This is a genomic window from Pseudomonas sp. GW821-FHT02B10, from assembly GCF_059421865.1.
In genome coordinates, this window is sequence record NZ_JBWKVU010000003.1 from 87,372 (window position 1) to 143,838 (window position 56,467).

Consider the following 56,467-nt stretch of genomic DNA (forward strand, 5'->3'; position numbering starts at 1 on the left):
CGGCTCCGGGATCCTGGCGATCGCCGCCCTGCTGCTGGGCGCAAAACAGGCGGTGGGCACCGACATCGACGTGCAGGCCCTGGAAGCCTCCCGCGACAACGCTGGGCGCAACAACATCGCCGAAGCGCTGTTCCCGCTCTATCTGCCGCAAGACCTGCCGCAGGTCCAGGCGGACGTACTGGTCGCCAACATTCTCGCCGGCCCGCTGGTCGCCCTGGCGCCGCAACTGTCCAGCCTGGTCAAGAGCGGCGGACGCCTGGCGTTGTCGGGCATCCTCGCCGAACAGGGTGAGGAAGTCGCTGCCGCCTACGCCCGGGACTTCGACCTGGACCCGATCGCCAACCTCGATGGCTGGGTACGCATCACCGGCCGTCGGCGCTAGAATGGCCGCCTGTATAAACCGGATCGCCGCATGACCGACAGTTTCGTCACCCAGTGTCCGCATTGCCAAACCAGCTTCCGCGTCAGCCACGCCCAGTTGAGCGTGGCCCGGGGCGTGGTGCGCTGCGGCTCCTGCCTGCAGGTGTTCAACGCCGCACGGCAGTTGCTTGAGCAACGCGCTGGCAAGGACGCTGTCGTCACACCTCCCGCACCGGCTGCCCCTGCTGAACCGCTGACCCCGCCGCCACCGCGCGCCATCAGCCAGAAGCAGTGGAGCGCCACCGAGCTCGACCTGGACAGCCTCGACCTGGACGAGGAACTGGCCAAGCTCGAACAGCGGGAAATCCAGCCGACCAAGGCCTTCGGCCAGGAGCGCGGCTCCAGGGAAGACGCCCTCAGCGCCCGCCGCGACCAGCCGGATGCCGAAGAGGAACACTGGCCGGACAGCCTGTTCAGCCAGCCACCCGGCACCAGCAGCGACCTGGACGAAAAACCTGAGCAGCCGCCCGTCGACGCCGGCCGCTCCGGGCGTACCGAACCGTCGCTGTCCTTCAACCTGGACGATCTGGAAGACGAACCCAAGGCGCCCTCCCTGCTCCTGGACGACGACCTGGAGCCCACGCCAGCGCACGGTTCCCTGAAGGCCGACGAGCCCGATGAGATCGAGCCGCCAGCCAGCCCGGCGCCACGCAACAAGCGTGGGCGCGCCGAGCCCGAGGCGCCGGACGCCGTGTTGCTGGACCTGGAAGACGACCCGATCCAGCTGGACTGGCAAAAACGCCGCTCGCCCTGGGGCCGCCGCCTGCTCTGGAGCCTGCTGATCCTGCTGGCCGCCGCCGGCCTGGCGGGCCAGTACATCGCCTATCACTTCGACGAACTGGCGCGCCAGGACCAGTACCGCCCCTGGTTCCAGCAGTTTTGCCCGGAACTGGGCTGCACGGTGCCCTCGAAGGTCGATATCGGCCGCATCAAAAGCAGCAACCTGGTGGTGCGCAGCCACCCGGACTTCAGCGGCGCCCTGGTGGTGGATGCGATCATCTACAACCGCGCGCCGTTCTCCCAGCCCTTCCCGCTGCTGGAACTGCGTTTCGCCGACCTCAACGGCCATCTGATCGCCAGTCGTCGCTTCAAACCCGGCGAATACGTCAAGGGTGAGCTCGAAGGGGTGTCGGAGATGCCGCCGCAGACACCGATCCATATCGCGCTGGACATCCTCGATCCGGGCCCCAAGGCCGTCAACTACAGCCTAAGCTTTCACTCGCCCGAGTAAGGCGCGCCATCCGAGCAAAGGCCGCCCGGGATTGACGGCGGTTTTCTGACTGCTGCCCAGCGGACCAAACCGTTGGCAATAACAGAATAACTGTTCAGATTTTATCCAATTCAGCCTTTATCCAGTCATCGAGAGCGGGTATCATGCCAACCCTTTTTCGAACTCTCATGATCCGGCCCCACAACAGGGAAGTCCTATGTCGGCGGTACGCATCGGCCCATATACATTGCACAACGGCTTGATTCTCGCCCCCATGGCGGGCGTCACCGACCAGCCCTTTCGTCAGCTTTGCAAGCGGCTGGGTGCAGGCCTTGTAGTCTCGGAAATGGTCACCAGCGACATGAGTTTGTGGAACAGTCGCAAATCGCGCCTGCGCATGATCCACGAGGGCGATCCCGAGCCGCGCTCGGTACAGATCGCCGGTGGCGATGCACAGATGCTGGCGGATGCCGCCCGCGCCAACGTCGAGTTGGGCGCACAGATTATTGATATCAACATGGGTTGCCCGGCGAAGAAGGTCTGCAACAAGGCCGCCGGCTCCGCGTTACTGAAAGATGAAGATCTGGTGAACGAGATCCTGCAGGCCGTGGTGGCCGCAGTCGATGTGCCGGTCACCCTGAAGATCCGTACCGGCTGGGACCGGGCGAACAAGAACGGCCTGACGGTGGCGAAGATCGCCGAACAGGCAGGCATCACGGCATTGGCGGTCCATGGCCGGACCCGGGCCGACCTGTACACGGGCGTTGCCGAGTACGACACCATCGCTGCGATCAAGCAGGCGGTGTCGATCCCGGTCTTCGCCAACGGCGATATCGACTCGCCCGAGAAGGCCCGCTACGTCCTCGACGCTACCGGTGCCGACGGGCTGTTGATTGGCCGGGCCGCTCAGGGGCGGCCATGGATTTTTCGTGAGATCGAACATTTTCTGCGTACCGGTCAAACCCTGCCGGCACCTGAACTGTTCGAGGTGGAACGTATTCTGCTTGAGCATCTGGCCGCGCTGCATGCCTTCTATGGCGATGTCATGGGCGTACGCATTGCTCGCAAGCATGTGGGCTGGTATCTCGCAACTCTGCCGGGCGCCAGGGAGTTTCGCGCCCACTTCAATCGTTTGGAAGATACGGAAGCACAGTGCGCCAACGTTCGTGAGTTCTTTGCCGAGCGTTACAAGAGCCTGGTGACAGGGGACGGAGAAGGGGTGGCCGCATGACGATGATGACCGAGACTTTAGTGAGTGGAACAGCACCCGTGAGCGACAACGTGAATTTGAAACAGCACCTCAATACGCCGAGCGAAGAAGGCCAGACCCTTCGCGGGAGTGTCGAGAAGGCGCTGCACAATTATTTCGCCCACCTTGAGGGCGCGGCCGTCACGGACGTGTACAACCTGGTGCTCTCCGAAGTCGAGGCTCCTTTGCTCGAAAGCGTGATGAACTACGTCAAGGGCAACCAGACCAAGGCCAGCGAGCTGCTCGGTCTGAACCGCGGCACCCTGCGCAAGAAACTCAAGCAGTACGATTTGCTGTAAGCATTCAATCAAACCAGAAAGGCGCCCGCGTAAAACCGGTCGCCTTTTTTGCTGACTCCTTTGCTTTTGATGGAAATTGAGATGACCGACCAGACTACCCGCCTGCCGATCCGCCGCGCCTTGATCAGTGTTTCCGACAAGACCGGGATCCTCGAATTCGCCAAGGAGCTGGAAGCCCTGGGCGTGGAGATCCTCTCCACCGGCGGGACCTTCAAACTGCTGCAGGACAACGGCGTGGCCGCAGTGGAAGTCGCGGATTACACCGGTTTCGCGGAAATGATGGACGGCCGGGTGAAGACCCTGCACCCGAAAATCCACGGCGGAATCCTCGGTCGTCGCGGTATCGACGACGCCATCATGAACGAGCACGGCATCAAGCCGATCGACCTGGTAGCGGTCAACCTCTACCCGTTCGAAGCCACCATCTCCAAGCCGGGCTGCGACCTGCCGACCGCCATCGAGAACATCGACATCGGCGGCCCGACCATGGTCCGCTCGGCGGCCAAGAACCACAAAGACGTGGCCATCGTGGTCAACGCCAGCGACTACGGCCAGGTGCTGGAAAGCCTCAAGGCCGGCGGCCTGACCTACGCCCAGCGTTTCGACCTGATGCTCAAGGCCTTCGAACACACCGCGGCCTATGACGGCATGATCGCCAACTACATGGGCACCGTGAACCAGGCGGCCGAAACCCTGAGCACCGAAGGCCGCAGCGAATTCCCGCGCACCTTCAACAGCCAGTTCATCAAGGCCCAGGAAATGCGCTACGGCGAGAACCCGCACCAGAGCGCGGCGTTCTACGTGGAAGCCAAGCCTGCCGAAGTCGGCATCGCCACCGCCACCCAGCTGCAAGGCAAGGAACTGTCGTACAACAACGTGGCCGACACCGACGCCGCGCTGGAATGCGTGAAAAGCTTCGTCAAGCCGGCCTGCGTGATCGTCAAGCACGCCAACCCGTGCGGCGTGGCCGTGAGCCCGGACGCCGAAGGCGGTATCCGCCAGGCCTACGAACTGGCCTACGCCACCGACACCGAATCGGCCTTCGGCGGCATCATCGCCTTCAACCGCGAACTGGACGCCGAGACCGCCAAGGCCATCGTCGAGCGTCAGTTCGTTGAAGTGATCATTGCCCCTTCGGTCAGCGACGAAGCCCGTGCCATTGTTGCCGCGAAAGCCAACGTGCGCCTGCTGGCCTGCGGCCAATGGTCGGCGGACCGCGTTCCGGCCTGGGACTACAAGCGCGTCAACGGTGGCCTGCTGGTGCAGAGCCGCGACATCGGCATGATCGGCGCCGACGACCTGAAAGTGGTGACCAAGCGCGCCCCGACCGAACAGGAAATCCACGACCTGATCTTCGCCTGGAAAGTGGCCAAGTTCGTCAAATCCAACGCTATCGTCTACGCCAAGAACCGTCAGACCATCGGCGTCGGCGCCGGCCAGATGAGCCGCGTGAACTCCGCCCGTATCGCCGCGATCAAGGCTGAACACGCCGGCCTGCAAGTGCAGGGCGCGGTCATGGCGTCCGATGCGTTCTTCCCGTTCCGCGACGGCATCGACAACGCGGCCAAGGTCGGCATCACCGCAGTGATCCAGCCAGGCGGCTCGATGCGCGACAACGAAGTGATCGCCGCCGCCGACGAAGCGGGCATTGCGATGGTATTCACCGGTATGCGCCACTTCCGCCACTAAGCATCAATGGGGCGCCACCCTCCCCTGTAGCCGCTGCCGAAGGCTGCGATAGACCCGAAGGGTCTTCAGCGATCTGAAATCCTGCAACCGCTTCGCGGTTGATCGCAGCCTGGCGGCAGCGGCTACAACGTCAGGCTTGCGCGCTTCCCCAAATTAGCGTCATCCGAGGTTTTTGAAATGAATGTACTGATCATTGGTAGCGGCGGTCGTGAACACGCCCTGGCCTGGAAAGTCGCTCAAGACCCACGGGTCGAGAAAGTCTTCGTTGCCCCGGGCAACGCCGGCACCGCCATCGAAGCCAAGTGCGAGAACGTGGCCATCGACGTATTGGCCCTCGAGCAGCTGGCCGACTTTGCCGAGAAGAACGTGTCCCTGACCATCGTCGGTCCGGAAGTACCGCTGGTGGCTGGTGTGGTCGACCTGTTCCGCTCCCGTGGCCTGGACTGCTTCGGTCCGACCGCTGGCGCGGCCCAGCTGGAAGGCTCGAAAGCCTTCACCAAGGATTTCCTGGCGCGCCACAAGATCCCGACCGCCGACTACCAGAACTTCACCGAGATCGAGCCGGCCCTGGCTTATCTGCGGGAAAAGGGCGCGCCGATCGTGATCAAGGCCGACGGCCTGGCCGCCGGTAAAGGCGTGATCGTCGCCATGACCCTGAGCGAGGCCGAAGACGCCGTGCGCGACATGCTGGCCGGCAATGCCTTCGGCGACGCCGGTTCGCGCGTGGTGATCGAAGAGTTCCTCGACGGCGAGGAAGCCAGCTTCATCGTCATGGTCGACGGCAAGAACGTGCTGCCCATGGCCACCAGCCAGGACCACAAACGCGTCGGCGACGGCGACAACGGCCCGAACACCGGCGGCATGGGGGCCTACTCCCCTGCCCCGGTGGTCACCGCCGACGTGCACCAGCGCGTGATGGACCAGGTAATCTGGCCGACCGTGCGCGGCATGGCCGACGAAGGCAACGTCTACACCGGTTTCCTGTACGCCGGCCTGATGATCGACAAGGCCGGCAACCCGAAAGTCATCGAGTTCAACTGCCGCTTCGGCGATCCGGAAACCCAACCGGTGATGCTGCGCCTGCAATCGAGCCTGGTGCTGCTGGTCGAGGCCGCCCTGGCCCAGGCGCTGGACAAGGTCGAAGCGCAATGGGATCCACGTCCGAGCCTGGGCATCGTCCTGGCCGCCGGCGGCTATCCTGGTGACTACGCCAAAGGCGCGGTGATCGAAGGCCTGGACGCGGCCGCCAAACTGGAAGGCAAAGTCTTCCACGCCGGCACCGCGCTCAAGGACGATCAGGTGGTAACCTCCGGCGGCCGCGTGCTCTGCGCCACCGCCCTGGGCGAAAGCGTGGGTGCCGCGCAGCAGCAGGCCTACCAACTGGCAGCTAAGATCGATTGGCAAGGCTGCTTCTACCGCAAAGACATCGGTTACCGGGCCATTGCCCGCGAGCGTGGCGAAAGTCAGGAGTAATCCTGTCTTCCTGTCCGGCAAGGGCCCCAGGCCCTTGCCGGACGGCTCCAGCGCCGCGCATAGTTATAATCTGGCATCAACCTACGAAGGGATTTCGCCGTGCGCTGGCTCAGGACTGCCATAGGTTTCACCGTCACTCTGCTGACCCTGCTCTGCTTGATCCCGGCCCAGGCCGCACAAGGCAGTAACTGGGCCGTTTTGCTCGATGAACAGGCCGACCTGCAACTGAGCGATATCCGCTCCCCGCGCTACACCAATCAATTCAGCCCGATCGAACTGGAACGCATCACCGCCGCCGAACCCGGAGGCGCGTTATGGCTGCGTTTCAAACTGCAACCGGGCAAGCACGAACAACTGCTGCGGATCTTCGCGCCCGACCTGTCACGCCTGGACATGTATGTGCTGGACGGCGACAACCTGGTCGAGCAACTGACCTCCGGCACCCAGCAGCCCCAGGCCGAACGGCCTTTGCCCAGCAGCGACTTCATGCTGCCGCTGCCGCAGAACCAGAAGACCCTCGACGTCTATCTGCGCCTGGTCTCCGACCATCAGTTGCGCCCTTACATCACCCTGCAACCGGCGGTCATGACCGCGGCCAATCAGGGCCAGAGCGTGCTGTACGGCCTGCTGTTCGGCTGCATGGGCATGCTGATGCTGCACAACCTGGTGCGCTACGCCTACACCCGTTCGCGCAGCAGCCTGTGGCTGGCGTCCTGCGAAGCCCTGGTGATGCTCAGCCTGGCGCTGATGCTCAACCTGTTCGGCCCCTGGCTGCCGGACTGGCACGCGATACAGACCCCTGGCGCCTACCTGGCGCTGTTGCTGACTACCCCTTGCGGGCTGATGTTCGTCTATCGCTTTTTTGCCCCGCTGGGCCCGCACCCACTGAACAAGCTGCTGCTGGTCGACATCCTGATGGTCGGCCTGTGCAGCCTGTTGCTGCTGTTCGTCGATTCACTCCCGCTGAACCTCATCACCTACGGCCTGGTGGCCCTGGTCGGCCTGAGCATGCTGTTCATCGCCGGTTATCACTGGCACAAAGGCTACCGCCCGGCGCGCTACTTCGTGGCCGGCATGGGCATCTTCAACATCGGCGCGCTGATCGTGCTGCCGGCGCTGCTGGGGTTGACCATGGTCGCGCCCCAGGGCCTGATCGTCACCTTGCTGGTGACCATGTGCCTGAGCGGGTGGGCGATGAGCATCGCCCTGGGCGAGCGCCAGCGCAGCATCACCGAGAACGAGTTCAGCGTCAGCCGCGACCTCGCCGCCAGCAACGCCGAGGTCAATGCCAAGGCCGAGTTCCTGGCCAAGATCAGCCACGAGATCCGCACACCGATGAACGGCGTGCTGGGCATGACCGAGCTGCTGCTGGGCACACCACTGTCGGTCAAGCAACGCGATTACGTGCAGACCATCCACAGTGCCGGCAACGAGCTGCTGACCCTGATCAACGAGATCCTCGACATCTCCAAGCTCGAATCCGGGCAGATCGAGCTGGACGACGTGCAGTTCGACCTCAATGCACTGATAGAGGACTGCCTGAGTATTTTCCGTGCCAAGGCCGAGCAGCAGAACGTCGAGCTGATCAGCTTCATCCAGCCGCAGGTGCCACGCGTGATCAGCGGTGATCCGACGCGCTTGCGCCAGGCCATGCTCAGCCTGTTGGAAAACGCCCTGAAGAAGACCGACGAAGGCGAGGTCCTGGTGGTGGTCGCGCTGGACGAGCGCACCAGCAAACCGCGCCTGCGCATTGCCGTGCAGGACAGCGGCCAGCCGATGGAAGCCGAAGAACGCGATGCCCTGCTGCATTCGGAACTGCACAGCAAGAACTTCCTCGCCAGCACCCGCCTGGGCGGCAATCTCGGCCTGGTCATCGCCCGCCAGCTGATCCTGCTGATGCATGGCGAGTTCGGGGTCAAGACCAGCGCCAACCAGGGCAGCACCCTGTGGCTGACCCTGCCGCTGGACCCTGAGCGCCTGGAGCACCCGACGTCCGACCTGGATGGCCCGCTGCAAGGCGCCCGGGTGCTGGTGGTGGACGACAACGACACCTGCCGCAAGGTCCTGGTGCAGCAATGCAGCGCCTGGGGCCTGAACGTCAGCGCCGTGCCTTCGGGCAAGGAAGCCCTGGCCCTGCTGCGCACCAAGGCGCACCTGCGCGACTACTTCGATGTGGTGCTGCTCGACCAGAACATGCCCGGCATGACCGGCATGCAACTGGCGGCCAAGATCAAGGAAGACCCGAGCCTGAACCACGACATCCTGCTGATCATGCTCACCGGCATCAGCAACGCGCCGAGCAAGGTCATCGCGCGCAACGCCGGGGTCAAGCGCATTCTCGCCAAACCGGTGGCCGGCTACACCCTCAAGACCACCCTGGCCGACGAGCTGACCCAGCGCAACAAGGGCCAACTGGTCCCCCATCAGCCCCATTCGCTGAGCGGGGTTCCGGTGCCGGTCAAGGTGCCGAGCGACTTCCGCATCCTGGTCGCCGAGGACAACAGCATCTCCACCAAGGTGATTCGCGGCATGCTCGGCAAGCTCAACCTGCAGCCCGATACCGCGAGCAACGGCGAAGAAGCCCTGCAAGCGATGAAGGCCCAGCGCTACGACCTGGTGCTGATGGACTGCGAAATGCCGATCCTCGACGGTTTCTCCGCCACCCAGCAGCTGCGGGCCTGGGAAGTCGGCAACCAGCGCGTGCGCACGCCGGTGGTGGCGCTGACCGCGCACATCCTCACCGAGCACAAGGAGCGCGCGCGGCAGGCCGGCATGGACGGGCACATGGCCAAGCCGGTGGAGCTGTCGCAACTGCGCGAACTGATCGAACACTGGGTGGCGCAGCGCGACCTGCAGGACCGCACCACGGCGCAGCCGTCCTGAGCCGACAGTCCGGCAAACGCCTGTTAAACTCCGCTCGCCCTCCTTCGCTGTGAGTTTGCGCCATGCTCCATGTGCTGTTCAGCGTGTACCTGAAGATGCTGGTGCTCTACAGCCCCTTCTTCGTCCTGTCCTGCTTCATCAGCCTGACCCGCGGCTACTCCAGCAAGGAGCGTCGGCGCCTGGCGTGGAACGTCGCCCTGGCGACCCTGGCCTCCAGCGTGCTGCTGTATCTGTTCGGACGGGTGATCTTCAATGTGTTCGGCATCACCGTGGACGCCTTCCGCATCGGCGCCGGCAGCGTGCTGTTCATCTCGGCCCTGGGCATGGCCCAGGGCAAGTCGGCGATCCAGACCGACAACGTGCAGCAGGACGTGACCATAGTGCCGCTGACCATCCCCCTGACCGTCGGCCCCGGCACCATCGGCGCCCTGCTGGTGATGGGCGTCAGCCAGCCGCACTGGGACGACAAACTCACCGCGATCCTCAGCATCGCCCTGGCCAGCTTCACGGTCGGCGTGGTGCTCTACCTGTCCAACCGCATCGAACGCATCCTCGGCGAGCAAGGCTTGCAGATCGTCAGCCGACTGATGGGCCTGTTCGTCTGCGCCCTGGCGGCGCAGATCATCTTTACCGGGGTCAAGGGGTATCTGGGGTAGAGGCAGCGGCAAGCTACAAGCGGCAAGAACAAGCAGGCTCACTGGGGACAGTGAGCCTGGGCTTTTTCCGGGGTGGGATTTTTTACGCCTGCAGTTGCCACTGCAAGGCATCCAGCGCGTCGCAGCCGTCTTGCAGCAACAGGTGGGCGGCGTTGACGAAGTGAATCAGATCCTGGTCGCCCACACCTTTGACACTCAGGCAATTGAGGCTGTGCATCAGATCCCGCGAAGCCTTGATGCGCTGCACCGCGCCGCCATGCAGATCGGCTGCGGGCGCGTTGCGGTCGAGGTGGAACACCGGGGTAGGGGTGAGATTGCTTTGTAGTGGGATGAAGTCCGTCATGGTCATAGCTCCTTAGTTGCATAAAGAGCTGCCACTCTTTGCGGCTAAACAAATGGGAGGCAGCTGTGCGAGGGTTAGCCGACCAGGGATGGAGCTATGAACATTCCCCGGCACACCCAAAGGTGTCCCGCGCACAGCCACCATAAAGGATGCCGCGCAACCAAAAGCGCCAGCATGGTAATGGATGGCGCTTAAGCGTTCATAGCCCCATATCTCGACCGGCTAAGATCGACCGCCGATGCGTCGGCGACCGGGCAACTATGGCTTCGCAAAAAACCAGCGACAACCCTCAATGTGTTGCCATTCTTTCCCTCTGACGGCCCCCACGCTTCCTGTAGCCGCTGCCGAGCCCGCGAGGCTGCGATAGGACCGAAGGTCCTCCAGCGGTTTCAAGACCCTGCGTCCGCTTCGCGGCCGATCGCAGCCTCGCGGGCTCGGCAGCGGCTACAAAATTTAGCGCCGACCGGTAGGTCGCGCCCGGCTTTGGCTTTTGATCCACCCGCCCCATCGGGAGGCCGAGTGGAGGCGTTTATCAGGGGGATGGCGCGCAGCGCCCCTCGACGCAGTCGAGGACATCGTATGGAGGTCGAAGCGCAGCCGACCGGAGTCGATGCCCCCTGAGGGACGCCGGAGCGAGGGAACCTGAGCGCAGCGAAGGCCGTACGCAGGGGCAAGCGTTTTTTGGTTACTTTTTGCTGGGCCGGCATTCCGGCGTTTGAAAAAAAGTGACCCGCCGTAAGGGCGGAACCCTAAGTGGCCGTTACCGCAGAAACGGATATGTACCCCGTCCAAAAAATGCAGCGCCAGAGCGGACGCCATCGCGGGCAAGCCTCGCTCCTACAGCGGCTCGAGATTGCCTAGGGTTTCTGCCCGTACCACCTCGGCGTATACACCCACTCCCCCCCTCCAGCCTTGGGAAACACGCAGGTAGTGGATGAGCCCACCAACACCATGGTGCGCATATCCACCTGCTCCGCTGTCAGCTCGCCCAGGGTGATAACGCGCAAGGTCTGCCCCGGACGCCCGATATCCCGCCCCAGCACTACGGGCGTGTCCGCAGTGCGGTGCTGGCGCACGATCTCCAGCGCGCGCCCCAGCTGCCAAGGACGCGAACGCGAGATGGGGTTATAGAACGCCAGCGCCAGGTCGGCCTGGGACGCCAGGTCCAGGCGCTTCTCGATGATTGCCCAGGGCTTGAGGTTGTCCGACAGGGACAGCACGCAGAAGTCGTGGCCCAGGGGCGCGCCGGCCTGGGCGGCGGTGGCCAGGGAAGCGGAAACCCCGGGAAGGATTTCCAGCTCGACCCGATGCCAGCCCGGCTCGCTGGATTCGTGCAGCGCTTCCAGCACCGCCGCGGCCATGGCGAAGACCCCCGGGTCGCCGGAGGACACCACCACCACCGAACGGCCTTGGGCCGCGAGCTCGAAGGCGTGGCGGGCACGCTGCATTTCTTCGCGGTTGTCGGTGCAGTGCAGGACCTGGTCGGCGCGGAACGGGCCGGCCATGCGCACATAGGTTTCGTAGCCAAGGATATCGTTGGCCCGCGCCAGTTCGGCCTTCACCGCCGGCACCATCAGCTCGGCGGCGCCAGGGCCCAGGCCGATCACCGCCAGGCGGCCACGGGGGCGGCCGATCTGCTGCGGGTCCAGCGGCTGGCTGGCCACGGCAATGGCGATGTCTTCACCCACGCTCAGCGGCGGCAGCAGTTGCGGCACGGCCTGTTGCGCCAGTTCGGCGACACTGCCCGCCGTAGGGGCGAAACGCAGGGGCACGCCCAGGTCGGCAGCGGCCTGGCGCAAGATCGGGCTGGCCATGTCGCTGTCAGCGGCCAGCATGCAGGCGACGGATTGCACGGCGATCTGCTTCTGGTGCAAGGCCTCGCGCAGCGCATCGGCACCCGCGATATTGCCGTTGCAGGCGATCAGCACACTGCGCGGATAGATCAGCAGTTCGTTGGCGGCGGGCTCGCGCTCGGCCGAGCCGACGCGGATGGTCAGCCGGGCATGCCGGTCTTCCGGCAACCGGGCCTCGGCCAGCCAGGGCGCGGCGCCTTCGATGCGCACGCTTTCACCGCCCAGCAGATCGGAGACGAAACGCTTGCCCAGCTCCAGATCACCCAGGGCATAGCCGCTCGGTGGGTTGAGCAGGCAGGTGCCGAAGCGCAGCTCGCCGCTGGTGGTGATTGCCGCCGCCACGCTCAGGCCGGCGGCGATTTCCCGGGCCATGACGTTCACTCCGCCCAGGCCACCGAGCAACGGCACCACGGCGCTGCCGTCTTCGGCCACGGCCAGCACCGGCGGCTCCGCGCCCTTCTCCAGCAGCAGCGGCGCCAGGGTGCGGATGACGATGCCCGCGGCGCACAGTGCGATGATCGGCGTGTCCTGTTGATACAGCTGACGCAAGGTCGCGCCAAACTCCTGGTATGGGCGGTCGGCGCCCTCGACCCGTTCGGCCAGGCCGTGGATCAGCGCGTCCGGGTACAGCTGCTGAAGTTTGCGCGCAGTCGCCAGGCTGCCTTGGCCAAGGATGACGATGGCCGGTGCGGAACGGGCCATCAACCTTGCCACCTTTCACCGGGCACGATGATCAACGAGAAATACGGCGAGGACATCGGCTGCACTTCATCCAGCGGCACGATCTTCTGGTTGGCCATGGTTGCGCGCTCGACGTACAGCGCGCGCTCGGCCAGGCCCAGCTCTTCGAGCACCTGGCGCACCTTGGGGAAGTTGCGCCCCAGCTTCATCACCACCGCCGCGTCGGCATCGGCCAGGCGGCGCTTGAGTTCGTCATGGGGCAACACGCCGGAGAGCACCGACAGGCTCTGGTTGCGATACACCAGCGGCGCGCCCAGCACCGAGGCGCCACCGAGCATCGAGCACACCCCCGGCACCACTTCGGCCGGGTAACGCTCGGCCAGGCGGTCGTGCAGGTACATGTAGGAGCCGTAGAAGAACGGGTCGCCTTCACAGATCACCGCCACGTCGCGGCCGGCGTCCAGATGCTTGGCCAAGTCTTCGGCGGCGCTGTCATAGAAGTCGCTGATCACTTGCTCGTAGGACAGCGGCGCCGGCAGCACTTCGGTGGTCACCGGGTAGACCAGCGGCACCAGGGTCTGCGCGCCTTGCAGGTGTGCTTCGATGATGCCGAAGGCATTGCCCTTTTTACCCTTGGCGACGAAGTACGCCACCACCGGCGACTCGCGCAGCAGGCGCAGGGCCTTGACGGTAATCAGTTCCGGATCACCGGGGCCGACGCCCAGGCCGATCAAACGTCCAGGTTGCTGCATCATTCGATCTCCGTGGCCAGGGCGTTGACGGCGGCGGCGGCCATGGCGCTGCCGCCCAGGCGGCCTTGCATGATCACAAAAGGCACGCCGCGGCTGTCGGCGGCGAGCATCGCCTTGGACTCGGCCGCGCCGACGAAACCTACCGGGAAACCGAGGATCAGCGCCGGTTTCGGCGCGCCGGCGTCGAGCATTTCCAGCAGGTAGAACAGCGCGGTCGGGGCGTTGCCGATCACCACCACGCTGCCCTCCAGGTACGGCCGCCACAGCTCCAGGGCCACCGCCGAGCGGGTGTTGCCCAGCTCGCGGGCCAGCTCCGGCACGCTTTCGTCGCGCAGGGTGCAGATCACCTGATTGTTCGCCGGCAGACGGGCGCGGGTAATGCCTTCGGCCACCATGCGCGCATCGCAGAGAATCGGCGCGCCGGCCGCCAGGGCCGCGCGCCCGGCCTGGCCCGCGCCTTCGGAGAACTGCAGGCCGTCGATGGCATCGACCATGCCGCAGGCATGGATCACCCGCACCGCGAGCTTTTCCAGGTCCGCGGGGATGCGATCGAGCCTAGCCTCCTCGCGAATGATCGCGAAGGAGTTGCGATAGATCTCCTGACCGTCGCGGATGTAATCAATCATGGGTGTTGCTCCGTGGGCGGGCATCGAGCAATGCGCCGGCCGCTTCAAGGGAAAGGTTGCGTGCGTGCAGCGTGCCGAAACCCGGCTGCGCGGCATCGCGAAAATAGAGGTCGTAACGACCGGGGGCGACAGCCAGCAAGGTAGCCGGTGCCACATGGGCGGCGGCGCAGGAACGCGAGCAGCCGGACAGGTGCACGTCCAGCTGATGGCCGTGACGCTGGAGCAAGGCAGCCAGCTTCAGCGCGTCGCCCTTGGTGTCGGCCAGGGCCTTGCCGCAGCCGCTGGAACCGGTGCAGGCAATCAGGTGGGCCAGGGGCTGCTCTGGCGAGCAGAGAAACCCCAGCTGTTGCAGGCAGCGCGTGACTTCAGGCGCGTCTTCGGCCCGCAGATTTGGCAGCAACAGGCTCTGCCAGGGCGTGAACCTCAGGCTGCCGTCGCCCCATTGCTCAGCCAGCTGCGCCGCGCCGCGCAGCATCGACGGGGCCAGCCGCCCCAGGGGCGTGACGGCACCGACATAGACCTGGTCCGGTTGCCGCTGTGGATAAGTGCCGATATGCAGCGGCTCGGAAGGGGCCTCGCGCTGCCAATCGCCCCCCCTGATCACCGGCCCCGGCAAGTGCGCGGACACCTGTGCCAGCAGCGCGTCCGCCGAGTGCTCCGCCAACAGCTGGCGCATGCGGGTCTGTTCGGGGCGGGCCAGGTCGAGGAACAGCTCCAGCACCGCCACCACCAGGGCCAGCCCATCCTCCAGCGCCACGCTGGCCAGGGGCCGGTCCCCAGGGCAGCCGGCCAGGCCGAAGGCCAGCCAGGGCTCGCCCGCGCCTTCGAACGCCGAAAGCCACAGGTCATGGGGATGCTCCAGCATGGCCAGGGCCTCGCCGCCGTCGAGTTGCACGGCGAACTTGGGCGACAACTCATGAAAGCGCGGATGGCTTTGCACAGTGGCGAGAATCTGCCCGGCCAGGGGACGGGTGTCGACGATCATCGTGCGGTCGATCCCGGCCGTGGGGCTGAGCATCAGGTTACGCACGTCATCGCCGGCCGCGCTGGTCGGCCCCAGGCCGGCGGCCAGCAGCTCGGCGATCAGCGCCTGATGCTCGGCGCCGATCCCGCGAATCTGCAGGTTGGCGCGGTTGGTCGCCTCGATCACCCCGCCGGCATACCGCTCGGCCGCAGCGGCCACCGCGCGGGCCTGGGCGGCGCTGATCGCCCCGCCGGCCAGCTTGATCCGGCAGATACCGCCGTCCAGTGCCGGGACGATACGCAGCAACCCCGGACAGGCCGAGGGGCGTAAGGCGGTGGACATCGGGCGTTCGTTCAAGGGGGTGACCGGCTGTGTGGGAAAGGCGCTTCGCGGGCGAAGGCGCGGTATTATGCCTGCTTTGTCCGAAGGCATGAAAAGCCTGCCTGTCGGAAGAACAGGTTTTACCCTCGAGGAATAGCGATGTCGCCCTGGCTGACAGTAGTGGGAATCGGTGAAGACGGCTTCAAGGGCCTGGGCAAGAACGCCCGGCGGGCCCTGATGGGCGCTTCGCGGATCGTCGGCGGCCAGCGGCAACTGGACCTGTTGCCGGTGTGCATCCGCGGCGAGCGGCAACTGTGGCCGAGCCCTTTCTCACTGGAGCCGGTGCTGGCCAAGCGCGGCGAGCCGGTGTGCGTGCTGGCCAGCGGCGACCCGATGCTGTTCGGCGTCGGCGCCAGCCTGGCGGGGCAGGTGGCCCAGGAAGAAATGCACGTCCTGCCCTCGCCTTCCTCTTATTCACTGGCGGCCGCGCGCCTGGGCTGGCCGCTGCAAGAGGTGGTGACGCTCTCGGTGGTCGCCCGCCCCGTGGCCGCCCTCAGCGCCCAGCTGTTCAGCGGCGTGCGCCTGCTGGTCCTGAGCAATGACGGCCTCAGCCCCTCGGCCATCGCCGCGCTGCTGCGCGAACGCGGCTTCGGCCCAAGCCGGCTCAGCGTGCTCGAGCACCTGGGCGGCGAGGCCGAACGACGGACCGACAGTACCGCCAACGACTGGAGCGACCCGGCCATCGCCGACCTCAACCTGGTGGCCATCGAATGCCTGGCCGAGCCCGATACGCCGCGCCTGTCGCGCCTGGCCGGCTTGCCCGACTCGGCCTTCCAGCATGACGGCCAGCTGACCAAGCGCGACGTCCGCGCCATTACCCTGGCCCGCCTGGCCCCGGTGCCCGGCGAACTGTTGTGGGATGTCGGCGCCGGCAGCGGCTCGATCGGCATCGAGTGGATGCGCGCGCACCCCAGCTGCCGGGCCCTGGCCATCGAAGCCGACCCAGGCCGCCAGCAACTGATCGAACACAACCGCGACGCCCTCGGCGTGCCCGGCCTGCAACTGGTTCGCGGCAGCGCGCCCCAGGCGCTGGATGGCCTGGAAGCCCCGGACGCGATCTTCATCGGCGGCGGCGTGACCCGCCCCGGCGTGCTCGACGCCTGCTGGGCCCGGCTCAAGCCCGGTGGCCGGCTGGTGGCCAACGCCGTGACCCTGCAAAGCGAAACGACCCTGATGGCCTGGCGCGAACGGCATGGCGGCGAGCTGACCCGCATCCATGTCGCCCAGGCCTTGCCGCTGGGGGACTTCGACACCTGGCGCCAGGCCCTGCCCATTACCTTGCTCGACCTCGTCAAACCGCTATGAGCACCCTGCCCTCCCCTGTAGGAGCGAGCTTGCTCGCGATCCAGACCACGCGGTCCGTCTGGCGGACGCTATCGCGAGCAAGCTCGCGCCTGCACAAGGCCGCGCGGCATGCGTGAAGAAACGGCGGAACAACCGGCCCCGCTGCGCAGCGGCCTGACCACCGGCAGCTGCGCCACCGCCACCAGCCTGGCGGCGGCGCGTCTGTTGCTCGGCGGCACCATCAGCGACGCCGTGGAGATCGTCCTGCCCAAGGGCAAGCAGGTGCAGATGCGCCTGGAGTTTTGCCGCCTCACCGACACCGGCGCCGAAGCCGGCACGATCAAGGATGCCGGCGACGACCCCGACGTGACCCACGGCGCCCTGCTTTATTCCCAGGTCCGCCTGAGCCCGGACAGCGGCATTCGTTTCATCGCCGGCCAAGGCGTGGGCACCGTGACCCGGCCGGGGCTGGTGCTGGGTGTGGGCGAACCGGCGATCAATCCGGTGCCGCGCCGGATGATCAGCGAGCACCTGGCAACCCTGGCCCGGGAACAGGGTTACCAGGGCGGCTTCGAGGTCACGGTCAACGTCGAGGATGGCGAAGCCCTGGCGTTGAAAACCATGAACCCGCGCCTGGGCATTCTCGGCGGCCTGTCGATCCTCGGCACCAGCGGCATCGTGCGGCCGTTTTCCTGCGCGGCCTATATCGCCTCGATCCACCAGGGCATCGACGTCGCCAAGACCAACGGCTACCTGCACATCGCCGCCTGTACCGGCAATGCCAGCGAAGACACCATGCGCCGCGTCTACGACCTGCCGGAAATCGCCCTGATCGAAATGGGCGACTTTGTCGGCGCCGTGCTCAAGCACCTGCGCAAAGTGCCGGTGGACAAACTCAGCCTGTGCGGCGGTTTCGGCAAGATCAGCAAGCTCGCGGCGGGGCACATGGACCTGCACAGCCGCCATTCCAGCATCGACCTGCCGCAACTGGCCGAATGGGCCGCGGCGGTCGGCGCCGACCCGGCGCTGCAAAACGCCATCCGTGGCGCCAACACCAGCCAGCAGGCGCTGGCCATGGCCAGCGCCGCCGGCATCGCCCTGGGCGACGCGGTGTGCCAGCACGCCCTGGACTTCGCGCGCAGCGTGGTGCCGCCACAGGTCCAGGTCGAAGTCTTCGCCATCGATCGCCAGGGCGGCATCGTCGGCCATGCCGGAGCTTTTCGATGAAACCCATACTGCTGCTGGGCGGCGTGACCGAGGCCCTGGCCATCGCCCGGACCCTGGGGCCGGAGCACATCTATAGCCTGGCGGGCATCGGGCGCGTGCCCGCAGACCTGGACTGCCAGGTGCGGGTCGGCGGCTACGGCGGCGCCGAGGGCTTGGCCCGGTTCATCCGCGAGCAAGGCATCGAGCTGCTGCTGGACGCCACTCATCCCTATGCCGCCCAAATCAGCCAGAACGCCGCCACGGCCGCGCAGCTGTGTGGCATCCCCTGCTGGGCCCTGCGCCGACCGGCCTGGCAGGCTCAGGCCGGCGACGACTGGCGCGAAGTCCGCGACTGGGCCGAACTGGTCCAGGCACTCGAACCCTTCAAGCGCCCGCTGTTCACCCTGGGCCGCGAACCCTTGCAGCATCTGCATGAGATCCCCTCCGGGCAGTTCTGGACCCTGCGCGCCCTCGACCCGTACCCCGGCAATGACCGGTGCGAAGTGATAGGCGCACGCGGCCCCTTCCTGATCGACAGCGAACGCGAGCTGTTCGAACGCCGCCGTATCGACGTGCTGATCAGCAAGAACAGCGGCAGCAGCGCCACCGAACCCAAGCTGGAAGTGGCGCGCGAGCGTGGGGTGCCGGTGCTGATCCTGCAACGGCCGTCGTTGCCAGCCGTCGATCGGGAATTCCATGACCTGGGCGAGTTGCTCCAGGCCCTGCGCTGATCGCTTGGCCGCGTAAAACCCGGCCGATATATCGAGTTACCAAGTCCCCCGCTGAACGGTAGGACGCAGCCCTGGCCGCCGCGCCACGGGACCTTCGCGTATTGAAGACAGAGGAAACACTTGCGGCGTTGGCCACGGACAGGCTTTGCGGCACGATCAAAGGCCTACCCATATAGTAACTTATTTGTTACCTTTAAGGCCGACGATGATCACAGTCGAGGAATACCAGCAAGAGAACCAGCGCAGCCCCTTCGGTCGCTGGTTCGAAACGCTGGATACCCAGGCAGCCGTCAAGGTTTCCACCGCGCTGCTGCGCCTGGAAATGGGCAACACATCCAACATCAAGTGGTTCGACGGGCTTGGCGAATACCGCATCGATTGGGGCCCGGGCTACAGGATCTACCTGATCCAGGAAGGCCGGCACCTGGTGATCCTGTTTGGCGGTGGCGACAAGTCCACCCAGCAGGCCGACATCAGGCAGGCGAAGAAACTGATCGCCGAATTCCATCACCGCAAGAAGGCCGAACTGAAAACGAGGTGACACCCATGGCACTGACTCGAAGCTTCAAGCACAGCATTGCCGAACGCGCCGAGCGCGATCCGGCGTTTTCCCAGGCGCTGCTGGACGAGGCTGCTACGCTGTTTCTCAACGGCGAACCGGAGATGTCGCGGATCATTCTGCGCGACCTGGTCAACGCCACCGTCGGCTTCGAAGCCCTGGCCCGCGAGACCGCCAAGCCCAGCAAGAGCCTGCATCGCATGCTGTCCGCCAGCGGCAACCCGAGCATGGACAACCTGGCCGCGATCTTCGCCGCCATCCGCGCCAAGCTCGGCGTGGCCATCGAGGTCCGCGCGGTACCGGCTCACTGAGGAACGGCCAATCCAGGTGGCTCTGCGACACCACACCGCACGGCGCCTTTTTACTTATCCACAGCGATCAGGCTAAATACCCCCCCTGTTCGCTCAACCTGACGGATCGTCACCATGTCCCGACAACGGCTCGCATTTGCCTGGATCGCCTGCTTCGCAGTGCTGTTCAACATGCTTGCCATGCCGCTTTCGGGAGCCATGCAGCAGACCGATCGAGCACCTGCCGAGCAACTGTTGTGGGGCAGCTTCTGTTCCTCCAGCGGCACCAAACTGGTGGCGATCTCCCTGGGCAAGCTGGAACAGCAAGCCCCGCAGAACGACGATCACTCCACCATGCAGCACTGCTGGTGCTGTTCCGGCTCGGCGCCCCTGGTCGCCCTGCCAGGCCATGCGCCGCAGTTGTATTTCGCCCGTTTCGAGTCCAACCGCAGCGTCGCGCCACCCGCGCTGGTCATGCCCACGCCACGCCAGCAATGGCCGAGCCTCAATCCCCGCGCTTCACCTCTGGTCTGATTCCACCTCGCAATTGATCTGCGTGTCGAATCGTTCTGGAGAACTGCCATGTTGAAATCCGTACAGGCCCTGCAAGCCTTGCTGCTGGCCGCCCTGCTGTTGCCCGCTGGTTTTGCCACCGCCCATGAATACCAGGCTGGCGAGTTGCAGATTGCCCACCCCTGGTCACAGGAGCTGCCGCCCAACGCACCTACGGTGGCGGCCTATTTTGTCATTCATAACACCGGCAAGAATGCCGACCGCCTGCTCGGCGTCGACTCGCCGATCTCGGGCAAGGCCGAGCTGCATGAACACGTGCAGCAGGGCGACCTGATGAAAATGCAGCAGGTGCCCAACGTGGCGATCGCCCCGGGCGCGACCGTCACCTTCGCGCCCATGGCCTATCACGTGATGCTGCTGGAGCTCAAAGACCGCAACCTGCTCAGCGACGGCAAGCGCTTCCCGCTGACCCTGCACTTCGAGAAATCCGGCGACGTCACGGTCGAGGTGGCGGTGCAGAAGCAGGCGCCCGCGGGCAGCCAGGAACACATGCACGCCCAATAAGCCCCGGCAGTCATTACCCTGAACGCCTTGCGCTCGCCTGGCACCCGGCGATCCGTGCGCACGCCCCTGAAAGTACGGCGTGGCAGCTGGATCAGCCTGTTCGCCATGCTGATGATCTTTATCGGTCCGCTGATTTCCCAGTCGATGCCGATGGATCAGGCCATGCCGATGAACCTGTCCATGTCCATGTCGATGGACATGAACATGGGCGAGCCCGGCTGCCACGGTGAAAACCCTCACGGCGCGGAGCACGGCAAGGTCCAGGGCGAACACCATGCGCTCTGGGAAAAATGCGGTTATTGCAGCCTGCTGTTCAACTGCCCGGCGCTGCCTGGCAGCTTGTCGTTCACGGCGCTCGACAGTTCGCCGTCCAGCCACTTCCTCACCCCCTCGCCGCGCCTGGGCCATGCCCGGCAGACGGTGTTCCCCGGCGCCCGGACCCGCGCGCCACCTGTCATTGCGTAAACCCCTCAACCGCACTTCACCCGGCCGACTGTAGAAAAGACAGCCGCAGGCTGCTGGCCGTGTTGTTTACGAAATGATTGATGGAACCTTTATGTCCAGGTTTTCTGCTGACACTCGCCTGTGCTCCGCCCAGGCCCCCGCGACCTTTGCCCTGAACGAACCTCGCGTACGTTTCAGCCACGCCATCGCCCTGCTCTGCGGCGCCCTGCTCACGCCGCTGGCCCTGGCGGCCGAACAGCCGGTGGATCACAGCCAGCACGGCGAAGAACTGAGCCCGACGGTGATCACCGCCATCGCCCCCAGCTCACCGCTGACCGTGGTCACTAACCCCAAGGATCCGCGCCAGCCGGTCCCGGCCAGCGATGGCGGCGACTACCTGAAGACCATTCCCGGCTTCGCCCTGGTGCGCAACGGCGGCACCAACGGCGACCCGGTGCTGCGCGGCATGTTCGGCTCGCGCCTGAACATCCTCACCAACGGCGGCATGATGCTCGGCGCCTGCCCTGGCCGCATGGACGCGCCGACCTCCTATATCTCGCCGGAAACCTACGACAAGCTGACGGTGATCAAGGGTCCGCAAACCGTGCTCTGGGGGCCGGGCGCTTCGGCCGGGACCATCCTCTTCGACCGCGAGCCGGAAAACTTCGGCGAGCTGGGTACCCGGGTCAACGCCAGCGTCCTGGCCGGCTCCAACGGCCGCTTCGACAAGGTAGTGGATTCCGCCGCCGGCGGACCGCTGGGTTACGTGCGGGTGATCGGCAACCAGGCCCATTCCGACGACTACAAGGACGGCAACAACGACACCGTGCCGTCGCGCTACGACAAGTGGAATGGTGACGTGGCCCTGGGCTGGACCCCGGACGCCGACACCCTGCTGGAGCTCACCGCCGGCAAGGGCGACGGCGAAGCGCGTTACGCCGGGCGCGGCATGGACGGTTCGCAGTTCAAGCGGGAAAGCCTGGGCCTGCGTTTCGAGCGTTCCAATATCGGCGAGGTGCTGGATAAGGTCGAGGCGCAGGTCTACTACAACTACGCCGACCATGTGATGGACAACTACAGCCTGCGCACGCCGTCCGGCACCGGGATGATGGCCGGCCCCATGGCCAGCAACGTCGACCGCCGCACCCTCGGCGCGCGGATCAAGGCCACCTGGCGCTGGGCCGATGTGCAGTTGATCAGCGGTATCGATGCGCAGACCAACGAGCACCGTCAGCGCAAAGGCATGGGTATCGACACCTATAAGGACCAGCCGCGCACCAAGGACGCCGACTTCCATAACTACGGCGCGTTCGGCGAGCTGACCTGGTACGCCGCCGACCGCGACCGGCTGATCAGCGGCGCCCGAGTGGACCGCGCCTCGGCCAAGGACTACCGCCAGAGCATCGGTTCCGGAATGATGGCCCGGCCCAACCCGACCGCCGGCGATACCCGCGCCGACACCCTGCCCAGCGGTTTCATCCGCTACGAGCATGACCTGGCCGACAGCCCGACCACGGTCTACGCCGGCATCGGCCACGCGCAACGCTTCCCGGATTACTGGGAGCTGTTCTCGCCGAAAATGGGCCCGGCCGGATCGGTCAACGCCTTCGATTCGATCAAGCCGGAAAAGACCACCCAGCTCGACTTCGGCCTGCAATACAAGACCGCGGAACTGGAAGCCTGGGCCTCGGGTTACATCGGCCAGGTACGCGACTACATCCTGTTCAACTACCGCCCCGGGATGATGGGCATGACCTCGCAAGCCGAGAACATCGACGCCCGCATCATGGGTGGCGAACTCGGCGCGGCCTACAAGCTGACCGACAACTGGAAGGCCGACGCCACCCTCGCCTACGCCTGGGGCAAGAACAGCAGCGACGGCTCGCCGCTACCGCAGATGCCGCCGCTGGACGCGCGTTTCGGCCTGACCTACAGCGCGGACAACTGGAGCGCAGGCGCCCTGTGGCGAGTGGTGGCGGCGCAGAACCGCATCGACGAAAACAAGGGCAACGTGGTCGGCAAGGACTTCGGCAAGAGCGGCGGCTTCGGCGTGTTCTCGCTCAACGGCGCCTATCGGATCAACAAGAACCTGAAGGTCAGCACCGGCGTCGACAACCTGTTCGGCAAGGCCTACGCCGAACACCTGAACCTGGCCGGCAACGCCGGGTTCGGCTACCCGGCCAATGACCCGCAAGCCATCAACGAGCCGGGGCGCACGCTCTGGACCAAGGTGGATCTGAGCTTCTAAACACAACAACAAATGGAGCCGCTGCCGAAGGGCTGCGATAAGGCCGAAGGCCTTCAGCGCTATTGAGTACGTTGCGGCCGTTCCGGCCGATCGCCGCCTATCGGCAGCGGCTACAGAGAGTAATTGCCCATGCGGAGCATTCCCTGATGAGCCAACCGAAAGTGTCTTTCTATAACCTGGCCTGGCGCTGGCATTTCTACGCCGGGCTGTTCGTGGCCCCTTTCATGGTGATGCTGTCCCTGACCGGGATCATCTACCTGTTCAAACCCCAGCTCGACCCGCTGATGTACGGCCACCTGCTGCAGGTGCCGGCGGGGCACCATATTCTCAGCGCCGATGAACAACTCCAGCGGGTCCGGGCCGCGTATCCCCAGGGCCATGTCAAACAGTACCTGCCGCCGCTCGAAGCCGGGCGCAGCGCGCAGTTCGTGGTGCAGAAGGAAGGTGGCGAACTCAATGTGTTCGTCGACCCTTACCACGGCAATATCCTTGGCGAGCAGGACGCCAAGAACAATCTGCAAGCCATCGCCCGGGCCATCCATGGCGAGCTGATGATCGGCACCCTCGGCGACCGGCTGGTAGAGCTGGCTGCGGGCTGGGGCATCGTCCTGGTGGTGTCCGGGCTGTACCTGTGGTGGCCGCGCGGCAAGTCTTCGGCCGGGGTGTTGTGGCCGCGGTTCAGCAGCCGCGGCCGTGTGCTGTGGCGCGACCTGCACGCCGTGGTCGGCTTCTGGGGCGCGGCGTTCCTGCTGGTGATGCTGCTCAGCGGCATGACCTGGACCGGCTTCTGGGGCAAGCAATACGCCGAGCTGTGGAATCGCTTCCCGGCGGCGATGTGGAACGATGTGCCCAAGTCCGACCAGCAGGCCGGCGAGCTCAACACCGCCAGCCGTCAGATCGTGCCCTGGGCCATGGAGAACACACCGCTGCCGATGTCCGGCGACCATGCCGAACACATGGCCCACGGCGCCGCGCACGAAGGCCCGGCGGCGCCCACGGTCAGCCTGCAGCAGGTGCAGGACATCGCCACCCAGCGCCAGGTCGAAGCCGGCTACAGCATCACCCTGCCGACCAGCGCCAGCGGCGTGTTCACCATCGCCGTGTTCGCCGACGACCCGCGCAACGACGCCACCCTGCATGTCGACCAATACACCGGCAAGGTCCTGGCCGATGTGCGCTGGCAGCAGTACAGCAATGTGGCCCGCGCCACCGAAGTCGGGGTGATGCTGCACGAAGGCAAGATGTTCGGCCCGTTCAACCAGATCGTGGTGCTGCTGATCTGCCTGATGATTCTGCTGAGCGCCGTCAGCGGCCTGGTGATCTGGTGGAAGCGTCGCCCCCAGGGGCGCCTCGGTGTACCGCCGCTGCGCCATGACCTGCCGAAATGGAAAACCGCGATGGCGATCATGCTCGCGCTGGCCGTGGCCTTTCCCCTGGTCGGGGCCTCGCTGGTGGCCGTGTGGTTGCTGGATCGCGTGCTGTTGTCGCGCTGGAACCGCTCGACTGAATCGGCCTCATCTTCATCATGAACCAGGCGAGATGCGCGGTTTAGAGGGATCTGTAGACTGCTGTCGGTTCAATTTACGACACGCATAATGTTACCTTGTAACATTAAAGTGTAAGATCCCCTACCCGCAGCCGCCCATGCTGCGGGTAACCCTCTCGAAGAAGCGACTCAGCCGCCCCGATGAACCGCCCGACAAATAAGCTCCTGGCGTCCAGCCTCTGCCTGCTGGTCCTGAATCACCCCGCCCAGGCCGACGACGCACCCCTGATGCTGCCCACCGGCACCATCAGCGCGCCCGCCATCGATACGCAGGACATCAGCCTGCAAACCCCGACCACCGCCGGTTCGCGCCTGGACCTGAGCGCCCTGCAAACCCCGGCCAGCACCGAGAGCCTGAGCGGCGAGCGCATTCGTCAGCGTGGCGACCGCAGCGTGCAGGACGCTGTGTCGCGCGGCACCGGGATCAGCCGCACCGGCACGCCCGGCGACGGCGGCACTTCGCTGTCGGCGCGCGGCTTTACCGGCCAGGGTTCGGTGATGCAGCTGTATGACGGCAATCGCCTGTACAGCGGCATGGGCACCGTGACCTTCCCGGTGGACACCTGGTCGGTGGAACGGGTGGATGTGCTGCGTGGCCCGGCCTCGGTGCTGTATGGCGAAGGCGCCACCGGCGCGGTGGTCAACGTGATCCCGAAAAAGCCCTTCACCGGCGAAATCGAAAACCACCTGCGCCTCGGCTACGGTTCCTATGACAGCCAGCAGCAGGCCCTCGACAGCGGCGGCTCGCTGAGCGACACCCTGAGCTATCGCCTGAACCTCAACCGCCTGCGCAGCAACGGCTGGATCGATCGCGGTGACAGCGCCAGCGACTTCATCAGCGCGGCACTGCGCTGGCAGGCCACGGACGACCTGGCGTTCACCCTCGCCCACGACTACGGCGACCAGCAGCCGATGAATGATTTCGGCACCCCGCTGGTCAATGGCCGCTTCCATGAGGGCCTGCGGGACAAGAACTACAACATCGGCAACGACAAGCAGCACTACAACGATCAGTGGACGCGCCTGACCAGCGAGTGGCAGCTCTCCGACGCCGTCAGCGCCAGCAACGAGCTGTATTACCTCAAGGCCCAACGGCGCTGGCAGAACGCCGAAAACTACCGCTGGGACACCGCCGGCCAGCAGCTTCTGCGCAGCGGCAATTTCGCCATCAAGCACCAGCAGGAGCAGGTCGGTGATCGCCAGACCTTCACCTTCAAGCACGGCCTGTTCGGCCTCGACAGCCAGACCCTGGCCGGAGTCGATTACAACCGCATCCGCTTCCAGCTCAACAGCAACTCGCCGTTCAAGGATGCGCTGCCGGATGGCCAGCCGCTGGATCTGCAGCACCCGGACAAGGGCCGCTTCGACAGCGCCTCGGCCTATCGCCCACAGTTCCAGAGCACCACCAAACAGATGTCGGCCTTCGCCGAAAACCGTACCCAACTGAGCGAGCGCTGGTCGCTGGTGACCGGCGTGCGCCGCGACTACGTGCAGGTGGATCGCGACAACCTGGTGGACGGCAGCCAGAGCGACAAGACCCTGACCGGCAACAACTGGAAGGCCGGGCTGGTGTTCGCCCTGACGCCGGACACCTCGTTCTACGGCCAGTACGCCACCAGCACCGACGGCGTCGGCGGCCTGATTTCCCTGAGCCCGAGCCAGCAGCAATACGACCTGGCCCGCGCCCGGCAGAGCGAGATCGGCCTCAAGCAGATGTTCTGGGACCAGCGCGGCGAGTGGACCCTGGCGGCCTATCACATCGTCAAGAAGAAGCTGCTGACCGACGACCCGGGCAACCCGACGCTCAAGCAGCAGGTCGGCCAGCAATCGTCCCGCGGCCTGGAAGCCAGCCTCGAGCTGCAACTGCCCCACGCCTGGCAACTGCAAGCCAATGCCGCCATCGTCAAGGCCGAGTACGACGACTTCGAAGAACAGGTCGGCAACCAGTTCGTCTCGCGCAGCGGCAATCGCCCGGTGGACGTGCCACGGCGCACCGCCAACCTGTGGCTGAACAAGGCGGTGACCGATAACCTGCGGGCCGGTGCCGGGGTGCGTTATGTCGATGCCCGCTACGCCGACCTGGCCAACCGCAACGAGCTGCCCAGCTACACCGTGGTCGACGCGGTGCTGTCGTGGAAAGCCCTGCGCGATACCACCTTCGGTTTGCAGCTGAACAATCTGTTCGACCGGCAATACGCGCAAAGCCAATACAATGAGGGCCAGCAATGGATCCTCGGCGAACCACGGTCGTTTTTCGTGACCGCCGATTACGCCTTTTAACCAATACCTGTAGCCGCGGCCGAAGGCTGCGATCGCGACCGAAGGGCGCGCAAGGCCTCAAGATCGCCGAAGGCCTTCGGCCTTATCGCAGCCTTCGGCAGCGGCTACAGGGAATCATATGGACCCTGCATGACCTCGCTGAACCTCACCAACCTGGCCTGGACACCCCTGGGCCAGGGCCACTGTCATCACCAGTTCCAGCTGCGTGAGGCCAGCCTGCGCGTGGCGCCGGGGGAGTTCGTCGGGCTGATCGGGCCCAACGGCAGCGGCAAGACCAGCCTGCTGCGCTGCAGCTATCGCTTCAGCCGGCCGGACCAGGGCGAAGTCCGGCTCGATCACTACAACGTCTGGAAGCAGACACCGCGCTGGTGCGCGCAACGCATCGCCGTGGTGTTGCAGGAGTTCCCCGAGGCCTTCGGCCTGACCGTCGCAGAAGTGGTCGCCATGGGCCGCACCCCGCACAAGGGCCTGTTCGACGGCGACAGCACCGCAGACCGCGCCATCGCCCGCCAGGCGCTGGAGTCGGTGGGCCTGCTGGGTTTCGAGGCGCATGCCTTCGCCACCTTGTCCGGCGGGGAAAAGCAGCGGGTGATCCTCGCCCGCGCCCTGGCCCAGCAACCGCAACTGCTGATCCTCGACGAGCCGACCAACCACCTCGACCCGCGCTACCAGCTGGAGCTGCTGCAACGGGTCAAGCGCCTGGGCATCGGCACCCTCGCCAGCATCCATGACCTGAACCTGGCCGCCGCCTTCTGCGATCGCCTGTACGTGATCGATCACGGACGCATCGTCGCCAGCGGCACGCCCGAGCAAGTGCTGACGGTCACGCTGCTGCGCGAGGTGTTCGGCGTCGACGCCCTGGTCGACCGACACCCGCTGTCCGGCTACCCACGAATCACCTGGATAACCCAACCATGACCCCGCGCGTCTCACTCAACTGCCTGATCCCTGCCGGCCTGGCCCTGTCGCTGCTCGCCGGCCAGGCCTGCGCCGAAGCCACCCGTTACCCGCTGACCGTCCACAGTTGCAACCGCGAGGTGACCTTCAAGGAAGCACCCAAGCACGCCCTGAGCCACGACATCAACATGACCCAGATGATGCTCGCCCTGGGCCTCAAGTCGCGCATGGTCGGCTACAGCGGCATCAGCGGCTGGAAGGCGGTGACGCCCGAGATGCAGGCCATCCTCGACGGCCTGCCGGAGCTGGCGGCCAAGTACCCGTCGGTGGAAACCCTGCTCGACGCCAATGTCGATTTCTTCTTCGCCGGCTGGGACTACGGCATGCGCGTCGGCGGCGACCTGACCCCACAGACCCTGACGCCGCTGGGCATCAATGTGCTGGAGCTGACCGAGTCCTGCGCCTTCGTGATGAAGCGTCCGGCCGCCAGCCTCGACGACACCTACAACGACCTGCGCAACCTCGGGCGGATCTTCGACGTGCAGGACCGCGCCAACCAGTTGATCGCCGAGATGCAGCAACAGGTCGCCGCGATCCAGCAGGACCTGCCCACGGAAAAACCGCGGGTGTTCCTCTACGACAGCGGCGAAGACCGCGCCATGACCTCCGGCCGACTGGGCATGCCCCAGGCGCTGATCGACGCCGCCGGTGGGCGCAACATCCTCGACGACGTCGAGGCCAGCTGGACCCGGGTCAACTGGGAAACCGTGGTCGAGCGCAACCCGCAGGTGATCGTGATCGTCGACTACAGCGAAGTCACCGCCGAGCAGAAACGGCAGTTCCTGCTGGACAACAAGGCGCTGCAATCGGTGGATGCGATCCGTAACCAGCGCTTCATCGTGATCCCTTACGTGCAGGCCACGCCGGGCATCGATAACGTCGAAGCGGTGCAAACCCTGGCCAAGGGTTTCCACGGCGCATGATCGATCGTCGTTATGCCTTGTTGCTGACTGCCCTCGGCGCGTTACTGCTGGCGTCCTGCGTGCTGTCCCTGGGCTTCGGCTCGGCGCGGGTGCCGGTGGATGTGGTCTGGCGCATCCTGCTGCACAAGACCCTCGGCCTGGGCGAGGCGGACTGGAGCGCCGGGCAGGAACATATCGTCTGGCTGATCCGCGTGCCGCGCATGTTGCTCGGGGCCCTGGTCGGCGCCGGGCTGGCCTTGATCGGCGCGGTGCTGCAAGCAGTGACGCGCAATCCGCTGGCCGACCCGCACCTGCTCGGCGTGACCTCCGGCGCCACCCTGGGCGCGGTGATCGTGGTGCTGCATGTGGGTGAAATCGTCGGCCTGCTGACCCTGCCCATCGCCGCCTTTATCGGCGCGTTGGCGAGCATGCTGCTGGTGCTCGGCATCGCCGCGCGCCACGGCCGGCTCGACAGCGACCGCCTGCTGCTGTGCGGGGTGGCGGTGTCCTTCGTGATGATGGCGGTGGCCAACCTGCTGCTGTTCATGGGCGACCACCGCGCCAGCTCGGCGGTGATGTTCTGGATGCTCGGCGGGCTGGGCCTGGCGCGCTGGGAGCTGCTCGCGGTGCCGGCGGCCAGCGTGCTGCTCGGGCTGGTCCTGCTGCTGGGCATGGCACGGCCGTTGAACGCGCTGATGGCCGGCGAGCAGACCGCGGTGACCCTCGGTTTGAATGCCCGCAACGTGCGGCTGCGGGTGTTCCTGATCGCGTCCTTGATGACCGGGGTGCTGGTGTCCATCAGCGGCTCCATCGGCTTCGTCGGGCTGATGGTGCCGCACATTGCCCGGCGTCTGGTGGGCGCCGAGCATCGGCGGCTGTTGCCGGTGTGCGTGCTGCTGGGCAGCGTGTTCCTGGTCTGGGTCGATGTCGCCGCCCGCACCCTGATCGCCCCCGAAGACCTGCCCATAGGCGTGGCCACGGCGGCCATTGGCGGGCTGTTTTTCATCGGCCTGATGCGCCGCCGCTAAAAACCCAACCCCGTAGGAGCGAGGCTTGCCCGCGAAGCTTTTGGCGTCCTTGTGACCGCCTGCGCGGGCAAGCCTCGCCCCTACGGCACGGTTTGGCCAACGATGCCCTGTAGCCGCTGCCGCAGGCTGCGATAAGGCCGAAGGCCTTCGGCGATCTTGAAGCCGTGCGCGCCCTTCGGTCGCGATCGCAGCCTGCGGCAGCGGCTACAAGGGCGGTCGCCACCAGCACCAACGAAGCGCATTCGTGCGCACCAAAGACGCCTGGCGGCCCCGCATTGGTGCGCCAGCCCTCCCCTCCACGCCATGAAAGCGACGTTTTCATGCCCTGTGCCGACTAGGCACACCCCTTGCAAAACAGCCCTTCAGTAGTCCGCATCTGCCAACCAAGAAAACTCATAAGTTCATGGAGATCGCACAATGAAGCGTCGCAGCTTGATCAAGGCTTTCACACTCACGGCAAGCATTGCCGCGATGGGCATGACCTGGACCGTCCAGGCCGCCGAGACCATCAAGGTCGGCATCCTGCATTCGCTGTCGGGGACCATGGCGATCTCCGAAACCTCGCTCAAGGACATGGCGCTGATGACCATTGACGAGATCAACGCCAAGGGCGGCGTCAACGGCAAGCAGCTCGAGGCGGTGGTGGTCGACCCGGCGTCGAACTGGCCGCTGTTCGCCGAGAAGGGCCGCCAGCTGCTGACCCAGGACAAGGTCGCCGTGGTGTTCGGCTGCTGGACCTCGGTGTCGCGCAAGTCGGTGCTGCCGGTGTTCGAGGAACTCAACGGCCTGCTGTTCTACCCGGTGCAATACGAAGGCGAAGAGATGTCGCCGAACGTGTTCTACACCGGCGCGGCGCCTAACCAGCAGGCAATCCCGGCGGTGGAATACCTGATGAGCGAAGACGGCGGCAGCGCCAAGCGCTTCTTCCTGCTCGGCACCGACTATGTCTACCCGCGCACCACCAACAAGATCCTGCGCTCGTTCCTGCATTCCAAGGGCGTGGCCGACAAGGACATCGAAGAGGTCTACACCCCGTTCGGCCACAGCGACTACCAGACCATCGTCGCCAACATCAAGAAGTTCTCCGCCGGCGGCAAGACCGCGGTCATCTCCACGGTCAACGGCGACTCCAACGTGCCGTTCTACAAAGAGCTGGCCAACCAGGGGCTGAAAGCCACCGACGTACCGGTGGTGGCCTTCTCCGTGGGCGAGGAAGAACTGCGCGGCATCGACACCAAGCCGCTGGTGGGCAACCTCGCGGCCTGGAACTACTTCGAGTCCGTGGAGAACCCGGTGAACCAGAAGTTCGTCGCCGACTGGAAAGCCTACGCCAAGGCCAAGAAGCTGCCGGGCGCGGATAAAGCCGTGACCAACGACCCGATGGAGGCCACCTACGTCGGCATCCACATGTGGGCCCAGGCGGTGGAGAAAGCCAAGTCCACCGACGTCGACAAGGTCCGCGAAGCCCTGGCCGGCCAGACCTTCGCCGCGCCGTCGGGCTACACCCTGACCATGGACAAGACCAACCACCACCTGCACAAGCCGGTGATGATCGGCGAGATCCAGCCGGACGGTCAGTTCAACGTGGTCTGGCAGACCGAAGGCCCGATCCGCGCCCAACCGTGGAGCCCGTTCATCCCGGGCAACGACAAGAAGCCGGACTACGCGGTGAAGAGCAACTAAGCAACGGATGGATGCCGGCCGCCACTCCCGCGTCCGGCACAACCTCTGTAGCCGCTGCCGCAGGCTGCGATAAGGTCCGCAGGACCTTGAGGCCCTCGAGAGCACGTCCTCTGCGAGGCCGATCGCAGCCTGCGGCAGCGGCTACAGACCCACGCTCCGCGCAAGGCCATTGATATGCCCACTGCCCTCTACCGTTTCATCCTCGCCTGCCTGCTGTTGCTGCCATTGGCCGCCAGGGCCGGCGACGCCGAAGACTTCGTCGCGGCCAACGCCACGCAACAGGCCAGGCTGCTGGAAAGCTGGGCCGCGCAGCCCGACCCGGCGCGCCTCGAACTGCTCGGCGCCTTGCAACAAGGCCAGCTGACCGTCGATGGGCAAGCCAAGACCTTGCGCCTGAACAATCGCCTGCGGGGTCTGATCGACACCGCCATGGCCAGCCATCAACTGCTCGCCGCCGACGCAAAGATCCGCCTGGCCGCCGCGCAGCAGTTGCAGAAAAGCGCCAAGCCGGCGCAGCTGAAATTCCTCGATGCCAGCCTGGCCGCCGAACAGGACCAGGGCGTACATGACGCCCTGAGCCTGGCCCTGGCCAACCTGCAACTGGTGGACGGCGACCCGGCCGTGCGCCTGGCCGCGGTGCGCCTGCTGGGTGAAACCGGCGACCCGCTGGCCCGCACCCGCCTCGAAGGCCTGCTCGAACCCGGCGTGGAAGCCGATGCCGGGGTGCGCACCGCCGCCGAAACCAGCCTGGCCCAGGTCAAGCGCAAACTGCTGGTGGGCGAGGTGCTCGGCCAGGCCTTCAGCGGCATGTCCCTGGGCTCGATCCTGCTGCTGGCGGCCCTGGGCCTGGCGATCACCTTCGGCCTGCTCGGGGTGATCAACATGGCCCACGGCGAGATGCTGATGCTCGGCGCCTACTCCACCTACATGGTGCAGTTGCTGTTCCAGCGCTACGCCCCGCAGGCCATCGAGTTCTATCCGCTGATTGCCCTGCCGGTGGCGTTCTTCGTCACCGCCGGCATCGGCATGGCCCTGGAACGCACGGTGATCCGCCATCTCTACGGCCGGCCGCTGGAAACCCTGCTCGCCACCTGGGGCATCAGTCTGATGCTGATCCAGCTGGTGCGCCTGGTGTTCGGCGCGCAGAACGTCGAGGTGTCGAACCCGGCCTGGCTGTCCGGCGGGATCCAGGTGCTACCCAACCTGGTGCTGCCCTACAACCGCATCGTGATCATCGCCTTCGCGCTGTTTGTCGTCGTACTCACTTGGCTGCTGCTGAACAAGACCCGCCTGGGCTTGAACGTGCGCGCGGTCACCCAGAACCGCAACATGGCCGCCTGCTGCGGCGTGCCGACAGGACGGGTCGACATGCTTGCCTTCGGCCTCGGTTCCGGCATCGCCGGCCTCGGTGGCGTGGCCCTGAGCCAGATCGGCAACGTCGGCCCGGACCTGGGCCAGAGCTACATCATCGACTCGTTCCTGGTGGTGGTGCTCGGCGGCGTCGGCCAACTGGCCGGTAGCGTGTTCGCCGCGTTCGGCCTGGGGGTAGCCAACAAGATTCTCGAACCCCAGATCGGCGCCGTGCTCGGCAAGATCCTGATCCTCGCGCTGATCATTCTGTTTATCCAGAAACGTCCGCAAGGCCTCTTCGCATTGAAAGGACGGGTGATCGACTGATGAATCAACCATTGCTCATTACCGCCAGCCAGAAGGCCGGGCCCAAGGTTTCCGTCGCCGTCGGCGCGCTGATCCTGGCGGTGCTGCTGGCCCTGCCGCTGCTCTCGCTGCTGGCGCCGGACAACCCGCTGCACGTCTCGGCCTACACCCTGACCCTGGTGGGCAAGATCCTCTGCTACGCCATCGTCGCCCTGGCCCTGGACCTGGTCTGGGGTTATACCGGGTTGCTGTCCCTGGGTCATGGCCTGTTCTTCGCCCTCGGCGGCTACGCCATGGGCATGTACCTGATGCGCCAGGCCGCGGGGGACAGCCTGCCGGCGTTCATGACCTTCCTCTCGTGGACCGAGCTGCCGTGGTACTGGAGCGGCACCGGCAGCTTCCTCTGGGCCCTGTGCCTGGTGGTGCTGGCGCCGGGCTTGCTGGCGCTGGTGTTCGGTTTCTTCGCTTTTCGCTCGCGGATCAAGGGCGTGTATTTCTCGATCATGACCCAGGCCCTGACCTTCGCCGGCATGCTCCTGTTCTTTCGCAACGAGACCGGGTTTGGCGGCAACAACGGCTTCACCAACTTCCGCACCATCCTCGGCTTCGGCATCACCGAGCCTGGGACCCGCGCGGTGCTGTTCCTGGCCACCGTGCTGTTGCTGGTGGCCAGCCTGTATATCGGCTGGCGCCTGGCCCGGAGCAAGTTCGGCCGGGTGCTGACCGCGCTGCGGGACGCGGAAAACCGCCTGATGTTCTGCGGCTACGACCCACGCGGCTTCAAGCTGTTCGTCTGGGTGCTGAGCGCGGTGCTGTGCGGCCTGGCGGGGGCCTTGTATGTACCGCAAGTGGGCATCATCAACCCCAGCGAAATGTCGCCGACCAACTCCATCGAGGCCGCCGTGTGGGTCGCCCTGGGCGGTCGCGGCACGCTGATCGGGCCGCTGCTCGGCGCCGGCGTGGTCAACGGCATGAAGAGCTGGTTCACCGTGGCCTTCCCGGAATACTGGCTGTTCTTCCTTGGGGCGCTCTTCATCATCGTCACCCTGTATTTGCCCAAAGGCATCATCGGCTTGCTGAAGAAAAGGGGCGAATCATGAGAATCACACCGACGGCCGAATTCATGCTCGAACCTATCCTCGATGCCAACAAGGATGCAGGCGCCAGCCGCGACGCCATCGGCCTCGGCCAGGCCGCCGGCAAGGGCCTGAACACCCGCCACGGCACCATCCTGACCCTGGAAGACATCAGCGTCAGCTTCGATGGTTTCAAGGCGCTCAACGACCTGAACCTGTACATCGGCGTCGGCGAGCTGCGTTGCATCATCGGCCCCAACGGCGCGGGCAAGACCACCCTGATGGACGTGATCACCGGCAAGACCCGGCCCACCCACGGCAAGGCCTGGTTCGGCGAAACCCTGGACCTGACGCAGATGAGCGAGGTGCAGATCGCCCAGGCCGGCATCGGCCGCAAGTTCCAAAAACCCACGGTGTTCGAAGCCCTGAGCGTGTTCGAAAACCTGGAGCTGGCGCAGAACACCGACAAGTCGGTGTGGGCCAGCCTGCGGGCGAAACTCTCCGGCGAGCAGAAAGACCGCATCGACAAAGTGCTGGAAACCATTCGCCTGACCGCCTCGGTGGAACGCCAGGCCGGCCTGCTGTCCCACGGCCAGAAGCAGTTCCTGGAAATCGGCATGCTGCTGATGCAGGACCCGCAGTTGCTGCTGCTCGACGAGCCGGTGGCGGGCATGACCGATGCCGAGACCGAGTTCACCGCCGAGCTGTTCAAGCGCCTGGCGGGCAAGCATTCGCTGATGGTGGTGGAGCACGACATGGGCTTCGTCGGCTCGATCGCCGACCACGTCACCGTGCTGCACCAGGGCAGCGTGCTGGCCGAAGGGTCGCTGGAACAGGTGCAGGAAAACGAACGGGTGATCGAGGTCTACCTCGGCCGCTGATCCCTCGAACGCCACATGATCCTGTAGCCGCTGCCGCAGGCTGCGATAGGCCGGGGTCGCGCTCGACCCGCAGGGCCTTCCGAGGCCCCAAGAGCACGTCCTCTTCGAGGCCGATCGCAGCCTTCGGCAGCGGCTACAGCGATCGGCGCAAGCCACAAGGAACCAGACATGCTGCAAGTCGACAAGCTGCACCAGTACTACGGCGGTAGCCACATCCTGCGCGGCCTGAGCTTCGAGGCGAAGGTCGGTGAAGTCACCTGCCTGCTCGGGCGCAACGGGGTGGGCAAGACCACCCTGCTCAAATGCCTGATGGGCCTGCTGCCGGCCAAGGAAGGCACGGTGAACTGGGAAGGCCAGGCCATCACCGCCTACAAGCCCCATCAACGGGTGCATGCCGGCATCGCCTACGTGCCCCAGGGCCGGGAGATCTTCGGCCGCCTGACCGTGGAAGAAAACCTGTTGATGGGGCTTTCCCGTTTTGGCGCGAAAGAAGCCAAGGAAGTGCCGGCCTTCATCTACGAGCTGTTCCCGGTGCTGCTGCAAATGAAACAGCGGCGCGGCGGCGACCTGTCCGGCGGCCAGCAACAGCAGCTGGCCATCGGCCGGGCCCTGGCCAGCCGGCCACGGCTGTTGATCCTCGACGAGCCCACCGAGGGCATCCAGCCGTCGGTGATCAAGGAAATCGGCGCGGTGATCAAGAAACTCGCGGCCCGCGGCGATATGGCGATCCTGTTAGTGGAGCAGTTCTACGACTTCGCCGCCGAACTGGCCGACCAGTACCTGGTGATGTCCCGGGGCGAAATCGTCCAGCAGGGCCGCGGCGAAAATATGCAAGCCGAGGGTGTACGCGGCCTGGTTACCATCTAAGTTACGATCTAGCCTGTAACGTCCAGACACTAAGCACAAACCATGAACCTGCCAGCCCACACCGCCCTGTTCACCCCCAGCTGGCATGCCGAGCTGGAACTCGGCTACGCCCGCTTTGGCGACAGCACACGCCCGGTGCAGCGCCGGCACAAGGGCCCGCTGCGGGTGCAGAAGCACCTGTACGCCGAGGGCCCCGAAGTCTGCCAGCACATCATCGTGCATCCGCCCGGCGGGATTGCCGGCGGCGACCGCCTGCAGATCCGCGCCAGCGTCGACCGCGATGCCTGGGCGCAACTGACCAGCCCCGGCGCCGCCAAGTGGTATCGCGCCAACGGGCCCGCCTATCAGACCCTGGAATTGAACGTCGCCGCCGGCGCCACCCTGGAATGGCTGCCCCAGGAAACCATCGTGTTCAGCGCCGCCCAGGCCGAACTGAGCACCCGTATCGAGCTGCACGGCGACGCCCGGCTGTTCTATTGGGATGTGGTGGCGCTGGGCCGCCCGGCCAGCGACGAGCGCTTCGACCTCGGGCATTTCCAGTCGCACCTGGACATCCGCCGCGACGGCCAGTTGCTGTGGCACGAACGCCAGCGCATCGGCGGCGGCGACGGTTTGCTCGACTCACCGATCGGCCTGGACGGCCAGCCGGTCTTCGCCACCCTGCTGGCCACCGGCGAAATCGACAGCCAGCTGCTGGAGCGTTGCCGTTCGCTGCCTCATGCCGTGCGCGGCGACCTGACGCAACTGCCCGGCCTGCTGGTGGCCCGCTGCCTGGCCAGCGAAGCGCTGCTGGCCCGCGCCTGGCTGATCGACCTGTGGCGCCTGTTGCGCCCGGCCCTGCTGGGGCGCGAGGCGCTGCCGCCGAGGATCTGGAACACATGACACAGCGACACGACTTTCCTGTAGCCGCTGCCGCAGGCTGCGATCGTCCGCGTAGCGGGCGCCAAACCAGACGCCGCGGCGTATCAGGCAGATCGCGTCAACCAGGGTGCGTCTCCTGCGGAGCCGATCGCAGCCTGCGGCAGCGGCTACGGATGCATCGCGCCATGCCCTCTTTCAACTGCTCAACAACGGATTTTGAACGATGGACCTGACCCCACGCGAAAAAGACAAACTGCTGATCTTCACCGCCGGCCTGGTGGCCGAACGGCGCCTGGCCCGTGGCGTGAAGCTCAATTACCCGGAAGCCATGGCCTACATCTCCGCGGCGCTGCTCGAAGGCGCCCGCGACGGCCAGACCGTGGCCGAGCTGATGCACTACGGCACCACCCTGCTGACCCGCGAACAAGTAATGGAAGGCATCCCCGAGATGATTCCGGAAATCCAGGTGGAAGCGACTTTCCCCGACGGCACCAAGCTGGTCACCGTCCACCAACCGATCGCCTGAGGCCGCCCATGACGTATTCCATCCGCGATGCGGTGCATGCCGACCTGCCGGCGATCCGCGATATCTATAACGACGCCGTGCTCAACACCACGGCGATCTGGAACGAACAGGCCGTGGACCTGGGCAATCGCCAGGCCTGGTTCAGCGCCCGCCAGGCCCAGGGTTATCCGATCCTGGTGGCGGTCGACGCCGACGAAAGCGTGCTCGGTTATGCCTCGTTCGGCGACTGGCGGCCCTTCGACGGCTTCCGCCATACCGTCGAGCACTCGGTCTATGTGCGCAACGACCAGCGCGGCAACGGCCTCGGCCCGCGCCTGATGCAAGCGCTGATCGAACGCGCCAAAAGCTGCGACAAGCACGTGATGGTCGCGGCCATCGAAAGCGGCAATGCCGCCTCGATCCGCCTGCACGAACGCCTGGGCTTCGTCACCACCGGACAGATGCCGCAAGTGGGCACCAAGTTCGGGCGCTGGCTGGACCTGACGTTCATGCAACTGACCCTCGATCCGGGGGCGCCACCGCCCACCGTCCACAAGGAGTGATACCCGATGAACGCCGCCCAACTGCGTCGAGTCCATGCGGAGAGCTTTGCCCACTATCGCCAGGGGTTGATTGATCTGTTGTTCGACGCCGTGGGCCACGGCGCCTCGGTCGGTTTCATGGCCGACCTCGACGAGGAACAGGCCCGCGCCTACGTCAACAGCGTCCAGGCCAGCGTGACCGACGGCAGCCTGCTGCTGTGGGTGGTGGTGCAGGACGAGCGGGTCCTGGCCAGCGTGCAACTGGCGCTGTGCCAGAAGCCCAACGGCCTCAATCGCGCCGAGGTACAAAAGCTCCAGGTGCGCCACGACGCCCGCCGCCGTGGCCTGGGCCAGCAGTTGATGCACGCCGTGGAACAGGCGGCGCGCCAGCACAAGCGCGGCCTGCTGTACCTGGACACCGAAGCCGGCTCGGACGCCGAAGCCTTCTACAGCGCCCAGGGCTACACCCGCGTCGGCGAACTGCCGAACTACTGCCAAAGCCCGGACGGCACCTACAGCCCGACCGCCATTTACTTCAAGACTCTGGGGCAACCCGTATGATTCCAGGCCAATACCAGATCCAGCCCGGCGACATCGAACTCAACGCCGGCCGCCGCACCCTCAGCCTGAGCGTCGCCAACAGCGGCGACCGGCCGATCCAGGTGGGCTCGCACTATCACTTTTTCGAAACCAACGACGCCCTGACCTTCGACCGCGCCGCCAGTCGTGGCATGCGCCTGAACATCCCGGCCGGCACCGCCGTGCGCTTCGAGCCGGGGCAGACCCGCGAGGTGGAACTGGTGGACCTGGCCGGGCATCGCCGGGTGTTCGGGTTTGCCGGACGGATCATGGGTGACCTGGACTGATGCAATCCCGGTAGCCGCTGCCGCAGGCTGCGATGGCTGCGCAGCGGCCCCTGCATTTCAAAGCGAACGAAGGTCCTTCGGCCCTTAGCGCAGCCTTCGGCAGCGGCTACAGGTGCCCGACTCAATTCTTAGGAAGGTGCAATGAAGATTTCCCGCCAAGCCTACGCCGACATGTTCGGCCCCACCGTCGGTGACAAGGTGCGCCTGGCCGACACCGAGTTGTGGATCGAAGTCGAGAAGGACTTCACCACCTACGGCGAAGAAGTGAAGTTCGGCGGCGGCAAGGTGATCCGTGACGGCATGGGCCAGGGCCAACTGCTGGCGGCCGAGGTGGTCGACACCCTGATCACCAACGCGCTGATCATCGATCACTGGGGCATCGTCAAGGCCGACGTCGGCCTCAAGGACGGGCGCATCGCCGCCATCGGCAAGGCCGGCAACCCGGACATCCAGCCCGACGTGACCATCGCTGTCGGCGCCAGCACCGAAGTGATCGCCGGCGAGGGCATGATCCTCACCGCCGGCGGCATCGACACCCATATCCACTTCATCTGCCCGCAGCAGATCGAAGAGGCGCTGATGAGCGGCGTCACCACCATGATCGGCGGCGGCACCGGGCCAGCCACCGGCACCAACGCCACCACCTGCACCTCGGGGCCGTGGCACATGGCGCGCATGCTCCAGGCGGCGGACGCGTTCCCGATGAACATCGGCTTCACCGGCAAGGGCAACGCCAGCCTGCCGGAACCCTTGATCGAACAGGTCAAGGCCGGGGCCATCGGCCTCAAGCTCCACGAGGACTGGGGCACCACCCCGGCCAGCATCGACAACTGCCTGAGCGTCGCCGACCAGTACGACGTGCAGGTGGCGATCCACACCGACACCCTCAACGAATCGGGCTTCGTCGAAACCACCCTCGGCGCGTTCAAGGGCCGCACCATCCACACCTATCACACCGAAGGCGCCGGCGGCGGCCATGCCCCGGACATCATCAAGGCCTGCGGTTTGCCCAACGTGCTGCCGAGCTCGACCAACCCGACCCGGCCGTTCACCCGCAACACCATCGACGAACACCTGGACATGTTGATGGTCTGCCACCACCTCGACCCGAGCATCGCCGAGGACGTGGCCTTCGCCGAAAGCCGCATCCGCCGCGAGACCATCGCCGCCGAAGACATCCTCCACGACCTGGGCGCCTTCTCGATGATCAGCTCCGACAGCCAGGCCATGGGCCGGGTCGGCGAGGTCATCACCCGCACCTGGCAGACCGCCGACAAGATGCACCGCCAGCGCGGCCCGCTGCCGGGCGACGGTGCCGGCAACAGCAACTTCCGGGTCAAGCGCTACATCGCCAAATACACGATCAATCCGGCGATCACCCACGGCATCAGCCACGAAGTGGGCTCCATCGAAATCGGCAAATGGGCCGACCTGGTGCTCTGGCGCCCGGCGTTCTTCGGGGTCAAGCCGACATTGATCCTCAAGGGCGGGGCCATCGCCGCCAGCCTGATGGGCGATGCCAACGCCTCGATCCCGACCCCGCAGCCGGTGCATTACCGGCCGATGTTCGCAAGCTACGGCGGCAGCCGGCACGCCACCAGCCTGACCTTTATCAGCCAGGCCGCGCTGGCGGCCGGGGTGCCGCAACAATTGGGGCTGAAAAAACAGATCGCGGTGGTCAAGGGCTGCCGCGACGTGCAAAAGAGCGACCTGATCCACAACGACTACCTGCCGGATATCGAGGTCGACCCGCAGACCTATCAGGTCAAGGCCGACGGCGTGCTGCTCTGGTGCGAACCGGCGGACGTGTTGCCGATGGCGCAGCGCTACTTCCTGTTCTAGAAAGCTGGCTGTTCTAGAAACCTGGGTCCAACGGGCGCCCATCCGGGCCGCCCAACGGTCAGCAAAGCCGGACGTCTTACCGTGTTGAACGGCTCAATCGCGGCTAGAATTCGACACGCCGTCCTCACTCTTGCTGCCTGACAAGGTTCCCGGCCATGCGTCTACCCGATTTCATCGTGCAACAGGTTGATCGCATCGTTGATGAGTGGGAGCGGTTCGCCCGATCCATTGCCCCCGATACCGACTCCCTGACCCGCCTGCAATTGCGCGACCACGCCAAGTCCATCCTGCTGGCCGCCGCTCGCGACATGCGCACTGCCCAGACCGCCAGCGAACAGGCCGCCAAGGCGCGGGGCGAAGGCCCGGAAAAGACCCCGAGCCTCGACGAAGCCGCCGCCAGCCATGGCGAATTGCGGCACAACGTGGGCTTCGACCTGGTGCAGATGACCTCGGAATTCCGCCACCTGCGCGCCTGCGTGATCCGCCTCTGGGTCGCCAGCCTGGAGTCGCCGGAACTGGCCTATTTCCAGGACATGATCCGTTTCAACGAAGCCATAGACGAAGCATTGGCCGAGTCCACCACGGCCTATGCCGAACAGGTCAACCGTTCGCGGGATATCTTCCTGGCGATTCTCGGCCACGACCTGCGAACCCCCTTGCAGGCGGTGAGCATGTCTACCGAGATGCTGGCGCGCAAAGTCGCGCTGGACGCCGATGCGCTGGCCTACGTGTCGCGGATCAAGAGCAGCTCCCGGCACATGGCGACGATGGTCGGCGATCTGCTGGAGTTCGTGCGCAGCCGCCTGGGCAGCAGCCTGCCCATCGAGCCGGCACCCATGGACATGGCCAGTGCCGCCAAGGCGGCCATGGACGAAGCCTGCGCCGGCTGGCCGGACTGCACGCCGGCGCTGAACTTCCATGGCGACAGCCATGGCATCTGGGATCGCGGGCGCATCGAGCAGATGCTGCAGAACCTGATCGGCAACGCCCTGCAGCATGGCAGCAATAACCACACCGTGACCGTCACCCTCACCGGCGCCGCCGAGCAGGTGCTGCTGACCATCCACAACTACGGTCCGCCGATCCCCAAGGAAGCCTTGAGTACCCTCTTCGATCCGCTGGTGCGCAGCGCCAACGAAGAACTCGGCAGCTCCTCCACCAGCCTCGGCCTGGGCCTGTTCATCGTCAAGGAAGTGGTCACCGCCCACCAGGGCAGCATCGAAGTCAGCTCCAGCGAGGCCGATGGCACCACCTTCACCGTGACCCTGCCGCGGGTGTCCCACGCCGAATAGTCGTAGAGAGCAAACTGCCGACATCCCTGTAGCCGCTGCCGAGCCTGCGAGGCTGCGCTCGACCGCGGAGCGGTCGTAAACCGGGCACTGCCTTCCTTCAGGTAAACCGCTAATACAGGTTTTGCGAGGACTCCGTCCTCGAACGCAGCCTCGCGGGCTCGGCAGCGCCTACAGACGCTCGTCACTCGCTGAGCAGACGCCCCAGGCGCTGCTTGAGCATCTGGTTTTCCGTGCGCAATTCGCGGACTTCGTCGAGCAGTTCCAGCGCCAGGGCGACGCCTTCCCACTCCAGTTCCAGATCACGCCGCAACTTGGCGGCGCGCTTGGCGACCGCCAGTTCGTAATCGGTGAAACGCCAATCCCGTGGCGCCGAGCCATGGGGATCGAGGATCCCGTGCTCGACGATTTCCATCACATAGGCGGCCGGCAGATCGGCCACCTCGCAGAACTCTTCCATATCCAGCTGAACGATCAGGGTGCTCATGGTTAGCGACTCCTTGTTTCAGATCAGAATGGGTTGCAGATCAGAAATGCTCCCGCGGATTGAAGGCGGCCTTTTTCGCCAGCTCCTGCCACAGCGCCTTGATGTCGTCGCCGGAGGCCTTGGGCATCACGGCCTTGAGCTGCACGAACAGATAACCGCGATGCCCGGCCTTGTTCAGCAGGCCATGGCCCTTGGCGCGCATGCGTTGGCCGTTCTGGCTGCCGGCCGGCACCTTGAGGTTGATCTTGCCGGTCAGGGTCGGCACCGCGACCTCGGTCCCCAGCGCCAGCTCCCAAGGGGCCAGCGGCAAGGTGATGATCAGGTTCTCGCCCTCGATATCGAACTTCGGATGGGGCGCGAAACGAATGGTCAGGTACAGGTCGCCATTGGCCCCGCCACCGACACCCGGCGCGCCCTGGCCCTTGAGGCGGATACGCTCGCCGTCGGTGACGCCGGCCGGGATCTTCACATTCAGGCTCTTGCTGGTGTTGCTGACATGCTGGCCGGCAGCGTTGTACTGCGGCACCTTGAAGCTGACCTTCTTCGACTCGGCCGACAGGGTCTCTTCCAGGAAGATCGGTAATTCCATTTCCACGTCTTGCCCCCTGCGCCCGGCGCTGCGCGATTGTCCACCGCCGAAACCCGGCCCGCGGTTGCCGAAGATCGAACTGAAGAAGTCCGAAAAATCCCCGCCATCGCCGAAACCGCCGGCATCCGCGCGGCCCTTCCAGCCCGGTGGGCCCTGGAACGGCTGGCCGTGCTGGCCATAACGCCGCAGGTCGTCGTATTCGGCCCGCTTGTCCGCGCTTTTCAGCGCTTCGTAGGCTTCCGACGCGTCCTTGAACTTGGCTTCGGCGTCTTTTTCCTTGCTGACATCCGGGTGATATTTGCGCGCCAGCTTGCGATAGGCGGCCTTGATCGCCTTGTCGTCCGCCGTCGGCTCCACCCCGAGAATCTTGTAATAGTCTTTGAAGTCCATCTAAGGATCACCATCCGTTATCAATGTGGCGCGGCGGGATGTACAGCATGCACTCTTGAACAGCGTCAAGGCTGATCGATCTCAATACTGTGACTCACGCGGCGCAGCAGAAGTTTATCGGCAGCTGGCGGCGGTTCTTGCGACCGCCCGATGGCTGCCCGGCCCATGCCTGCAAGTTTGGGGTGAAGAATAGTCTTTCAAGGCTTGCGGGTTTCGATTTAGCGGATAGTCGGCCTTCGATTCTGCGAACGACTGGCATACACTGCGCGGCCGTTTTTTCCAACCGGAACTCGAAAGACATGAAAAACGCATCTGCGGCCCGTGCCTGCGGTATCGACTTCGGCACGTCCAACTCCACGGTCGGCTGGCTGCGCCCCGGCATGGAAACGCTGATTGCGCTGGAAGACGACAAGATCACCCTGCCGTCGGTGGTCTTCTTCAACATCGAAGAACGCCGTCCGGTGTATGGCCGCCTGGCGCTGCATGAATACCTGGAAGGCTACGAAGGCCGGCTGATGCGCTCGCTGAAGAGCCTGCTGGGTTCCAAGCTGATCAAGCACGACACCAGCGTGCTGGGCACGGCGATGCCGTTCAAGGACCTGCTGGGCCTGTTCATCGGCCAGCTCAAGAGCCGCGCCGAAGCCGCCGCCGGCCGGGAGTTCGAGGAAGTGGTGCTGGGTCGCCCGGTGTTTTTCGTCGATGACGACGCCGCCGCCGACCAGGAGGCCCAGGACACCCTGGTGGAAGTGGCGCGCAAGCTGGGCTTCAAGGAAGTCTCGTTCCAGTACGAGCCGATTGCCGCGGCCTTCGACTACGAGTCGACCATCGAGCGCGAAGAGCTGGTGCTGATCGTCGACATCGGCGGTGGTACCTCCGACTTCTCCCTGGTGCGCCTGTCGCCCGAGCGCCGTGGCCTGGACAACCGCCACGAGGACATCCTCGCCACCGGCGGCGTGCACATCGGCGGGACCGACTTCGACAAGCAGTTGAGCTTGCAGGGCCTGATGCCGCTGTTCGGCTACGGCAGCCGGATGAAGAGCGGCGCCTACATGCCCACCAGCACCCACATGAACCTGGCGACCTGGCACACCATCAACTCGGTGTACTCGCAGAAGTCCCAGTTGGCCCTGGGCAGCATGCGCTACGACATCGAAGACACCGGCGGCATCGACCGCCTGTTCAAGCTGATCGAACAGCGCGCCGGGCACTGGCTGGCCATGGAGGTGGAAGAGACCAAGATCCAGCTGACCCACGCCGACAACCGCGTGGTACCCCTGGACCGTATCGAGGCCGGCCTGAGCGTGGACCTGAGCCGGGCGCTGTTCGAGTCGTCGATCGACAGCCTGCTGGAGCGCATCCGCGGCAGCGTCACGCAACTGCTGGGCGATGCCAATGTCGGCGTCGGCCAGGTCGATACGGTGTTCTTCACCGGCGGTTCCAGCGGCATCCCGGCCCTGCGCCAGAGCGTCGCGGACATGCTGCCCAACGCGCGCCACGTCGAAGGCAACATCTTCGGCAGCATCGGCAGCGGCCTGGCGATCGAAGCGAAGAAACGCTACGGCTAAAAAAGCATCGCCTGTAGCCGCCGCCGCAGGCTGCGATAAGGTTCGCAGGACCTTCAGCGATTTTGAGATCGCTACGGCCTTCGGCCGATCGCAGCCTGCGGCAGCGGCTACAGGGATAGCGTCAGGTCAAACCAATCCCGCCTGCTTCAATTCACTCTTCAGGTAGGCGTAGTAGATCGGCCCGGCCACCACCCCCGGCAGGCCGAACGCCGCCTCGAACACCAGCATCGCCAACAGCAATTCCCAGGACTTGGCACTGATCTGCCCGCCGACGATCCGCGCGTTGAGGAAGTATTCCAGCTTGTGGATAAAGATCAGGTAGCCCAGCGCCGCCGCAGCCACCCAGATCGACAGCGACATGCCGACGATGGTGATCAGGGTGTTGGAGATCAGGTTGCCGATCACCGGCAACAGCCCCAGCAGGAAGGTCAGCACGATCAGGGTCTTGGTCAGCGGCAGCTTGACCCCGAACATCGGCAGGATCAGCGCGAGGAAGATCCCGGTGAAGAAGGTGTTGAGCAGGGAAATCTTGATCTGCGCGAAGACGATGTTGCGAAAGGCCTGGACCAGCAGGTGCAGGCGGTCGAACAGCGCGGCCGCCAGTGGCTTGCGCTTGGTCAGGTCGGGCACGCGCTGCAAGGCGATGATTGCCCCCAGCACCATGCCGATCAGCAAGGTCACGAACATGTGCGCCGCGTCCTTGCCCACCAGTTGCAGCTCGCTCAGGTGCTTGCTGGCCCAGGCGCCGATGGCCACCTGGAACTCCGCCGCGCTGGCCGGCAGATAGGAGTCGAGGAACGGCGGCAGCTGGCCGCGCGCCTTGTCCACCACCGTCATGAATTTGTCCAGGGAAGCCCCCGGGTTCTCCGCTTCGTGCAGCAGGAAGCTGATGGCGCCGGCGAACAGCAGCGTCAGCACGCTGACCACCAGGGTGCCGAGCAGGGCCACCGCCAACCAGCGCGCCCGCCGACCTTCGATCAGCCGTTGCAGTTGCGGGGTGAGCATATTGACCAGTTCGAACACCAGCAGGCCCGCCAGCAGGCTCGGTAATAGCCGCAACGGGATTACCAGCAACAGGCCGCCGAAGATGATCACCCAACTAAACAACAACAGATGACGCTGAGAAAACGTTGGCATACAGCCTCAAACAAACAGCGTGAAAGGATTGGCAGTCTGCCAGCGTTGCACTGGCGATGCGAGGCCGACAGGCGCGGGTTTGCTGGCGATCAACGATACAGGGTGTGTCAGGCAAACCGCCGCGACCGGATCGTGAACAAGCTCGCGCCTGCGAGGGAGAAGGTTATTGCTTCTTCAGGCACGTGCTCATGAAGGTCTTGCGCTCATCGCCCTTGAGGGCTTTGGCAGTGGCGTCGGCATTGCAGGTCTTCATCCGTTCCTGCGGGGTTGCCGCGGCAGCCGGGGTGGCTTTCAGGCAGGTGCTCATAAAGGCTTTGCGTTCATCGCCCTTGAGGGCTTTCGCGGTGGCGTCGGCGTTGCAAGTGGTCATCTTGTTCTGCTGGGCGGTGGCGGCAAAGCCTTGGGAACAGAGCAGCAGACCGACCATCAACAAAGGGATACGCAGCATCTTCATGGAGTTTTCTCCTTGTTACCGCACCGACGGGCGCGGCCTCCAGCGCAGTGTAGACAAACCCTGTTACAGGTTCACCTGTTCTGTAGGCTGGTGCGCCGGTACTGCTCGGGGGTGCAACCGGCCTGGCGCTGGAACATCGCGATAAATGCCGAGGCGCTGCTGTAGCCCATGTCGAACGCCACCTCCTGGACACTGCGCGCGCTGTCCAGCGCCTCGATGGACGCCAGGAAGCGCAGGCGCTGGCGCCACTCGCCGAAACTCATGCCCAGCTCGCGCACGAATTGCCGGGCCAGGGTGCGTTCGCTGACATGGATCCGCCGCGCCCAATCGGCCAGCGCACGGTTATCCCCCGGGGCGGCCTGCAACGCTTCCAGCACACCGAGCAAGGCCGGGCTGCTGGCATACGGCAGGTAACCGTCATGCACCGGCGCCTGCTGTAACTGATCGAGCATCACCTGGGCCAGGCGGCTGTCCGCTTCCTGCTCGGGGATCTGCACGTCGCGCGCGGCGAAGTCCTTGAGGATCGCCTTGAGAATATCGCTGATGGCCAGGGTACAGGCCTGCTGCGGCAGCGCCTGGCACAACTGCGGGGCCAGGCACACGGCGCGGTACACGATCGGCTGCGGGCTGTAGAAACTATGCTCGGTGCCCGGCGGAATCCAGATGGCGTACTGTGGCGGCGACATAAAGCGCTGGCCGGCGATTTCCATGTGCATCACGCCATGGGCCGAATACTCCAGGCAACCCCAGGGGTGGCGATGTTCCAGCGCATGGCTGTGGGCGTCGAAATCGGCATAGCGGAAGTACACCGGCGCCGGCAGACCGCTGAAGGGCAGCAGGTCGATGTGTTTTTTGCTCATGCTGTCCGGATTCAGGGGCGGGTTGTCTGGATCGAAGTATAGGCCTTGATCCAGACAGAGGGATAATTACCCTTCATCAACGTTCTGGTTTTCCTCATGCAATACGCTTATCCGTTACTGGCCGTCTTTATCTGGGCCGGCAATACCGTCATCAACAAACTGGCGGTCGGGGCGATCTTCCCCGCGGAGATCGGTTTCTATCGCTGGCTGCTGGCCGGCCTGTTGTTCACACCCTTCATGCTCAAGGCAGTGGTCGCCCATTGGGCGGTGATCCGCCCGAACCTGGGCAAGATCTTCATCCTCGGCGTGCTGGGCATGGCGGTGTATCAGAGCCTGGCCTACTTCGCCGCGACCCTGACCTCGGCCACCAACATGGGCATCATCCTCTCGCTGATGCCGCTGATGTCGCTGGCCATGGCCATCGCCAGCCTCGGCCAGCGCCTGACGGCCGGCGCCCTGGCCGGTGCCGTGTTGTCGTTTGCCGGGGTGCTGGTGGTGGTGTCGTCCGGCAGCCTCGACGTGCTGCTGGAACAGGGGGTGAACCTGGGCGACGCGATGATGCTGATCGCCACCCTGGCCTACGCGATCTACAGCACCCTGCTGAAAAAATGGCAGCTGCGCCTGCCGCCGCTGGTGCTGTTGTACCTGCAGGTGCTGGTGGCCGTGGTGGTGCTGTTTCCGCTGTTTTTGGCCTCGCCGAAAACCGGCCTGACCCTGCACAACATTCCCCTGGTGCTCTATGCCTGCCTGCTGGCCTCGATGCTCGTGCCGCTGGCCTGGATGCAGGCGGTGGTACGCCTGGGACCGAGCCGCACCACGCTGTTCTTCAACCTGCTGCCGCTGATCACCGCGCTGATTGCCGCCGTGGTGCTGCATGAACAGCTGGCGTTGTATCACCTGGTGGGTGGGGTGCTGACCCTGGGCGGGGTGATCCTGTCGGAACGCTGGACCACCGCGCTGGGGCGCAAGGCCAGCGTCGCCTGACAGATCGTCATCGCGAGCAAGCTCGCTCCTACCAGGGACCGCTCGATCCTGTAGGAGCGAGCTTGCTCGCGATAAATCTCAAGACCGCCACATCCCTCTCTGGCTATACCCCCGCCGCCTTCAACCGCTGCGCATGCTCGACAAACAGCCGGATCGGCTCGGCGCCCTTGCCCACCAGCCCCAGCGACTGGTTGACGATATCGAAGTGGTCCAGGGGGTAATCGTCGCCAATCACCGTGCCCAGGTGCGAGCTGTAGCGGCCGACCATACCATCGCATTGCCCGGCCTCGCGGACAAAGGTCCTGGCGAACAGCCGGCAGGTGCGGTTGGTGCCGTCGAACAGGTTGCGCCCACGATTGGTCTTGCCCGGCTGCAAGGTGCCGGACCAGGAGTAGTAGCGCACCCCGTTGACTTCTTCCGGCCCCTGCCCGCCCCAGGTGTCCGGCAGGCCCTGGGGATACTGGCGGTTGAACAGCGCCACGCCCTCGCTGGTCAGCGAGCGGTGTGAGGCATGGATATCCGCCGGCAGCTTCGGCCCGCGATAGCCGGTGTCGAGCCAGCTCATCAGCACGGCAATCACCTGCAGGATAAAACTCAGCACGCGCCCGCGCAGGGTGTCGATGGAGTGGTGGCGCTCGATGTAGTCGGCCAGCTCCGAGCCATGATTGGGCCCGGCCACCGAGGTCACCGAGGCCACCCAGTCCGGCCGTTTGGCCGCAGCATAGCGGGCGGTGAGCGAGCCCTGGCTGTGGCCGATCAGGTTGACCTTGTCCGCGCCGGTTTCGCGGAGGATCTCCTCGATCCGCGCCAGCAATTGCTCGCCGCGCACCTCCGTGGAGTGCAGCGGCGAGACCTGCACGGCAATCACCGTGGCCCCGCCGCGGCGCAACGCCGACTCGATGCCGAACCAGTAGGAGTACAGCACCAGCCGGATAAACCCCAGCATGCCGGGGACCAGGACCAGCGGGTAACGCGTGGCAAGCTCTTGGGACATGGGAACATCCTTGTGATCGGACTTGTATCAGGGACCGCGGCGCCCAAGGCTGGATGCAGGACAGCAGCCAAGAGCATCGACAGCCAAGATGACAGCTTCACGACCACTGTATGACATTCCCCCAAGGCTAACGCGAGCAAGCTCGCTACAGGGGATTGGCTATAAATGGATCGCCCCGGGTCTGCAGGAGCGAAGCTTGCCCGCGATAGCCCCGGTTCAGGCAATGGATTTCTTCCAGTAGAACCTGAGCAGGTTTGGGGCTGCTACCGTAGCCCATCGCGAGCAAGCTTCGCTCCTACAAGAGATACGCTATTTCAGCCCCACCACCCCGGCCACGATCAGCCCCACCGACAGCAGCTTGACCAGCGTCAGGCTCTCCCCCAGCAAGGCGAAACCGAGGAACACCGTGCCCAGGGAGCCGATGGCGGTCCAGATCGGGTAGGCGATGCTCACCGGCAGTTCACGCATCGCCAGGGTCAGGAAGTAGATGCCGCCCAGCGCGGCCACCACCGTCAGCAGCGACGGCCACAACCGGGTGAACCCCTCGGCGTACTTCATGCCCATGGCGAAGGTGACTTCGAAGGCGGCGGCGATCAGCAAGAACAGCCAGGCCATGTCGCCTCCTCAGAAGGTTCGCGCCAGTGCCAGCAGGCGCTGCTCGGCTTCGGCGCAGGACACCTGGAACGTGCGCTCGGCCGATTCCTCGCCTTCGGCCGCGACCACCGTGACGTCGTCGATACCGATAAAGCCCAGCGCCGTGCGCAACCATGGATCGGCATGGTTCATGGCCTCCAGTTCGCCGCCCGGGCCGAAGCCGAAGCCGCCACGACTGGTGACGATCAGCGCTTTCTTGCCCCGCACCAGCGGCTCGTACTGGGCGACACCATTGTCCTGGACGGTATTGAAGGTCAGGCCCAGGCGCACGATCTGGTCGACCCAGGCCTTGAGGCCGCTGGGCACGCTGAAGTTGTACATCGGCGCCGAGATCACCAGCAGCTCATGCTCCAGCAACTCCGTCACCAACTCGTCACTCAGGGCCAGGTCGGCCTGCATCGACAGGGGCCGCGCCTGGGGTTCGGGATAAAACGCCGCGGCGACGAAGGCCTCGCTGACATGGGGCAGCGAAGCGCGACCGACTTCCCGGCGGGTCAACCGGCCCTGGGGATGGGCCTCGAGCCAGGCCTGGAGAAAGCGCTCCGTCAGCCGCCGTGAATGGGAGCGTTCACCACGGGGGCTGCCATGTACTGCTAGAATTCTGCTCATCTGTCATTCCTCATCCTGGATCATTCTGGAAGACCGTAAAAGCCTTCCTGGGCGAGGAATAAAGCTATTGATGCAGGCCCCCAGGAACAAATGAGCAATAGTTGATCTGGATGAATCCATTTCACCCATAAGGTGACCCAGTATGTTTGCCAACCTGCCGCTGACCGCCCTGCGCGCCTTCGAATCGGCGTCCCGACTCCTGAGTTTCAAGGCCGCCGCCGAGGAACTGTCGGTTACGCCCACGGCGATTTCCCACCAGATCCGCTCCCTGGAAAGCTGGCTGGGCGTGCCGCTGTTCCAGCGCCTGCCGCGCCAGGTGCGCCTGACCGAATGCGGCGAACGGCTGTTCCACAGCCTGCACGGCGCCTTGCTGGAAGTGGCGCAGAGCGTCGACAGCCTGCGCCCGCAACGCAGCGGCGCGAACCTGATGATCTCCACCACGCCGGCCTTCGCCGCGCTGTGGCTGGTGCCGCGCCTGGGGCGTTTTTATGCCCGGCACCCGAACATCAACCTGCGCCTGGACACCAACTGTGAGGTCATCGACCTGCAGCAGGATGCGAGCGTCGACCTGGTGATCCGCTACAGCCTGGACGACTACCCCAATCTCTATGGGCTGTGCCTGTTCGACGAATGCTTCGCGGTCTACGGCTCGCCGGAGCAGGTGGCCCTGGCCCGCGAGCAAACGCCGACGCTGATCAGCGTGCGCTGGCACAACTCCAAGCTCTACGCCCATGGCTGGGAGGCCTGGTGCGACAAGGCGCAGGAAAGCTGGATGCAGGGCCGCCCGGTGATTCGCGAATACGACGAGGAACACTACGCCCTGCAGGCGGCCATTGCCGGCCAGGGCCTGGTGCTGGCCAGCAATATCCTGGTGTCGGAAAGCGTGGCCAGCGGCCTGTTGCTGCCGTATCGCCCGGAGATCCATGTCGACGGCGCGGGCTACAGCGCCTTGTGCGTACCCGGGCGCGAACGGCATCCGCCGGTGCGGGCGTTTTTCCAGTGGTTGCGCGAAGAGGCCCAGGCAGCCGGGCACCCGCTGCTCGCCGCCGGCTAATGCCCTTGAACGGGTAGGAGCGAGGCTTGCCCGCGAAAGACGCGCCGCGGTTATGCAGATGCACCGCGTCGGATTCTTCGCGAGCAAGCTTCGCTCCTACAGACGCGAAAGGCGCGTGAGCTTAACGCGTCGGCTTGACCGCCACCGGCGCCTTGCCCGAACGCATCTGCTCGAGTAGCGGCGCGCACTGGTTCGGCTCGCCACCGCTCGGCGCCACCAGCGCCAGCAACCCGGCTGCCGGCCCGGCGATCACCCCCAGCGCCACCATGCCGGCGCCGCGCAACATCAGCGGCACGGCCTTGACCCCGGCCTCCGGCTTGATGAACTTGCCTTGCACATAGAGCGGCGAGCGCAGGGAGAACAGGCGCAAGCCCTTGGATTCCGGGGTGATGGTCAGGTCCAGTTGCTCGCTGGCCATGTTCGCGGTGCCGTCGATGTAGACGATCGCGTTCTCGGTATCGAACACGAACAGGCGGCTGGTGGCCAGGCCGGTCTTGATGCCGAAGTCGGCGGCGGCGCAATTGATCTTCACTTCCTTGTCGCCAAACATCTTACCGATCACATAGTTGCCGACGTTGAGCCCGGCGATCTCCATCAGGCTGCGGCTGATGGCGCCGTCGTTGATCAGCATCTTCAGCTCGCCATTGGCGCTGCCGAGCAGGGCCGCCACCGAATTGCCGCGCCCGGCGATATCGGCATCGCCATTGAGTTCGCCGAAGCTGGTTTTCATCGGCTCGAAGGTCGGGAACAGCTGCTTGAGCTTGAAGTTGCGCGCGGTCAGCTTGGCCCGGCCTTCCAGCGGCGTGGCCTGGCCGTTGAGGCGAATCTGCGCATCCAGCTTGCCGCCGGCCACGCCGAAACGCAGCGGCTCCAGGCTCAGGCGCCCGTCGTCGAGCACCAGATGTGTGTACAGGTCGGTGAAGGGCAAGTCGGCGCTATGGACGATGCGCTTGCCGGTGAACTCGACATCGGCGTCCATGTCGCGCCAGCGCTCAGTGCGGAACTCTTCCACCGGCAACACCTTGTCCGCCGGCTGCTTGCTGTCGCCGCCCCGGGCCTTCTGCTCGGCGTTGGAGTCGGCGCCGATCAGCGGCGCCAGGTCGCTGAACAGCAACTGATTGGACACCAGCGCGCCGGTCAGTTTGGGCCGCGGCTGGCTGGCGACGTAGGTCAGGTTGCCGTGGATGTCGCTGTCGCCGATCTTGCCGTTGAAATCCTGGTACTGGAACTTCGCCCCGGTCGGGTCGCGCAACTGCGCGCTCAGGTGGCCATCGGTGGCATAGGCCGGCGAGTCCGGCAGGGTCACGCCAGTCAGCGGGTACAGGTTGCCCAGGCTGGTGCCGGCGAGCTTCATGCGCAGATCCAGCGCGCCGAGGTTGAGCGGGTCGGTCAGGGTGCCGGCCAGTTCGACGCGGGTATCGCCGATCGTTGCCTGGACTTGCAGCGGAAACGGCTTGCTCGCGTCCTGCAGCGCCAGCAAGCCGCCGATCTTGCCGGAACCGGCGAGCGCCTGGCCGTGATATTGCCCCTTGGCCTTGAAGGCAAAGGCATAGGACTGGGGAGCCGCGCCTTTCTCCTCGGCTTTCTTCGCTGCCTTGTCGCCGACGATGTCGCTGAACGGAATCGGCTTGCCCAACGGGTCGATCAGCAGGTCGAGGCGGGTTTTCAGGCTTTGGTCATTGAGGGTGACATGGCCTTTGTCGAAGCCGATGGCGCCGATGTCCACCACCCAGTTGGAGGGCTCGGCATTCGGGTCTTTCGGGTCGAACTGGAAGGTCCAGTTGGCGCGGCCGTCGGCCAGGCGTTCGAGGGCGGCGTTCGGCTCGGTGAGGTCGATGCGCGGAATGCGCACGCGCTGCGCCAGCAATGCCATGGGTGAAATACGCAACTCAACGCGCTTGAGACTGACCATCTGCGGCGCCTTGGACCAGTCGGGGTTGCCCAGGGTCAGGTCCTCGGCCACCACGTGCGGCCACGGCACCCAGGCCCGCCAGCCGCCTTCGTCGAGTTCACGCTGCCAGATCACCGCCAGGTTGCCGTTGATGGCGAAGGGGCGATGCAGTTCTTCGGAGACTTTGGCATTGAGTGGCGGCTTGATCCGGTTCCAATCGAAGAACGCGATGATCAGTACCAGCACGGCCAGCAGCAGGAAAAGGCTACCGACTGTCCAGGCGAGAATTTTACGAGTGCGCGTCATTGCACGGGGCTCCTGACTACCTGACGGGCGCCTGGATGGCGACGCCCTTATGAACTGCCGGGGTTGAAATCCACCGGTCATGGAAACTAGGACTGACAAACGGCCCGCAGGTTTAACCCAAAGCCGCGAATCAGACACAAATGCACGGATTTTCCTGACCGAAGCGCCAGCTTGGCGTTACCGCCGCCGCACTTTTGCGAGGCGCAGATGGGTCGAAAATACCCACCCCGGTGCAAAACCCTTCTTCGGAAACGCCCGTTCTAGAGCCCTCGGGCAGAACAATCAATTCTGTTGATTATTACCATTGTCTTTATGAACTTTTATATCGATTTTGCGCGCGTAACATTGGCTCCGTACCCACTTTATCGCCCTCCCAAGGAGCAACCCATCATGAAACGCCAATTACTGCTTAGCCTGACCCTCTCGATCCTGGCAGCCAATGCTTTCGCCCTGCCAGCCGCTGAACAGGCTACCCCACAAGTCAAGGCAAGCACCTCGGTATTCACCCAGACCCTGGCTTCCGACGGCAGCGACCGCACCCCACAAGGCCAGACCCTGGCTTCCGATGGTAGCGACCGTACCCCACAAGGTCAGACCCTGGCTTCCGACGGTAGCGACCGTACCCCACAAGGCCAGACCCTGGCTTCCGATGGCAGCGACCGTACCCCACAAGGCCAGACCCTGGCTGAAGACGGCTTCGATCGCACTCCCCTGGGCCAGGCTGTAGCCGAAGGCGGCCGTGATCGCCTGGAAGAGAAAGGTCTGGTTTAAGACGGCAACGACCGTTTGGCCTAACGCAACCCAGCTGTGAGTCAAGCCTATGATGCCTCTACAGAAAAGCCCGGTCCCAGGATCGGGCTTTGTTTTTTCCTGAGCCGCGCCGTTTTTTTCTGCGTCCACCGCTCCGATCCAGGTCTCGCCTTCAGCCTACCGCCCCCACCAGGTTCGACGCCGGCAAAGTTGATTTGCTAGAGTGCGCCGCTCTCTTGATCAGAAAACCAGCCCGCCGATGCTGCCCCGCGCCGAACAGAAACAACAGACTCGCAACGCTCTGATGGACGCTGCCCGCCACCTGATGGAATGCGGCCGCGGATTCGGCAGCCTGAGCCTGCGCGAAGTGGCGAAAACCGCCGGCATAGTGCCGACCGGTTTCTACCGGCATTTCGACGATATGGACCAACTCGGCCTGGTACTGGTCAGCGAAGTCGGCCAGACCTTCCGCGAAACCATCCGCCTGGTGCGCCATAACGAATTTGTCATGGGCGGCATCATCGATGCCTCGGTGCGGATCTTCCTCGATGTAGTGGCAGCCAACCGCTCGCAGTTCCTGTTCCTCGCCCGCGAGCAGTACGGCGGTTCGCTGCCGGTGCGCCAGGCGATCGCCAACCTGCGGGAAAACATCAGCGCCGACCTGGCGGCCGACCTGACCCTGATGCCCAAGCTGCAACACCTGAACATCGCCGACCTGACGGTGATGGCCGACCTGATCGTCAAAAGCGTGTTCGCCACCTTGCCGGACATCATCGATCCGCCTGCGCAAGCCCTGCCCGAGCACCTCACGCCCCAGGCGAAAATCACCCAGCAGCTGCGTTTCATCTTTATCGGCCTCAAGCATTGGCAAGGGCTGGGCAGCACCGAATAACCCCCGCCGCTGCGCTCAACCGCACAACCTCCTCCACCGCCTCATCTGCCCGCCATGGCTCGCGCCAGAGCGGCGCTTCGCCGCGCATCAAAAAACAGCACAACGCACCAAGTCAGTGCTATAAATCAGCGCACACCCTGAATTTGTAACAAAATAAAACAGAAGCCTGCCCCATTTTCAGGCGCTTTCCACCCGTTTCCAATCAGACCGGGCGATTGGCAAGGCACTTGCTCTACACCCTGCATCGCTCATAGCTGGAAGCCTTCCAATGCTGGTGATTCATCGCAGAATCGCGCCGCAACCCGACTGGTCCGCCGAGTTGCACCTGACCTTCGAAGCCCGCAGCAAAAGCCGCTTGCGCTGTTTTAGTGCCGACGGCGAAGACGCCGGGCTGTTTCTGGAGCGTGGCCAGCCGCCGCTGCACGACGGCGAATGCCTGCAAGCCGAAGACGGCCGGATCGTGCGGGTCTGCGCGCGTCCGGAAACCCTGTTGCATGTCACCTGCCGCAATGCCTTCGAACTGACCCGCGCCGCCTACCACCTGGGCAACCGCCACGTCGCCCTGCAAGTCGGCGATGGCTGGCTGCGCCTGCTCGACGACTATGTGCTCAAGGCCATGCTCGAACAGCTCGGCGCCAATACCGAAACCATCGAGGCGCCGTTCCAGCCGGAACACGGCGCCTACGGCGGTGGCCATCATCATTCCCGCCACGGCGACGAGGACTTCAACTACGCGCCGCGGCTGCACCAGT

Annotated in this window: 54 protein-coding genes (2 of these 54 only partly in view); 40 read left to right on the top strand and 14 right to left on the bottom strand. The window is 65.0% G+C overall.

What is annotated here, in order from left to right; all coding sequences use genetic code 11:
- From prmA to AC07VU_RS07880, 8 genes are all read left to right on the top strand, one after another.
- A protein-coding gene (gene prmA / locus AC07VU_RS07845; protein WP_102680536.1) for a 50S ribosomal protein L11 methyltransferase crosses the window boundary here: on the top strand, positions 1-382 show its 3' portion. It extends 497 nt beyond the left edge of the window; only the last 382 of its 879 coding nucleotides appear in the window; its start codon lies beyond the left edge, outside the window; its stop codon occupies positions 380-382.
- Positions 383-412: 30 nt separating this feature from the next.
- A complete protein-coding gene (locus tag AC07VU_RS07850) occupies positions 413-1,651 on the top strand; it encodes a DUF3426 domain-containing protein (protein ID WP_457275546.1) in 1,239 nt (412 codons plus the stop codon).
- 196 nt (positions 1,652-1,847) lie between these two features.
- Positions 1,848-2,861, top strand: a complete 1,014-nt coding sequence (gene dusB, locus AC07VU_RS07855) for a tRNA dihydrouridine synthase DusB (RefSeq protein WP_007921649.1) — start codon at positions 1,848-1,850, stop codon at positions 2,859-2,861.
- Positions 2,858-3,178 carry a DNA-binding transcriptional regulator Fis gene (fis, locus tag AC07VU_RS07860; protein WP_007921650.1) on the top strand — a complete coding sequence of 107 codons (321 nt, stop codon included), beginning with the start codon at positions 2,858-2,860 and terminating at the stop codon, positions 3,176-3,178. Before dusB ends, fis begins: the two co-directional genes overlap by 4 nt.
- Before the next feature lie 81 nt (positions 3,179-3,259).
- Positions 3,260-4,867, top strand: coding sequence for a bifunctional phosphoribosylaminoimidazolecarboxamide formyltransferase/IMP cyclohydrolase (gene purH, locus AC07VU_RS07865; RefSeq protein ID WP_457275545.1), 1,608 nt, complete (start codon positions 3,260-3,262; stop codon positions 4,865-4,867).
- A 177-nt stretch (positions 4,868-5,044) separates the two neighbouring features.
- Positions 5,045-6,340 (top strand): phosphoribosylamine--glycine ligase, encoded by a 1,296-nt coding sequence (purD, locus tag AC07VU_RS07870; protein ID WP_495029694.1) that lies wholly within the window; start codon positions 5,045-5,047, stop codon positions 6,338-6,340.
- Positions 6,341-6,439: 99 nt separating this feature from the next.
- Positions 6,440-9,223: a hybrid sensor histidine kinase/response regulator gene (locus AC07VU_RS07875; RefSeq protein ID WP_457275544.1), complete on the top strand. Its 2,784-nt coding sequence runs from the start codon at positions 6,440-6,442 to the stop codon at positions 9,221-9,223.
- A gap of 62 nt (positions 9,224-9,285) precedes the next feature.
- Positions 9,286-9,879, top strand: coding sequence for a MarC family protein (locus AC07VU_RS07880; protein WP_007923493.1), 594 nt, complete (start codon positions 9,286-9,288; stop codon positions 9,877-9,879).
- An 82-nt stretch (positions 9,880-9,961) separates the two neighbouring features.
- Here AC07VU_RS07880 and AC07VU_RS07885 read toward each other — a convergent pair whose 3' ends face one another.
- The 5 genes from AC07VU_RS07885 to cobG all read right to left on the bottom strand — a co-directional run bounded on the left by AC07VU_RS07885 (position 9,962) and on the right by cobG (position 15,440).
- A complete protein-coding gene (locus AC07VU_RS07885; RefSeq protein ID WP_053259480.1) occupies positions 9,962-10,222 on the bottom strand; it encodes a hypothetical protein in 261 nt (86 codons plus the stop codon).
- Positions 10,223-11,079: 857 nt separating this feature from the next.
- Entirely contained in the window at positions 11,080-12,777 is a 1,698-nt protein-coding gene (gene cobJ / locus AC07VU_RS07890) for a precorrin-3B C(17)-methyltransferase (protein ID WP_495029695.1), read from the bottom strand.
- Positions 12,777-13,508, bottom strand: coding sequence for a precorrin-2 C(20)-methyltransferase (locus AC07VU_RS07895; RefSeq protein WP_053259478.1), 732 nt, complete (start codon positions 13,506-13,508; stop codon positions 12,777-12,779). The genes cobJ and AC07VU_RS07895 overlap by 1 nt, the downstream gene beginning before the upstream one ends.
- Complete coding sequence (locus AC07VU_RS07900; RefSeq protein ID WP_007932940.1) at positions 13,508-14,134, bottom strand: precorrin-8X methylmutase; 627 nt, start codon at positions 14,132-14,134, stop codon at positions 13,508-13,510. Before AC07VU_RS07900 ends, AC07VU_RS07895 begins: the two co-directional genes overlap by 1 nt.
- Positions 14,127-15,440 (bottom strand): precorrin-3B synthase, encoded by a 1,314-nt coding sequence (cobG, locus tag AC07VU_RS07905; RefSeq protein WP_337999657.1) that lies wholly within the window; start codon positions 15,438-15,440, stop codon positions 14,127-14,129. The genes AC07VU_RS07900 and cobG overlap by 8 nt, the downstream gene beginning before the upstream one ends.
- Positions 15,441-15,578: 138 nt before the next feature.
- Here cobG and cbiE point away from each other — a divergent pair, with 138 nt between their 5' ends.
- From cbiE to AC07VU_RS08035, 26 genes are all read left to right on the top strand, one after another.
- Positions 15,579-16,784, top strand: coding sequence for a precorrin-6y C5,15-methyltransferase (decarboxylating) subunit CbiE (cbiE, locus tag AC07VU_RS07910; RefSeq protein ID WP_495029696.1), 1,206 nt, complete (start codon positions 15,579-15,581; stop codon positions 16,782-16,784).
- A 108-nt stretch (positions 16,785-16,892) separates the two neighbouring features.
- On the top strand, positions 16,893-17,990 hold the full coding sequence (locus tag AC07VU_RS07915; protein ID WP_495029697.1) for a cobalt-precorrin-5B (C(1))-methyltransferase: 1,098 nt from the start codon (positions 16,893-16,895) through the stop codon (positions 17,988-17,990).
- Positions 17,987-18,700 (top strand): cobalt-precorrin-6A reductase, encoded by a 714-nt coding sequence (locus AC07VU_RS07920; RefSeq protein WP_087089982.1) that lies wholly within the window; start codon positions 17,987-17,989, stop codon positions 18,698-18,700. The genes AC07VU_RS07915 and AC07VU_RS07920 overlap by 4 nt, the downstream gene beginning before the upstream one ends.
- 205 nt (positions 18,701-18,905) lie before the next feature.
- Positions 18,906-19,241, top strand: coding sequence for a type II toxin-antitoxin system RelE/ParE family toxin (locus AC07VU_RS07925; protein ID WP_009041967.1), 336 nt, complete (start codon positions 18,906-18,908; stop codon positions 19,239-19,241).
- 5 nt (positions 19,242-19,246) lie between these two features.
- Positions 19,247-19,570, top strand: a complete 324-nt coding sequence (locus AC07VU_RS07930; protein ID WP_007932872.1) for a helix-turn-helix domain-containing transcriptional regulator — start codon at positions 19,247-19,249, stop codon at positions 19,568-19,570.
- A 114-nt stretch (positions 19,571-19,684) separates the two neighbouring features.
- Positions 19,685-20,083, top strand: coding sequence for a DUF2946 domain-containing protein (locus AC07VU_RS07935; protein ID WP_007932873.1), 399 nt, complete (start codon positions 19,685-19,687; stop codon positions 20,081-20,083).
- Positions 20,084-20,131: 48 nt separating this feature from the next.
- Positions 20,132-20,626 (top strand): copper chaperone PCu(A)C, encoded by a 495-nt coding sequence (locus AC07VU_RS07940; RefSeq protein ID WP_495029698.1) that lies wholly within the window; start codon positions 20,132-20,134, stop codon positions 20,624-20,626.
- Positions 20,627-20,680: 54 nt separating this feature from the next.
- On the top strand, positions 20,681-21,091 hold the full coding sequence (locus AC07VU_RS07945) for a DUF2946 domain-containing protein (RefSeq protein WP_457275537.1): 411 nt from the start codon (positions 20,681-20,683) through the stop codon (positions 21,089-21,091).
- 91 nt (positions 21,092-21,182) lie between these two features.
- The gene (locus tag AC07VU_RS07950; RefSeq protein ID WP_495029699.1) at positions 21,183-23,318 is read left to right on the top strand and encodes a TonB-dependent copper receptor; all 2,136 of its coding nucleotides are present in this window, start codon (positions 21,183-21,185) and stop codon (positions 23,316-23,318) included.
- 146 nt (positions 23,319-23,464) lie between these two features.
- Complete coding sequence (locus AC07VU_RS07955; protein ID WP_495029700.1) at positions 23,465-24,847, top strand: PepSY-associated TM helix domain-containing protein; 1,383 nt, start codon at positions 23,465-23,467, stop codon at positions 24,845-24,847.
- A 158-nt stretch (positions 24,848-25,005) separates the two neighbouring features.
- Positions 25,006-27,144 carry a TonB-dependent receptor gene (locus AC07VU_RS07960; RefSeq protein WP_495029701.1) on the top strand — a complete coding sequence of 713 codons (2,139 nt, stop codon included), beginning with the start codon at positions 25,006-25,008 and terminating at the stop codon, positions 27,142-27,144.
- Between the two features lie 129 nt (positions 27,145-27,273).
- Entirely contained in the window at positions 27,274-28,062 is a 789-nt protein-coding gene (locus tag AC07VU_RS07965; RefSeq protein ID WP_009041960.1) for an ABC transporter ATP-binding protein, read from the top strand.
- A complete protein-coding gene (locus AC07VU_RS07970) occupies positions 28,059-29,024 on the top strand; it encodes an ABC transporter substrate-binding protein (RefSeq protein WP_495029702.1) in 966 nt (321 codons plus the stop codon). The genes AC07VU_RS07965 and AC07VU_RS07970 overlap by 4 nt, the downstream gene beginning before the upstream one ends.
- Positions 29,021-30,031 carry a FecCD family ABC transporter permease gene (locus AC07VU_RS07975; RefSeq protein WP_053259464.1) on the top strand — a complete coding sequence of 337 codons (1,011 nt, stop codon included), beginning with the start codon at positions 29,021-29,023 and terminating at the stop codon, positions 30,029-30,031. Before AC07VU_RS07970 ends, AC07VU_RS07975 begins: the two co-directional genes overlap by 4 nt.
- 417 nt (positions 30,032-30,448) lie before the next feature.
- Positions 30,449-31,714 (top strand): urea ABC transporter substrate-binding protein, encoded by a 1,266-nt coding sequence (gene urtA / locus AC07VU_RS07980; RefSeq protein WP_007930955.1) that lies wholly within the window; start codon positions 30,449-30,451, stop codon positions 31,712-31,714.
- Between the two features lie 174 nt (positions 31,715-31,888).
- Positions 31,889-33,391 carry an urea ABC transporter permease subunit UrtB gene (urtB, locus tag AC07VU_RS07985; RefSeq protein WP_274305383.1) on the top strand — a complete coding sequence of 501 codons (1,503 nt, stop codon included), beginning with the start codon at positions 31,889-31,891 and terminating at the stop codon, positions 33,389-33,391.
- A complete protein-coding gene (gene urtC / locus AC07VU_RS07990) occupies positions 33,391-34,470 on the top strand; it encodes an urea ABC transporter permease subunit UrtC (protein ID WP_495029703.1) in 1,080 nt (359 codons plus the stop codon). Before urtB ends, urtC begins: the two co-directional genes overlap by 1 nt.
- Complete coding sequence (urtD, locus tag AC07VU_RS07995; RefSeq protein ID WP_495029704.1) at positions 34,467-35,327, top strand: urea ABC transporter ATP-binding protein UrtD; 861 nt, start codon at positions 34,467-34,469, stop codon at positions 35,325-35,327. The genes urtC and urtD overlap by 4 nt, the downstream gene beginning before the upstream one ends.
- A gap of 168 nt (positions 35,328-35,495) precedes the next feature.
- On the top strand, positions 35,496-36,194 hold the full coding sequence (urtE, locus tag AC07VU_RS08000) for an urea ABC transporter ATP-binding subunit UrtE (RefSeq protein ID WP_007932913.1): 699 nt from the start codon (positions 35,496-35,498) through the stop codon (positions 36,192-36,194).
- A 42-nt stretch (positions 36,195-36,236) separates the two neighbouring features.
- Complete coding sequence (locus AC07VU_RS08005; RefSeq protein WP_277590323.1) at positions 36,237-37,076, top strand: urease accessory protein UreD; 840 nt, start codon at positions 36,237-36,239, stop codon at positions 37,074-37,076.
- Between the two features lie 202 nt (positions 37,077-37,278).
- Positions 37,279-37,581, top strand: a complete 303-nt coding sequence (gene ureA, locus AC07VU_RS08010; RefSeq protein WP_007927275.1) for an urease subunit gamma — start codon at positions 37,279-37,281, stop codon at positions 37,579-37,581.
- Between the two features lie 8 nt (positions 37,582-37,589).
- Positions 37,590-38,123, top strand: coding sequence for a GNAT family N-acetyltransferase (locus tag AC07VU_RS08015; protein ID WP_495029705.1), 534 nt, complete (start codon positions 37,590-37,592; stop codon positions 38,121-38,123).
- Between the two features lie 6 nt (positions 38,124-38,129).
- Positions 38,130-38,663: a GNAT family N-acetyltransferase gene (locus AC07VU_RS08020; protein WP_087089953.1), complete on the top strand. Its 534-nt coding sequence runs from the start codon at positions 38,130-38,132 to the stop codon at positions 38,661-38,663.
- A complete protein-coding gene (locus AC07VU_RS08025; protein ID WP_023970264.1) occupies positions 38,660-38,968 on the top strand; it encodes an urease subunit beta in 309 nt (102 codons plus the stop codon). The genes AC07VU_RS08020 and AC07VU_RS08025 overlap by 4 nt, the downstream gene beginning before the upstream one ends.
- Positions 38,969-39,109: 141 nt before the next feature.
- A complete protein-coding gene (gene ureC, locus AC07VU_RS08030) occupies positions 39,110-40,810 on the top strand; it encodes an urease subunit alpha (protein ID WP_053259457.1) in 1,701 nt (566 codons plus the stop codon).
- 155 nt (positions 40,811-40,965) lie between these two features.
- The gene (locus AC07VU_RS08035) at positions 40,966-42,102 is read left to right on the top strand and encodes a sensor histidine kinase (protein WP_274305379.1); all 1,137 of its coding nucleotides are present in this window, start codon (positions 40,966-40,968) and stop codon (positions 42,100-42,102) included.
- Between the two features lie 181 nt (positions 42,103-42,283).
- On the opposite strand, the gene AC07VU_RS08040 is transcribed toward AC07VU_RS08035, so the two are convergent.
- Both AC07VU_RS08040 and AC07VU_RS08045 read right to left on the bottom strand, forming a co-directional pair.
- On the bottom strand, positions 42,284-42,586 hold the full coding sequence (locus AC07VU_RS08040) for a chaperone modulator CbpM (protein WP_007923674.1): 303 nt from the start codon (positions 42,584-42,586) through the stop codon (positions 42,284-42,286).
- 40 nt (positions 42,587-42,626) lie between these two features.
- A complete protein-coding gene (locus AC07VU_RS08045) occupies positions 42,627-43,565 on the bottom strand; it encodes a DnaJ C-terminal domain-containing protein (protein ID WP_495029706.1) in 939 nt (312 codons plus the stop codon).
- Positions 43,566-43,864: 299 nt separating this feature from the next.
- Here AC07VU_RS08045 and AC07VU_RS08050 point away from each other — a divergent pair, with 299 nt between their 5' ends.
- Complete coding sequence (locus tag AC07VU_RS08050) at positions 43,865-45,130, top strand: Hsp70 family protein (RefSeq protein WP_009041945.1); 1,266 nt, start codon at positions 43,865-43,867, stop codon at positions 45,128-45,130.
- Positions 45,131-45,256: 126 nt separating this feature from the next.
- On the opposite strand, the gene AC07VU_RS08055 is transcribed toward AC07VU_RS08050, so the two are convergent.
- The 3 genes from AC07VU_RS08055 to AC07VU_RS08065 all read right to left on the bottom strand — a co-directional run bounded on the left by AC07VU_RS08055 (position 45,257) and on the right by AC07VU_RS08065 (position 47,581).
- Positions 45,257-46,267: an AI-2E family transporter gene (locus AC07VU_RS08055; protein WP_009041944.1), complete on the bottom strand. Its 1,011-nt coding sequence runs from the start codon at positions 46,265-46,267 to the stop codon at positions 45,257-45,259.
- A 163-nt stretch (positions 46,268-46,430) separates the two neighbouring features.
- Positions 46,431-46,721: a PsiF family protein gene (locus AC07VU_RS08060; RefSeq protein ID WP_007932771.1), complete on the bottom strand. Its 291-nt coding sequence runs from the start codon at positions 46,719-46,721 to the stop codon at positions 46,431-46,433.
- Between the two features lie 71 nt (positions 46,722-46,792).
- Positions 46,793-47,581: an AraC family transcriptional regulator gene (locus AC07VU_RS08065; RefSeq protein ID WP_274305378.1), complete on the bottom strand. Its 789-nt coding sequence runs from the start codon at positions 47,579-47,581 to the stop codon at positions 46,793-46,795.
- Positions 47,582-47,677: 96 nt separating this feature from the next.
- On the opposite strand from AC07VU_RS08065, the gene AC07VU_RS08070 reads away from it, so the two are divergent.
- Positions 47,678-48,565 carry a DMT family transporter gene (locus AC07VU_RS08070; protein WP_495029707.1) on the top strand — a complete coding sequence of 296 codons (888 nt, stop codon included), beginning with the start codon at positions 47,678-47,680 and terminating at the stop codon, positions 48,563-48,565.
- Between the two features lie 103 nt (positions 48,566-48,668).
- On the opposite strand, the gene AC07VU_RS08075 is transcribed toward AC07VU_RS08070, so the two are convergent.
- From AC07VU_RS08075 to AC07VU_RS08085, 3 genes are all read right to left on the bottom strand, one after another.
- Positions 48,669-49,559, bottom strand: a complete 891-nt coding sequence (locus AC07VU_RS08075) for an esterase/lipase family protein (RefSeq protein ID WP_495029708.1) — start codon at positions 49,557-49,559, stop codon at positions 48,669-48,671.
- A 309-nt stretch (positions 49,560-49,868) separates the two neighbouring features.
- The gene (locus AC07VU_RS08080; protein ID WP_007932767.1) at positions 49,869-50,174 is read right to left on the bottom strand and encodes a DMT family transporter; all 306 of its coding nucleotides are present in this window, start codon (positions 50,172-50,174) and stop codon (positions 49,869-49,871) included.
- A 9-nt stretch (positions 50,175-50,183) separates the two neighbouring features.
- Positions 50,184-50,822 carry an FMN-dependent NADH-azoreductase gene (locus AC07VU_RS08085; protein ID WP_274305376.1) on the bottom strand — a complete coding sequence of 213 codons (639 nt, stop codon included), beginning with the start codon at positions 50,820-50,822 and terminating at the stop codon, positions 50,184-50,186.
- 142 nt (positions 50,823-50,964) lie between these two features.
- Here AC07VU_RS08085 and AC07VU_RS08090 point away from each other — a divergent pair, with 142 nt between their 5' ends.
- Positions 50,965-51,876 carry a LysR substrate-binding domain-containing protein gene (locus tag AC07VU_RS08090; protein WP_495029709.1) on the top strand — a complete coding sequence of 304 codons (912 nt, stop codon included), beginning with the start codon at positions 50,965-50,967 and terminating at the stop codon, positions 51,874-51,876.
- Positions 51,877-51,997: 121 nt separating this feature from the next.
- On the opposite strand, the gene AC07VU_RS08095 is transcribed toward AC07VU_RS08090, so the two are convergent.
- Positions 51,998-54,073: an AsmA family protein gene (locus AC07VU_RS08095; protein WP_457275523.1), complete on the bottom strand. Its 2,076-nt coding sequence runs from the start codon at positions 54,071-54,073 to the stop codon at positions 51,998-52,000.
- A 390-nt stretch (positions 54,074-54,463) separates the two neighbouring features.
- Between AC07VU_RS08095 and AC07VU_RS08100 the strand changes: the two genes are divergently transcribed.
- The 3 genes from AC07VU_RS08100 to ureE all read left to right on the top strand — a co-directional run.
- A complete protein-coding gene (locus AC07VU_RS08100; RefSeq protein ID WP_495029710.1) occupies positions 54,464-54,844 on the top strand; it encodes a hypothetical protein in 381 nt (126 codons plus the stop codon).
- A 238-nt stretch (positions 54,845-55,082) separates the two neighbouring features.
- Positions 55,083-55,715: a TetR family transcriptional regulator gene (locus tag AC07VU_RS08105; protein ID WP_007925240.1), complete on the top strand. Its 633-nt coding sequence runs from the start codon at positions 55,083-55,085 to the stop codon at positions 55,713-55,715.
- 268 nt (positions 55,716-55,983) lie between these two features.
- Positions 55,984-56,467 carry the 5' portion of an urease accessory protein UreE gene (gene ureE, locus AC07VU_RS08110; protein ID WP_123411524.1) on the top strand. The gene runs 17 nt beyond the window's last position, so only the first 484 of its 501 coding nucleotides appear in the window; its start codon is at positions 55,984-55,986; the stop codon falls past the right edge of the window.

Excerpts from the sequence above, each read along its gene's own strand:
- AC07VU_RS08105 (WP_007925240.1), top strand. The coding sequence starts at position 55,083 with ATGCTGCCCCGCGCCGAACAGAAACAACAGACTCGCAACGCTCTGATG.
- AC07VU_RS08005 (WP_277590323.1), top strand. The coding sequence starts at position 36,237 with ATGAACCTGCCAGCCCACACCGCCCTGTTCACCCCCAGCTGGCATGCC.
- AC07VU_RS08100 (WP_495029710.1), top strand. The coding sequence starts at position 54,464 with ATGAAACGCCAATTACTGCTTAGCCTGACCCTCTCGATCCTGGCAGCC.
- AC07VU_RS07965 (WP_009041960.1), top strand. The coding sequence starts at position 27,274 with ATGACCTCGCTGAACCTCACCAACCTGGCCTGGACACCCCTGGGCCAG.
- AC07VU_RS08040 (WP_007923674.1), bottom strand. The coding sequence starts at position 42,586 with ATGAGCACCCTGATCGTTCAGCTGGATATGGAAGAGTTCTGCGAGGTG.
- urtA (WP_007930955.1), top strand. The coding sequence starts at position 30,449 with ATGAAGCGTCGCAGCTTGATCAAGGCTTTCACACTCACGGCAAGCATT.
- AC07VU_RS07880 (WP_007923493.1), top strand. The coding sequence starts at position 9,286 with ATGCTCCATGTGCTGTTCAGCGTGTACCTGAAGATGCTGGTGCTCTAC.
- AC07VU_RS07885 (WP_053259480.1), bottom strand. The coding sequence starts at position 10,222 with ATGACGGACTTCATCCCACTACAAAGCAATCTCACCCCTACCCCGGTG.
- AC07VU_RS07940 (WP_495029698.1), top strand. The coding sequence starts at position 20,132 with ATGTTGAAATCCGTACAGGCCCTGCAAGCCTTGCTGCTGGCCGCCCTG.
- AC07VU_RS08045 (WP_495029706.1), bottom strand. The coding sequence starts at position 43,565 with ATGGACTTCAAAGACTATTACAAGATTCTCGGGGTGGAGCCGACGGCG.
- AC07VU_RS08075 (WP_495029708.1), bottom strand. The coding sequence starts at position 49,559 with ATGTCCCAAGAGCTTGCCACGCGTTACCCGCTGGTCCTGGTCCCCGGC.
- AC07VU_RS08035 (WP_274305379.1), top strand. The coding sequence starts at position 40,966 with ATGCGTCTACCCGATTTCATCGTGCAACAGGTTGATCGCATCGTTGAT.
- AC07VU_RS08025 (WP_023970264.1), top strand. The coding sequence starts at position 38,660 with ATGATTCCAGGCCAATACCAGATCCAGCCCGGCGACATCGAACTCAAC.
- AC07VU_RS07915 (WP_495029697.1), top strand. The coding sequence starts at position 16,893 with ATGCGTGAAGAAACGGCGGAACAACCGGCCCCGCTGCGCAGCGGCCTG.
- purH (WP_457275545.1), top strand. The coding sequence starts at position 3,260 with ATGACCGACCAGACTACCCGCCTGCCGATCCGCCGCGCCTTGATCAGT.
- AC07VU_RS07955 (WP_495029700.1), top strand. The coding sequence starts at position 23,465 with ATGAGCCAACCGAAAGTGTCTTTCTATAACCTGGCCTGGCGCTGGCAT.
- urtE (WP_007932913.1), top strand. The coding sequence starts at position 35,496 with ATGCTGCAAGTCGACAAGCTGCACCAGTACTACGGCGGTAGCCACATC.
- AC07VU_RS07950 (WP_495029699.1), top strand. The coding sequence starts at position 21,183 with ATGTCCAGGTTTTCTGCTGACACTCGCCTGTGCTCCGCCCAGGCCCCC.
- urtD (WP_495029704.1), top strand. The coding sequence starts at position 34,467 with ATGAGAATCACACCGACGGCCGAATTCATGCTCGAACCTATCCTCGAT.
- ureA (WP_007927275.1), top strand. The coding sequence starts at position 37,279 with ATGGACCTGACCCCACGCGAAAAAGACAAACTGCTGATCTTCACCGCC.
- AC07VU_RS08080 (WP_007932767.1), bottom strand. The coding sequence starts at position 50,174 with ATGGCCTGGCTGTTCTTGCTGATCGCCGCCGCCTTCGAAGTCACCTTC.
- AC07VU_RS07895 (WP_053259478.1), bottom strand. The coding sequence starts at position 13,508 with ATGCAGCAACCTGGACGTTTGATCGGCCTGGGCGTCGGCCCCGGTGAT.
- AC07VU_RS07935 (WP_007932873.1), top strand. The coding sequence starts at position 19,685 with ATGTCCCGACAACGGCTCGCATTTGCCTGGATCGCCTGCTTCGCAGTG.
- dusB (WP_007921649.1), top strand. The coding sequence starts at position 1,848 with ATGTCGGCGGTACGCATCGGCCCATATACATTGCACAACGGCTTGATT.
- AC07VU_RS07920 (WP_087089982.1), top strand. The coding sequence starts at position 17,987 with ATGAAACCCATACTGCTGCTGGGCGGCGTGACCGAGGCCCTGGCCATC.
- AC07VU_RS07850 (WP_457275546.1), top strand. The coding sequence starts at position 413 with ATGACCGACAGTTTCGTCACCCAGTGTCCGCATTGCCAAACCAGCTTC.
- AC07VU_RS08050 (WP_009041945.1), top strand. The coding sequence starts at position 43,865 with ATGAAAAACGCATCTGCGGCCCGTGCCTGCGGTATCGACTTCGGCACG.
- AC07VU_RS08065 (WP_274305378.1), bottom strand. The coding sequence starts at position 47,581 with ATGAGCAAAAAACACATCGACCTGCTGCCCTTCAGCGGTCTGCCGGCG.
- AC07VU_RS07925 (WP_009041967.1), top strand. The coding sequence starts at position 18,906 with ATGATCACAGTCGAGGAATACCAGCAAGAGAACCAGCGCAGCCCCTTC.
- AC07VU_RS07975 (WP_053259464.1), top strand. The coding sequence starts at position 29,021 with ATGATCGATCGTCGTTATGCCTTGTTGCTGACTGCCCTCGGCGCGTTA.
- AC07VU_RS08070 (WP_495029707.1), top strand. The coding sequence starts at position 47,678 with ATGCAATACGCTTATCCGTTACTGGCCGTCTTTATCTGGGCCGGCAAT.
- purD (WP_495029694.1), top strand. The coding sequence starts at position 5,045 with ATGAATGTACTGATCATTGGTAGCGGCGGTCGTGAACACGCCCTGGCC.
- AC07VU_RS07900 (WP_007932940.1), bottom strand. The coding sequence starts at position 14,134 with ATGATTGATTACATCCGCGACGGTCAGGAGATCTATCGCAACTCCTTC.
- AC07VU_RS08095 (WP_457275523.1), bottom strand. The coding sequence starts at position 54,073 with ATGACGCGCACTCGTAAAATTCTCGCCTGGACAGTCGGTAGCCTTTTC.
- AC07VU_RS08015 (WP_495029705.1), top strand. The coding sequence starts at position 37,590 with ATGACGTATTCCATCCGCGATGCGGTGCATGCCGACCTGCCGGCGATC.
- AC07VU_RS08020 (WP_087089953.1), top strand. The coding sequence starts at position 38,130 with ATGAACGCCGCCCAACTGCGTCGAGTCCATGCGGAGAGCTTTGCCCAC.
- fis (WP_007921650.1), top strand. The coding sequence starts at position 2,858 with ATGACGATGATGACCGAGACTTTAGTGAGTGGAACAGCACCCGTGAGC.
- ureC (WP_053259457.1), top strand. The coding sequence starts at position 39,110 with ATGAAGATTTCCCGCCAAGCCTACGCCGACATGTTCGGCCCCACCGTC.
- AC07VU_RS08090 (WP_495029709.1), top strand. The coding sequence starts at position 50,965 with ATGTTTGCCAACCTGCCGCTGACCGCCCTGCGCGCCTTCGAATCGGCG.
- cobG (WP_337999657.1), bottom strand. The coding sequence starts at position 15,440 with ATGTCCACCGCCTTACGCCCCTCGGCCTGTCCGGGGTTGCTGCGTATC.
- cbiE (WP_495029696.1), top strand. The coding sequence starts at position 15,579 with ATGTCGCCCTGGCTGACAGTAGTGGGAATCGGTGAAGACGGCTTCAAG.
- urtC (WP_495029703.1), top strand. The coding sequence starts at position 33,391 with ATGAATCAACCATTGCTCATTACCGCCAGCCAGAAGGCCGGGCCCAAG.
- AC07VU_RS08055 (WP_009041944.1), bottom strand. The coding sequence starts at position 46,267 with ATGCCAACGTTTTCTCAGCGTCATCTGTTGTTGTTTAGTTGGGTGATC.
- cobJ (WP_495029695.1), bottom strand. The coding sequence starts at position 12,777 with ATGGCCCGTTCCGCACCGGCCATCGTCATCCTTGGCCAAGGCAGCCTG.
- urtB (WP_274305383.1), top strand. The coding sequence starts at position 31,889 with ATGCCCACTGCCCTCTACCGTTTCATCCTCGCCTGCCTGCTGTTGCTG.
- AC07VU_RS08085 (WP_274305376.1), bottom strand. The coding sequence starts at position 50,822 with ATGAGCAGAATTCTAGCAGTACATGGCAGCCCCCGTGGTGAACGCTCC.
- AC07VU_RS07970 (WP_495029702.1), top strand. The coding sequence starts at position 28,059 with ATGACCCCGCGCGTCTCACTCAACTGCCTGATCCCTGCCGGCCTGGCC.
- AC07VU_RS07930 (WP_007932872.1), top strand. The coding sequence starts at position 19,247 with ATGGCACTGACTCGAAGCTTCAAGCACAGCATTGCCGAACGCGCCGAG.
- AC07VU_RS07960 (WP_495029701.1), top strand. The coding sequence starts at position 25,006 with ATGAACCGCCCGACAAATAAGCTCCTGGCGTCCAGCCTCTGCCTGCTG.
- AC07VU_RS08060 (WP_007932771.1), bottom strand. The coding sequence starts at position 46,721 with ATGAAGATGCTGCGTATCCCTTTGTTGATGGTCGGTCTGCTGCTCTGT.